The sequence below is a fragment of the Sphingomonas sp. AC522 genome, from assembly GCF_979258125.1.
Window position 1 is genome coordinate 1563418 of sequence record NZ_OZ409836.1, and the last position, 55417, is coordinate 1618834.

Below are 55417 nucleotides of genomic sequence, written 5' to 3' on the forward strand. Positions count from 1 at the left end.
TCGACCGGGCAATCGCCCACCAGCGCGATTGCATCCTCGGTGCGGCGCACGGTCATGCGACCAGTTCCGCCAGATCGAGGACGAGAAGCACGCCGCCATCGCCGAGCAGCGTCGTGCCGGCTACGCCGGGCACTCCGGCTAGCAGGCCGCTGCGGGGGCGAACCAGCCCGTCGATCCGCTCGCCAAAGCCGTCGACAAGGATGCCGACCGACTCGGACGCGGCTTCGGTGACCAGCAATTTGACGAAGGGCGAGTCGGTAGCGGTTACGCCGAGCAACGTCGCGAGATTGAGAACGGGCAGGGTTCGATCGCGCAGCACGCAGGCCTGCCCGCCGCCTACCGCCAGGATGCGGTCGCTCGCGACGTTCGCGGTCTCGACGATGCGATCGAGCGGCACGCCGTAGCGATCCTCGCCGACGCGGACGATCAGCAGCCGCGTCATGATTGCGTTCAAGGGAAAGCGCAGGCGAATCGTGGTGCCGCTGCCGATCGTGCTGGCGATATCGATGCTGCCCCCCAATTGCTCGGTCGCGGCCTTGACGGCGTCGAGCCCGACGCCGCGGCCCGAGACGGCGCTCACTTGTTCTGCGGTCGAGAAGCCGGGCGCGAAGATCAGGCGCGTCGCGTGCGCATCGTCCATCGCATCGGCCACTTCGCGCTCGATCACGCCGCGCGCGACTGCCACGTCGCGAATCCGGGTGGGATCGATACCGGCGCCATCGTCCGAGATCGCCACCACGACATGATCGGCGTCACGGCGGACGTGAAGGCCAAGCGTCGCGACCTCGGCCTTGCCCGCCGCGTGGCGCTGCTCGGGCAGCTCGACGCCGTGATCGAGCGCATTGCGGACGACATGGAGCAGCGGCTCATACAAGGCGTCGGCGATCCCCTTGTCGACTTCCATGCTTTCGCCGCGCATTTCGAAGCGCACCGGCTTGCCCAACGCTTCGGCAGTCTCGCGGATCACGCGCGGCAGCCGGCGCAACGTCGGCGCGAGCGGCACCATCCGCACTGCCATCACTGCGCGGCGCATGTCGTTCACCGCGCGCTCGATCTCGGCATGGGCGGCGCGGACGCTGGCGCCGATCCGCGCGTCCAGCCGGTCGGCCTTGTCGGCGGCGTGGGCCAGTATGTTGGTCGCCACGATCAGTTCGCCGACGCCGTCCGCCAGCGCATCGATCCTTGCGGTTTCCACGCGCAGCGATTTTTGCGACGCGTGGGGGAGAAAGGCTTCTTCCTCGTCGGGAATATAGGCAGGCACCGCCGCGAATTGGGCCTGGTCCGCAACCAGGCGCAGTGCTCCCCGGACGTCGCCGACGGGAGCTGTGCTTAGTCCCTCCAAGACGACGTTGCAGCGATACGGCTCCAAATCGGCAAGCGCCGGCCAGGGCTCGGCGGGGAGAATCGCGAAGGCAACGATGCCCGGCACGGCGCCGGCGATCGCCAGCGGATCATCGCCGCGGAAGAAGCATTCGGAATCCGGGGCGTAGCGGAAGGCGACGAGCTCGGTGACGGCTGCCTCGATCCGCTCGGCCTCACGCGTGCGCAACGCATCGAGCCATTCGGGCGCGGCTACGGGTGCGGCGGCTTGCCGAATTTCGGCCTCGCCGCCGGCAATCCGTGCCACCAGCCGGTCTGCCATAGCCTCGGCCGAAGCGGGCAGCACGCCGGTCCGCTCCATCGCGTCCACCCAGCGGTCGGTCTCGTCGAGCACCGCTACCAGCGCCGCCAGTGACGCCGCGTCGAGCGCCGCGGCGCCGCTCCGCGCGCTATCGAGCAGATCCTCCGCGGCATGCAGTGCACGCCCGGCGGGCGCCATGTCGAATATCGCCACCGAGCCCTTGAGCGTGTGGATCGCCCGGAATGCGCTGTCGATCACGGTGCGATCGGCGGTGTCGCGCAGCAGCCGGCCGAAATCGTCGCCGGCCTGCGCGATCAGCTCGCGCGCCTCGATCAGGAACTGTTCGAGCAGCTCGTCCATCAGGCCCGACGATAGACGATTGCATCGTCAAAACGAACGAGTGCGAAACGATCGCTGATCCGCGCCATGGATTCGCTGTGCCCCAGCGCCAGGACGCCGTCCGGATTGAGCGCGGCGTGCATATTTTCCGCAGCCTTGGCGCGCGAGGATTCGTCGAAATAGATCAGGAGGTTACGGCACAGAATCACGTCGAACCTGCCTTGCGCGGCAACGCTGGCGGGATCGACCAGATTGCAATGGCTGAACAGTACCGACTCGCGCAGATCGTCGATGATCTTGCGCTTGTGGCGCTTCTCCGGCTCGAAATATGCCTCGCGCACGTCATCGGGCAGCCGGGCGAGCGAGCGTGCCGCAAATTGCCCGGCCCGTGCCGCTTCCAGCACCTTGGTGTCGATGTCCGAGCCCAGGATCTCAATATTATACGCGTCGACGAGCCGCCAATGCTCGAGCAGCCAGATCGCGATCGAATAGGCCTCCTCGCCGCTGGAGCACGGCATCGACCAGATCCGGATGCTGTCGCCCGGGCGCTTGCGGGCGGCGATCTCGGGAAGGATCGAATTGCTCAGCGCGGCAAGCTGATGCTCCTCGCGGTAGAAATAGGTTTCGTTGACCGTGAAGGCATTGATCAGCCGCTCGGCCTCGGTCCCCTGCGACGCAAGCGCTAGATATGCGCGGAGATTGCCCGCCGCCGTCGCTGCCATCCGGTCAGCGATGCGCCGCTCGATATAATAGCGCTTGTTCTCGCCGAAGGTCATTCCCGTCAGGCGGTGAATCAGCGCCGTCACCTGGTGCAGCTCTTCGGGCGCAAGATGGAACGTGGCCAGATTCACTTCGCGGGCAACGAGGCAATGAGTTCGGCAGCGATCCGATCGAGCGGGAGCACCGCCGATGCCCCGCCTGCCTTCACCAGCGCGCCCGGCATCCCCCAGACCACGGCGGTATCCTCCGCCTCCGCGATCGTCCTCCCGCCAAGAGCATGCAATTCGCGCATTGCCGCTGCGCCATCGGCACCCATGCCGGTCATCAGCACGCCGATCAGCCGCTCGGGCGCGACCAGTTCCATCGCACTGGCAACGAGCCGGTCGGCGCTGGGATGCCAGGTAAAGTCCGGACTGCTCGGCGCGGCCATGGCGACAAGGCCGGAGGGGCGCCGCGCGATTACCAGATCGGCATCGCCGCGCCCGATATAGACGTGCCCCGGCTCCAGCGCCACGGGGCGGCTCACTTCGCTGATCGTGACGGCGCAGAGCCGATCGAGCCGCTGGGCAAGCGGACCGGTGAACGATGCCGGCATGTGCTGGGCAACGACGATCGGCCAGGGAAAGTCGGCGGGCAGCGGCCGCAGCAAAGCCTCCAGCGCGGGCGGGCCGCCGGTCGACGTGCCGACCAGCACCAGCCCGTCCCCCGTCAATCGCGCTGCCGCGGGCAAGCGCCTTACCACCGTGCGGCGCGCGGGCGGAGCCGCACCAGGCAAAGCAGCGCGCAGCCGCACGCGCTCGGCGAGCCGCATCGTCGTCGGGATCCGCGCCTGCGCCGCTGCGCGCACCTTTTCGATCAGGGGCGGCGCCAGCGTATCGATGGCGAGCGATACCGCGCCGCTCGGCTTGGCGATGAAATCGACTGCGCCCAGCGCCATCGCCTCGAGCGTCTCGTTCGCTCCTTGCGCCGTGAGCGCCGAGACCATCACCACCGGCGTCGGCTTTTCCAGCATGATCCGGTCGAGACAGGCGAGGCCGTCCATGCCGGGCATGTGCACGTCGAGCGTGATCACTTGCGGGGCGAAGCTGTGCAGCTTCTCGATCGCCTCCTCGCCGCTGCGAGCGACCTGGATGTCGAAATCGCCCGCCTCGCTGAAGGTCTCGCTCAGCACGCGCCGCATCAAGGGGGAATCGTCGACGACGAGCAGCCGAGTCACGATCCGGCGGTCATCGCGGCAAGCAAGTCGCGTTCGGCGCGGTCGAGCAGTTCCTGCGGCTCGACGATCAGGATCATCCGCCCCGCATCCTCGAGATTGGCGACGCGATCGAATATGCGGGTGCGATCGTCGCCAAGCTCGGGCGCCGGGCCGATTGCGTCCACCGGCACGCGCAGCACTTCGGATACGGCATCGACGAGAAACCCCGCCTCGGTCGCGCCGAGCCCCGCGACGATGACGCGCCGCCGCTTGCCCTGGGTCGCAGTCCCGTCGAAGCGCCGGCCCTGGTCGATCACGGGAATGATCTTGCCGCGAAGGTTCATCATGCCTTCGATGAAAGCAGGGGCCTTGGGCAGGCGGGTGAGTTTGGCCGGCACGATCGTGACTTCACGCACTGCCGAAATCGGCATGCCGAAATCCTGCTCGCCGATGCGAAAGATCAGGAACTGCTCGGTCGCGGCCTCGCCATCGTCGCTCGCCATCAACTCTTCCCCAAGGGCCGTTTCCTGCAACAAATGGCTGGTCAGCTCGGCGCGAAGCAGATGCTCGGTCGCCAGCACCGAGACCAGTCGCGCGCCGCCGTCGAGCCGGCAGATCGCCTGGATGCGCGCCTCCGCCGTGCCGCGCACCAGCACAGCGGGCACCGGGTCGATCGCGCTTTCGGGAACGCGCAGGATCGAATGGATCGCGTCCACCACCAATCCTACGCTCTGCGCCCCGATCCGCGCGACCAGCACTTGCGGGCGCCTGGTCGTGGCCAGCGGTTCAAGATCGAGCAGCAGCCTGAGCGACAACAGCGGCAACAGCTTTCCGTGCCGCGCGACCGTGCCCAGCGCGACTGCATCGGACTTCGGCAAGATCGTAATCTCGTCGGGCAGCCGCGAAACTTCCTCGATCTGGCCGATCGGCAGCGCATATTCCTGCCCGCTGATCGAGAAGCTCAGCAGGACGACTTCATCCGCTGCGATCTCGCGGCGCTCGATTCCCGTCACGGCGCTCGGTCGGGCGCCGCGCCGCACCGATCCGCCTTCGAACGCCTTCCCGAGCAGCGGATCGAGATCGATCAATCGTGCCCGGTCTTCGGCATCGCTGCTGACTGCGGAGACCGCGTCAACCAGCAGCCCTACCGGATCGGCGCGTTCGAGCACGATGACGCGGCCGCCGCTGGTCACTTCACGGTCGATCAATGCGCCCAGCGCCACCACGGGCAGCACCTTGCCGCGCAGATTGACCAGTCCGACCAGGCTCTCGGGCGCGTGCGGCACCCGCGTCGCGCGCATCGGCCGCACGACTTCGCGCACGGCGCTGGCGGGCAGGGCGAAGCGCTCGCCGGCCACCCGGAAGGTCAGCATCTGCTCGGCCGCCGGGGCGCTCGCCATATGCTCAGCCCGCGCCGTCGATCAGTGCCGCGGCGAGCGAGGCGATATCCTCGATTGCCGCCGCCAGCCCCTCCGCCGCCTGCGCCTGCTGCCGTGCCGCGATCCCGGCCTGGCGCGCGGCAGCGCCGGCTTGCTCTGCGGCCGCCGCGATCTGCTCGGTCCCGCTCTGCACATCGCCCACTGCGCTGAAGATCGCCTCGGCGCCGCGGACGATCGCTTCGCTCGATGCCTCCGCGCCCTGCAGATCCTCGACGATCTGGCCGAAGCGCTCGATCACTGCGCGGTTGCGCCCGATCTCGGCCTCGCTGGCGATGACGAGCTGGTCGAGGTCGCGGCGTACCGAGAAGATGCCATCCTGGATCGCGCGCGTTACGTCCTTGGCGCGCTCGGCATTTGTGGCCGAGTCGCGCGCCAGCTTGCGGATGTCGCCGGCGACTGTCGCAAAGCCGCGCCCGGCCTCGCCCGCGCGCGTCGATTCGACCGAGCCACTGACGGCGAGCATGTTGGTCTGCACCGATACCAAGGCCAGCGTGTCGGTGATCTTCTCGATCCGCCGCACCGTATCGCTAAGGCCGGCGATCAGAGTCAGGATTTCGCGGGTTTCGGAGAGCGAGCGATCGACGCCGGCGATCAGCCCCTCGACCGTATCGCGGCCTTCGCGGGCCGAGCCCGAGATCGCGGCAATCCGCTCGAGGGCACCGCGCGATGTTTCCTCTGCGGATTTGGCCGAGCGCTCGATCTGGGTGATCGCGCTATTGGCCTGCTGCGTCGCCGCAGCCTGGATCTGCGCGCCGCGCGCAATCTGCTCGACCGCGACGAGGATCTGGCTCGATGCGCCCGATAGTTCCTGTACTGCCGCCGACAATTCCTCCGCAGCCGCGCCGACTTCCTCGGCAGCGCGTTCGCCACCCGATCCGTCTTCGAGCCGGCTCGTCTGTCCAGACAGCGCCTCGGCGGTTTGCTGGCTCTGGTCGAGCGAGACGCTTTGCTGCGCTACCGCCTGCTGTGCTTCCGCCGCCGCTGCCGACTGTTCTTCTGCGGCGCTTGCCACTTGCTCGGCGCCGCGCTGCGCCTCACGCACCGCGCCATCCGCCTCGATCGCCGCATGCAGGATCAGCTGCGCGCCATCGGACACGTCCGCCAGCGCGCCGCGCGCCTCGTCGAGCACGCGGACCACGTCGCGGCCCGATTGGGCTTCGCTGCGGGCGCGCTCGGCACCGGAGCGGATTCGCTCGGCGATCGCACGGATTTCCTGTCCGACACCCTCGGCCATGGCCTGGATATCGCTGGCGCTGGCTTCGGAGGTTTCGGCCAGCGCGCGCACTTCATCGGCAACTACCGCAAAGCCGCGCCCATCCTCGCCCGCGCGCGCCGCCTCGATCGTGGCATTGAGCGCGAGCAGGCTGGTCTGGTCCGAAATATCCGCGACCGCCTGGCCGATATCGCCGATGCTCGCCGCCGAAGCCTCGAGCGCAGTCACTGCATCGACCGAGCCGATCTGGCGATTGGCATTGAGTTCGATCGCCGCGATCGAGCCATCGATCATCGCGCCGGCTTCAAGGAAGGCGGACTGGACGGCATCGACCTGGCGGCGCGATGCTTCGGCACGCTCGCGCGCTTCGCGGAAGCCATTGGCCAGCGCGCCGATCAGCCCCAGCGATTCCTGGGCTGCCCCGGCCGCTTCCTCTGCGCCGCTGGAGATCTGGTCCATCGCCGCCTGCAGCTGGGCCGCGGCGGACGCCGATTCGGCCAGCCCGCTCGCAAGCTCCTGAGTGGCGGCATCGATTTTTTCGAGCGCAGTCGAAGCCTTGCCGCTCGCGCGCGTAGTCGCGCGGCGCGGCGGCTTGGGGGCCGGTCTGGGCTCGGGAGCCTCGGGCGCAGGCGCCTTCGATCGAGCGCCCAGGCGCGACTTCTTGACTAGGGCCATCGATGCGATCTCGAACCTGAAGGAAATGGTTTCAGTGGATTAGCGCAACGATCCGGGACGCGCCAGCGGGCGCGGCCTAGCTGAGTACGGCGGCAACCAGTTGGTCGAACGCCTGCGCGCGGTGGCTCATCGCGTGCTTGGCGTCGGGCTCCATCTCGCCGAAGGTCTGGGTATAGCCATGCGGCACGAACATCGGATCATAGCCGAAGCCCTTGTCCCCGCGCGGTGGCCAGACCAGCGTGCCATCGACGCGCCCTTCGAACCATTCGACATGCCCGTCGGGCCAGGCCAGGGCGAGCGCACAGACGAAATGCGCCTCGCGCGGAGTCTCGGGGGGCAGCTTGGCGAGATTGTCCTCGACGCGGCGCATCGCCTCATTGAAGTCGCGGCTCTCGCCGCCCCAGCGCGCCGAGAAGATGCCGGGCTCGTTGCCCAGTGCCTCGACGCACAATCCGCTATCGTCGGCGAGCGCAGGCAGGCCGGACAGATCGGCGGCCTGCAGGGCCTTCAATTCGGCATTGGCGACGAAAGTGGTGCCGGTCTCCTCGGGCTCGGGCAAGTCGAGTTCGGCGGCCGAGACGGGCTCGATCCCGAAGGGGCCCAGCAGCGCGCGGATTTCGCGAACCTTGCCTTCGTTATGGCTGGCGATGACCAGCTTGCCGGGCTGCAGCTTGCGGATCGCCTGGGGAGCGTCGCCGCCAATACCTTCGTCGGGTCCGTTCATGCGACAGCCTTTAATTGCGCTTCGAAGATCCGGCCGCAGCCGATGCGGGCCAGGCGGAGCAGGCGGAGCAGCCCTTCCTCGTCATAGCATGCGCCTTCGGCAGTTGCCTGCGCCTCAGCGATCTTGCCATCCGAGAGCAAAACGAAATTGGCGTCGGCATCGGCATTCGAGTCTTCGTCGTAGTCGAGATCGAGCACCGGATTTCCATGATAGATGCCGCACGAAACCGCCGCGACCTGCTGCTGGATCGGATCCTTTTCGAGCAGCCCGGCTACGAGCAATTTGTTGACCGCGAGGCGCAGCGCGACCCAGGCGCCGCTGATTGCCGCCGTCCGCGTGCCCCCATCGGCCTGGATCACATCGCAATCGAGCGTGATCTGGCGTTCGCCGAGCAGCTTCAGGTCGGTGACCGAGCGCAGCGATCGGCCGATCAGCCGCTGGATTTCCTGCGTACGCCCCGATTGCTTGCCCTTGGCGGCCTCGCGGCTGCCGCGCGTGTGCGTGGCGCGGGGAAGCATGCCATATTCGGCAGTGACCCAGCCTTCGCCCTTGCCGCGCAGCCAGGGCGGGATCCGCTCTTCGATGCTCGCGGTGACCAATACGCGCGTGTCGCCAAAGCCGATCAGCACCGATCCTTCGGCGTGACGCGTGAAATTGGGCTCGATGCTGATCGCGCGCATCTCGTCTGGGGCGCGGCCGGATGGACGCATGTGCTTCATTCTCCCTACAGGTTTGGTGCGCGACGTAGACGGAAGCAAAGGAACGCGCCAGTGTCGGCGCGGGTCCGAAGGGAGGCTGGCAATGCACAAGCGGTTGATGATCTCTGGCGCGATCGGGCTCGCATTGGCGGGTTGCGCCTCCAATCGTAACACCACGGGCGTGCCCGAACCGGTTTCCGCCACTGCGATCGAGCAAATCGAATATGAAACCGGCCCGTGCTTCGGCACCTGCCCGGTGTTCCGCTTCACGGTCTCCGCAGACGGCAAGGGCAAGTTCGTCGGAATGCGCCACACCGAAGTGACCGGCGAGCGTCTCTTCACCGTGACTCCCGCTCAGTACCGCGCCTTTGCCGATCAGATCGCGCAATACCGCCCCGGAATGGGTGACCGGATTTTCCAGCCGGGGACCGATCTGTGCAAGCAAGTGGCGACCGACATGCCGAGCATCGACGTCCATTGGCGCACCCCTCGCCAGCTGCAGCAGCGCCTTTATTTCTATTATGGCTGCGACATGGAGAAGAATGCCGAAATGGCCTCCGCGCTCGGCGACGCGATCGAGGCACTGCCCCCGCTGGAGGCATTGGTGGGCGAGCGGCCGTGAGCCCTCGAAAAATGGGGACAGTCCCTATTTTCCTGTGCTGCTCGTACTCGTGTGATAGCGCCGGAAAGAAAATAGAGACTGTCCCCATTTTTAGGATCGGGGGATGACGGTTGAGGGTGCGTCGGGACGCGCTACATAGGACCCAATGACCACACCTCCCATCCACGAGCTGACCGACCGCGCCCGCGACGTATTCCGCATTGTCGTCGATTCGTATCTGGAAACCGGCGCGCCGGTCGGCTCTCGGACGATCTCCAAAATCTCGGCGCTCAATCTCAGCCCCGCCTCGATCCGCAACGTCATGCAGGATCTCGAGGAACTCGGCCTGCTCGCCGCGCCGCATACCAGCGCGGGGCGGATGCCGACCGAGACGGGCCTGCGCCTCTTCGTCGACGGGATGATGCAGGCCAGCGCGCCCTCCGCCGAGGAGCGCGCGGCGATCGAGGCGCGGGCAGGGCAGGCCGGGCCGGTCGAGGATGCGCTGGCCAGCACCACCGCCGCGCTCTCCGGCCTCTCCGCCTGTGCGGGGCTGGTGCTCGTCCCCAAGATCGAGCCGGTGCTGCGCCAGTTCAGCTTCGTGCCGCTGGGCCGCGACCGCGCGCTCGCGGTGCTGGTCGGCGAGGACGGCTCGGTCGAGAACCGCGTTGTCGAACTGCCGGGCGGGATGGACCCCGGCGCGCTCAACCAGGCGAGCAATTATCTGACGGCGATGCTCGCCGGCGCCACGCTCAGCGAGGCGCAGCGCCGCGTCGAGCGCGAGCTCAAGGACCACCGCGCCGCACTCGACAGCGCCGCCGCGGCCCTTGTCGAGCGTGGGCTGGCGGTGTGGAGCGAGGATCATGGCCGCCGCCCGGTGCTGATCGTGCGCGGCCAGGCCCGGCTGATCGACGCGACGGCCACCGAGGATTTGGACCGCGTGCGCCAGCTGCTCGACGAGCTCGAAGGCAAGGAAGAGATTGCCCGCCTGCTCGACAGCGCCCGCGAAGGCGAAGCGACGCGCATATTCATCGGATCGGAAAACAAGCTCTTTGCGTTGTCCGGTTCGTCGGTGATCGCAAAACCCGTGCGTGCGCTCGATGGGCGCGTGGTCGGCGTGGTGGGGGTGATCGGCCCCACGCGGTTGAATTATGCGCGGGTAGTGCCAATGGTAGATTTCACCGCGGCCACGCTGGCCCGATTACTTGCTTGAACAAGAAGAGATATGGCGAAAGACACGAAAATGGACAGTGCCGGCGACACGCAGGACGAAGCTGTTGACCTGCGCGAAGAGACTGCTGAGGCGGCCCCCGAAGTCGCCGAACATGACCGAATGAGCGAGCTTGAGGTCGAGCTGGCCGAAGCCAAGGCGGCAGTGATGTATGCCCAGGCGGAGACCCAGAACGTCCGCCGCCGCTTCGAAAAGGAAGCGCAGGACGCCAAGACCTATGCCGCGACGGCCTTTGCCCGCGACGTCCTTTCGGTCGCCGACAATCTCTCGCGCGCGCTCTCGGTGATCCCGCCGGAATTGCGCGATGACGAGAAGATGAAGGGCCTCGTCGTCGGCCTCGAAGCCACCGGCCGCGAGCTGGACTCGGTCTTCGCGCGCCATGGCATCTCGAAGATCGTCGCATTGGGCGAAGCGCTCGACCCCAATCGCCACCAAGCGATGATGGAAATGCCCTCGGCCGATGCCGAGCCGGGCACGATCGTCCAGGAAATCCAGACCGGCTACATGATCCGCGACCGGCTCCTGCGCCCGGCGCTGGTCGGGGTGGCGAAGAAGGCGGACTAACGCTTCCCCTCCCTGCATGAGGGGATCGAGGGGTGGTCCGTATCGCGAGCACTCGACCCACCCTAGTCCCTCCCTGGCAGAGAGGGGAGTAGTAGGGTGACGAATAGGGAGAACCGCCCTATCTCCCTCTCATGTCCTCCCGCTTCGACTCCGTCCCCAACCGCCGCGCGCTGATCGATCGCCGCGGCGTCGCCGAGCGGCTGGCGGTCCTGGAGGCCAAGGACGGGACCAGGCTCCGCCAGGCCGCGACTGCCGAACTCAGGGCAGCACTCGATGCCGGCCGCGCCGAGATCGCCCGCCGCCTCGCCGAGCATCCGTCCAAGGGACTTGAAGCCGCCGCCGCCGGCGCGTTCCTGATCGATCAATTGCTCCGCTTGCTATGGGATTTCACGACCGAGCGGCTTCATCGCAATTCCAATCCGAGCACCGCCGAGCGCATGACGCTGCTCGCAGTCGGCGGATACGGCCGCGGCGAGATGGCGCCGCATTCGGACATCGACATCGCCTTCCTCACTCCGTGGAAAGTCACCGGCTGGAGCGAGCAGGTGATCGAATCCATGCTGTATTCGCTGTGGGACATGCAGCTGAAGGTCGGCCATTCGTCGCGCTCGTTGGACGAGATGGTCCGCCAAGCCAGAGGCGACGTCACGGTGCGTACCGCTTTGCTGGAAGCGCGCTACGTCTGGGGCGACACCGACCTCTATGAAGAGGCCTCGCGCCGCTTCAAGGCCGAGATCCAGCAGGATACGGCGCGCGCATTCATCGCCGACAAGCTTGCCGAGCGCGAAGTGCGGCACAAGCGCATGGGCGACAGCCGCTATGTCGTCGAGCCCAATATCAAGGAAGGGAAGGGGGGGCTGCGCGACCTCCACACGCTCTTCTGGATCGGCAAATATGCCTATAATGTCCGCGAGCCCGCCGAACTGGTCGAGGCCGGTTTGCTATCGGCGCACGAATTCCGCCAGTTCCGCCGTGCCGAGAACTTCCTTTGGGCCGTGCGCTGCCAGCTGCATCTGCTCACCGACCGTGCCGAGGACCGGCTGACCTTCGACGTCCAGCGCGAGATCGCCGAGCGGATGCGCTATTCGGACCGCCCGGGGAAGTCGAAGGTCGAGCGCTTCATGCACTTCTATTTCCTCCAGGCGAAGATGGTGGGGGATCTGACCGGGGTCTTCCTGGCGCATCTCGACGAGAAATTCGCCGCGCGCGGCTCGCGCTTCGGGCTGCCGACCTTGTTCAAATCCCCCCGCAAGCTCAAGGGCTTCACCCTTGAGCGCGGTCGCCTGGCGATCCCGCGCGACCGGTTCTTCGCCGAAGACCCGGTCCGTCTGATCGAGCTGTTCCAGCTTGCCGATCTCCACGGGCTGGAAGTCCACCCGCTGGCGATGCGCGCCGCAGCGCGGGACGCCAAGCATGTCGACGATGTTCGCGAGGATCCGCGCGCCAATGCGCTGTTCCTTGACGTGCTGACCTCTCCTCGCGATCCCGAGACAGTGCTGCGCTGGATGAACGAAAGCGGCGTGTTCGGCCGCTTCGTGCCCGAGTTCGGCCGGGTTGTCGCGCAGATGCAGTTCGACATGTATCATCACTATACCGTCGATGAGCATTCGATCCGTGCGATCGGCTTGCTCAGCCAGATCGAGAAAGGCGACCTCAAGGACGATCACCCGCTTGCCACCGGCATTTTCGAGCAGGTCGTCAGCCGCCGCGTGCTCTATTGCGCGGTGCTGCTTCACGATATCGCCAAGGGGCGCGGCGGCGATCACTCGGTGCTGGGCGCCGAGATAGCCGAGCGGCTCTGTCCGCGGCTGGGCCTGAGTGCTGCCGAGACCGAGAATGTCGCCTGGCTGGTGCGCTGGCACCTGCTGATGTCCGCCACGGCGTTCAAGCGCGACCTCAGCGATTTCAAGACGATCCTCGATTTCGCCGAGATGGTGCAGAGCCCCGAGCGCCTGCGCCTGCTGCTGATCCTCACCATCGTCGATATCCGGGCAGTCGGCCCCGGCGTGTGGAACGGCTGGAAACGCCAATTGCTCGGCGACTTGTTCGAAAGCGCCGAGGAGGTCCTCCGCCTCGGCCACAAGCAGAAGGGCCGCACCGAGCGCGTCGCCGCGAAACAGGCGGCGCTGACGGAGATGCTCGGCTGGGACGAGCAGCGCATGGCACGGCTCAAGAAGCGGATGACCGAACCCTATTGGATCGCCGAGCCGCTGGACGTGCTCGAACGCAACGCAAGGCTGGTCGATGCCGCGGGCGATGCCCAGCTGTCGGTAGCCGCGCAGGTCTATCCCGAGCGCGGGGCCACGCTGGTGACGGTCTATGCCTCGGACCATCCGGGGCTGTTCTATCGGATCGCGGGCGCAATTCATGTCGCCGGCGGCAACATCATCGACGCGCGCATTCACACGACGCGCGACGGCATGGCGCTCGACAATTTCCTCGTTCAGGACCCGCTCGGCCGCCCTTTCGACGAAGATGCGCGGCTCGAACGCCTCAAGACCAGCATCGCCGATGCGCTGGCCAACCGCTCCAGATTGTCCGAGCGGCTCAAGGGCCGTCCGCTGCCGCGGCTGCGCGCCGATGCCTTCAACATCGAGCCCAATGTGCTGATCGACAACAAGGCCTCGAACCGATTCACGGTGATCGAAGTCAACGCCCGCGACCGGCCCGCTTTGCTCTTCCACCTGGCGCAGGGGCTGTTCCAGTCGAAGGTGACGATCCACTCGGCGCATGTCGCGACCTATGGCGAGCGCGCAGTCGATACTTTCTATCTGACCGACCTGATCGGCGACAAGATCGAGAGCTCCGCGCGGCTGAAGGCGATCGAGCGGCGGTTGCTTGACGCGGCTTCGGGCGACGGTAGCGTAATGCAGGCAGCATAGGAGCGGGGCGATGGGCGTAGTCGGAATGGGTGGATTGTTCTTTCGGGCGAAGGACCCTGACGCGCTCAACGCCTGGTATCGCGAGCATCTCAACGTCGGCGGCGGCTGCGACGGCAGCGGCGAGGGCGTGGTCAACGAATGGGTCTGGACCACCGCCGGCGGCCCGATGGTCTTCGCGCCCTTCAAGGCCGACACCGATTATTTTGCAGCCGACAAGCAGCACATGATCAATCTGCGCGTCACCGATCTCGACAGCCTGCTCGACCAGCTAAACGCCGCGGGCATCGAGATCATCACCAAGCCCGAATGGAATGATCCCAGCACGGGCCAGTTCGCCCGCATCCACGATCCCGAGGGCAATGCCATCGAATTATGGGAGCCGCCTGCGGCCTAGCGCGGCTTTCCCCGCGCGGCCTTGAGTGCCGTCTCCAGCACCTCGTCCCGCCCCGCGCGCATCCCGGCAAGCGTCGGCGCCACGGCGATATCGGGCTGGATGCCCTTGCGCTGAAGCTCGCGGCCATCGGGAAAGCGAACGCTGTGGCCGGTGAAGCTGACCATCAGATTGCCCGGCAGGTTGATCGTCGTGACGTCTCCATTCGCGCCGGTGGTCGGCGAGCCGACGAAGATCGCGTCAGGGCGTGCTGCCTTGATGAACAGCCCGGTATGCTCGGACTGGCTGATCGCCCGGTCGTCGATCATCACCACCACGCGGCCCTTGTAGCGTGGCTTGTCGGTCGGCGGCACTTCCTGCTCGAAGCTGCTGGACAGCGCCGTCGGCTGGCCTGGCCCGCGATATTGCGGGCGGCGGAACAAGGCGGCGACGCGCGGTGCATCATCGGGCGCCAGGCGCGGCGCGATGACCCAGGCCGTGCCCTGCGGATAGCCGCGCAGGTCGAATATGATTGCCTTGGTGTCGAGCAGATCGTCCATCGCCTTATTGGCGTCCATCCGCGTCAGGCGCTGCAGGTCGATAAAGCCGATATCGCCGGCGAGCCGCCGCCAGGCGGGCGACGTGTCGGCGGGTTCGCTGCGCGCGGTCCAGAATTCGAGCGTCCGCGGCAGCGCCACTTCGAATGCCTTGCCGTCGCGCCGGAGTTCCAGCCGCGCGACGCTGTCCTTGGCGCCCGCGATCAGCCGCCCGGCGAGGATTCCATTGGCCGATTGCGGCGTCGAGGCGGCGGTGAGGGCGCGGGCCTCGGCGAAAATCTCGGTCACCGGCCGCCCGTCGACGCTGAGCAATTCATCGCCGATCGCCACCCCGGCAGCGCGCGCAGGGTCGTGGATCGCGGCCACTGCCCAGCCCTTGCCGATCGGCCGGATGTAGAGCGGCGGCGCGAAAAGGCCGGCGTCGGAAGAAATCCCGCGCACCCCAACATGGGTGTCGTCGGTCTTGTGCGTCAGCCGCCGGAGCGCGGTCTCGTAATCGGCGCGCGTGGCCGCGCCGAGAAAGACTGGGACGAAGGCATCGAGTTGATCGTCCCAGGGCTGGTCGAGCAAGGCGCGATAGGGATTGAAATAAGTCAGCGCCCCCCAGACCTTGGCGAGCGCCAGTACGCGCTCACCGATCGATGGCAACGGGAAGGGTGGGGGCGCTGCACCGGTCGGCGCTGCCTGCGGAACGGGGCGGGAGGGAGTCGCGGCGCATCCGCCTCCTGCCTCGGCCGGGTCCAACAGGGCGATCGCCTTGGCGAGCCCGGCGGCGGCATCGCCCGCTGCCACGCAGGCGTCGGGGCGCATCCCGTCGCGGCCGTCCGGTGCGACATAGCGCGCCGTCAATATCTCGACGCGGACATGGCGCAGCATCAGCGCGGTACGTTCGGGCGTGACGCCATTGCCTTCCACCACGACGCGCGCCAGCCCTGCCGATTGGGCCGCGGCGGCAATGGGCAACGCTTCGGGCGGCGTGGTCGCGTCGAACAGGAAGGTCATGCGCGCCTTTACGCCGCCGGGCCGCCCGGACAGCGGCGTGATCGCGACGTTCGCCAGGCCGGCTTCATAACCGCCGGAAGTGGCGCCGCTCTCGGGCGGATAGCCGTCGTGGAAGCGGACCTGGCGAAAGCCTGCGGAGACGGGCACTGGCGTCGCAGCCGAGACCAGGCTGCGTGCCCATTCCACGCTGTGGAGCGCCTGGAAATAGCGCTGCTCGCCGCGCGCGGCGAAGTGGCGGCAATCGACCACCATGCCTTTCTGCTCGATCGCCGGGCGGACCGAAGCGACGGCTTCGGCGAGCGATTTGCCGGATATGCGCGCCGCACCGATCGCCGTGCAATCGGCCACGGCCACGCCATCGACGATGCGGAAGGTCGGAGCGGCCGCCGCCGTGGCCTCGGCCGGCGGCAAGGCGCCGAGCACCGAGGCGCGCGAGCCGCCCACCTTGGCGAGCATCCTGTCCACCACTTCTGCAAAGGCGGCATCGTCCGCGGTGGCAAGCGTGGGCTCGACCGCCGCGACCAGCGCCGCATTCCACTCGGCTTCGGTGCCGGCGAGATCGGGATGGAAGAGCCGCGTAAAATACCAGGCGCGGATCAGATCGGTGATGCGGTCCTCGGCGGGCGACAGCCCCGGTGCCTGGCGCGGCGGCGCGGACTGAGGAACAACCGGAGAGGCGGCTGCCGCGCCGGGCAATATCGCAAGCGTTGAGAAGGCAGCAAGCAGGCGCGCACGGCAACGCATCATCGAAATCCTCCCAAACCGCCCCCGGGCCCAGGAGTGCTAGCGAATTACGTCACCAATACGGCGGCTTAGGGCTTCTGCCAAACCCGCACATATTCGACTTCCATCTTCGCCGGGAACGCCTTGTCGTCGATTCCCATCTGCCCGCCCCAGCCGCCGACCGCGACGTTGAGGATCAGATATTCGGGCGTGCCGAACGGCCAGGTCTTGGGATCGCCCTTCTTGTCATTGTCAAAGCGCATATGCGCCCGGCCATCGACGCCGATCAAGATGCGGTCCTCATTCCAGTCGAGCTGGTAATTGTGGAACGCCTCACACACGTCGGGGATCTGCGTGTAGCTGCCCTTCTGCGTATTGATCGTGTGGTTATAGGCGCCAGTATGCACCGTGCCGAACGAGCGGCCCTGGTTCCAGCCGACATGCTCCATGATGTCGATCTCGCCCATCGCCGGCCAGCCCATCTTGCCGTCAGAAGCCAGCATCCAGATCGCCGGCCAGACGCCGCGCCCGCAGGCAAGCTTGGCGCGGATTTCGAAGAAGCCGTATTTGAAATCGGCCAGCCCTTTGGTGACGATCTTGCCCGAGGCATAATCCTGCCCGCCGAAATCGGGCTTGCTCGAAAGCCGCTCCTTGCGCGCCTCGATGACCAGCTTGCCGCTTTCGACGCGGACATTCTCGCGGCGTTTGGCGGCGTAATATTGGAGTTCGTTATTATGCCACCCCTGCTTGTTGCGGCTGGTGTCCCAGCCCCATTTCTTTGGGTCGGGCAGGCCGGGCTTGTCGAACTCATCGGACCAGACCAACTTGTGATCCGCGGATACGGCCAGTGCCTCGTCCGTACCGGCAGTGATCGGAGGATTGTGCACCGTCTGCGCGGCCGCCACAGGCGGCACCAAGGTCGCGACAGCCGCCAGCCCATATCGCCACATAACCGCACCCTCTCGCCGACATCGTTGTCAGCATAGTCGCGCCGAACCGCCGCACACGCAAACGAAAAAGGGCGGAGCCGCGGCCCCGCCCTTCAAACTTCTCAGCCGTGCCGCGCGCTTATTTCGGCGATAGCACCATCAGCATCTGACGGCCTTCCATGCGCGGATAGCTTTCGACCTTGGCGTCCTCGACGGTGTCGTCCTGCACGCGCTTAAGCAGCGCCATGCCGAGCTGGCCGTGGCTCAGCTCGCGGCCGCGGAAGCGCAGCGTGATCTTCACCTTGTCGCCTTCGCCGATGAACTTGTGCACGGCCTTCATCTTCGTCTCATAATCATGATCGTCGATGTTGGGACGCATCTTGATCTCTTTGATCTCCTGCGTTTTCTGGCTCTTGCGGGCGAGATTGGCCTTTTTCTGGGCCTCGTATTTGAACTTGCCGACGTCGAGGAACTTGGCGACGGGCGGATCGGCATTGGGCGACACTTCGACGAGGTCGAGCCCTAGCGCATTCGCCTGCTCCATCGCTTCGCGCGTGAACATGACGCCGAGATTTTCGCCCTCATGATCGATCACGCGGACCTTGGGCGATTGGATGAATTCGTTGAACCGCGGACCATTCATCGGCGGTGGCGCCAGGGGGCGCCGGGTCATTGGAGGACGTATAAGATTTGCTCCTAGGTGATTCCGTCACGCGATATAGTCATTAGAAGCGCACTTTGGAAGCAGGAGCGAGCGGCCGCCGAAAAGGCCGCTCGCTTTTGCCTTAGCGGATCGCGTTGGCGATCACCGAAGCGATGATGCCGCTGCCGATCGCGACGAGCACCGCGTCATTATCCGAGCGGACCCAGCGATAGCCGCGGGGCGGCGCGCGCAGGCCGCGATACTTGCGATAATCGACCTGCTGGTAATAGCGCGCATTGCGCTGGTTGAAGCGCTCACCCTTGCGCCACTTCTTCCAATTGCTGCGGCCGCGATCGTTGCGATTGTTGTGCGTGTCGCGGCGATCGTTCTGCGCGCCGTGGCGCTGCTGCAGGTCGGGCGAAGCGGCGGCGCCTGCCACCGGTACGATCGCGACCGAGGCGGCGAGCGCCAGTCCTAGGATGGTCTTCATGATGTTCTCCTTGTGCGAGTGCTGGAGCGAACTCGGATTAGCGAACGTCACGAGGGCTTCTTCGTTTCTATGTTTCAGCCTGAAATATTGTCGCAAAACATGTCAGGTCCCCGGCGCGCGGCGGCGCAAGTGGATCAGCGGGTAGGGTCGGCCCTGCGGATCAGTCTCGCTGCGCCCGATGATCTCGAAGCCGCGGGCGAGGTAGAAGGGCGGGGCATTGTCCGCCTGTTCGCTGGCATCGACCGTAGCGTTCGGCGAAAGCGCTAGCGCGTGGTTTAACAGCGCCGTGCCCACGCCCCGGCCATGCGCCGCCGGATCGACGAACAGCGCATCGATCATTTCGCCGTCCATCACCAGGAAGCCCTTCACGCCGCTTTGGTCTTCCGCAACGATCAGATCGACCGCGGGAAGGAACTGCTCGGCGACCAGCGCATCGATCTCGGCGCGATCCTGAGGCGTTAGGAAGCCATGCGTCGCATCGACCGCCGCCCGCCAGATCGCCAGCGCGCGGGGCACGTCCGCGGCAGTGCCGGGCCGGATGCTGGTCACCGGCGTCCCGCGAGAATGACGACGCAGCCGATCACCGCAAGCGCCGCGCCGCCCAAATCCCACCGTGTCGGCGGCACCCGCTCGACCAGCACCAGCCAGCCGAGCGAGGCGAGGATGTAGATGCCGCCATAGGCCGCATAGGCCCGGCCTGCGGCATCGGCGCTGCTCAGCGTCAGCAGCCAGGCGAAGAGCGCCAGCGAGAGGCCGCCGGGCAGCAGGAGCCACCACGGCTTGTCGAGCCGGAACACTGCCCAGAAGGCGAAGCAGCCCGCAATCTCCGCCAGCGCGGCGGCGGCGTAGATTGCGAGCGTCGCCGGCATCAGCGCAGATCGGGCGGAGTCGCCTCGGCCGTCAGCTGCGCGATCGCCTCGTCGAGAGTCAGCATCTGCTGACCCTGCGAACCCAGTACGCGCAGCGCCACGGTGCCTTCATCGGCCTCGCGCTTGCCGACCACCAGCAGGTTCGGAACCTTGGCCAGCGAATGCTCGCGTACCTTGTAGTTGATCTTCTCGTTGCGCAGATCGGTCTCGACGCGGATGCCCGCGGCCTTGAGCTTGGCGGTCACGTCCTTGGCATAATCGTCAGCATCCGAGACGATCGTCGCGACAACCGCCTGAGTCGGCGCCAGCCATGCCGGCAAGCGGCCGGCGAAATGCTCGATCAAGATTCCGATGAAGCGCTCGTACGAACCGAAGATGGCGCGGTGAAGCATGATCGGGCGGTGGCGCTCGCCATCTTCGCCGACATAGGACGCATCGAGCCGCTCGGGCAGCACGCGGTCCGACTGGATCGTGCCGACCTGCCAGGTGCGGCCGATCGCGTCGGTCAAATGCCATTCGAGCTTGGGCGCATAAAAGGCGCCTTCGCCGGGCAGCTCTTCCCAGCCATATTCCTCGGTCGCGAGGCCCGCCGCGACGACTGCGTTGCGCAGCTCGGTCTCGGCCATGTCCCACATCTCTTCGGTGCCGAAGCGCTTCTCGGGGCGCAGCGCCAGCTTGATCGAATAGGTGAAGCCGAAATCCTTGTAGATCCGGTCGGCGAGCGCACAGAACGCTTTCACCTCCTCGACGATCTGGTCCTCGCGGCAGAAGATGTGCGCGTCGTCCTGGGTGAACTGGCGGACGCGCATCAGCCCGTGCAACGCGCCATGCGGCTCGTTGCGGTGGCAGCAGCCGTTCTCGTAGAGCCGCAGCGGCAGGTCGCGATACGATTTGATGCCCTGCTTGAAGATCAGGATGTGCGCTGGGCAGTTCATCGGCTTCAATGCCATCCAATCGGCATCGTCGCTGACGATCGGGCCTTCATCCTCCGTGTTGGGAACCTCGTCGGGGATGACGAACATGTTCTCGCGATATTTGCCCCAATGACCGGACTGCTCCCATTGGCGCGCATCCATCACCTGCGGTGTCTTGACCTCGCGATAGCCGGCATCGTCGATCGCGCGGCGCATATAGGCTTCGAGCGCGCGCCAGATCGTGAAGCCGTGCGGGTGCCAGAAGACCGAGCCATGCGCTTCGGCCTGCAAATGGAACAGGTCCATTTCCTGGCCCAGCTTGCGATGGTCGCGCTTGGCGGCTTCCTCCAGCCGGGTCAGATGCTCGTCGAGCTGCTTCTTGTTGAGCCAGCCGGTGCCATAGATGCGGCTGAGCATCGCATTGGCCTGGTCGCCGCGCCAATAAGCGCCCGAGACGCGCGTAAGTTTGAACGCATTCGGATCGACCTTGCCCGTGGAGGCCAGATGGGGCCCGCGGCACATGTCGAGCCAGGCGTTTTCGCCCTTGCCGGCGCGATAGACCGTCAGTTCCTCGCCCTCGGGAAGCTCGGCGGCCCATTCGGCCTTGAAGGTCTCGCCTTCCTTCTGCCAGCGCGCGATCAAGTCGGCGCGCGACCAGACTTCGCGGATCAGCGGCTCGTCGGCAGCGATGATTCGGCGCATCTCGGCTTCGATCGCGGGCAGATCCTCCTCGGTGAACGGGCGATCCTTGGGCGCGAAGTCGTAATAGAAGCCGTCGTCCGTCGAAGGCCCGAAGGTGATCTGTGTGCCCGGAAACAGATGCTGCACCGCCTCGGCCAGGATGTGCGCATAATCGTGGCGCGCGAGCTCCAGCGCATCGGCTTCGTTCTTTGCCGTGACCAGTGCCAGCTGCGCGTCGCCCTCGAAGGGCCGCATGATATCGCGCAACTCGCCGTCGACGCGCGCGGCAATCGCCGCCTTGGCGAGCCCCGGACCGATCGCCGCGGCAATGTCCGCCGGGGTAGTCCCCGGGGCTACCTCGCGGACGGAACCGTCGGGCAGCGTAATGCGGAACATCTCGGACACGGAATCAGCGCTTTCGTTGGAATGAAGGAGCGGGGCTTATGCCTTCGCTGGCGCAATATAGGAAGCCGCTGTCTTAGCGCGACTTGAAGGGCAGGATGGTCTCATATTGTGCAAGCGGCGGCGCGCCTTCGATCAGGATGCGGTGGCGCAGCAGAAAGGCGTGGCGGACCAGCTCGGCCTGCTGTTCGAGCCCGTATTTCTCGAACTTCTGCCCCGGCTTGATCGCATAGTCGTAGCGGCAAAAGGGATGGCGCTTGAGCGGCAGGAAGATGCCCCTTTGGTGCTGCCAGATATGGACCATCTCATGGATGAAAAGCCCCTGCACGCCGATCGGCGATGTCGAGAAATCCCGGCTGTAGATACCGCTTTTGGGATGGAAGTGGATCGTCCCGCGCGGCGCCATGGTGGTGTGGGCGGGCTGGAAGAATATCCATTTCGAATTGGCGACGCGCGCTTGGGCATAGTCGATCGCATCGCCAAAGACCGAGGCAGCAAGCGCGGTTTCGCCGGGCGTGAGCGAGCGGATCATCCGGGCCTTATGCCGCGCTAGCCGCTGCGCCGCCAGCATTGTAGACCGGCGGAACAGGGCGATTTGGAGAAGTTTGATGGATGGGGTCGAACTGGGCAGTGCCCGCATATTGCGCGCCGGCAAGCTGCGCTGGTTGCGCGCGCTGGCCTGGATGGTCGCGCTATTCGTGGCGCTCATGCTCCTCTTCGTGGTCTTCGTGAATCTGGGCCTGCGCGCCGGCGTGATGGCGAGCGGCGGCGCATTTACCTCCGCTAAGTACGTGCCCGAAGGCATCAAGTTCGCGGTGATCGCAGCCGGCGCGGTTCTAATGCTGTGGCTGTACGACCGCGCCGTGCGTCACGGTGAGGATCGCCGCCCGTCCGAATTGTCGCTCCGCCAATTGCCTGCCGAACTGCTCGGCGGTCTGGTGATCGGCGCGCTGCTGATGGCCGCGTCGATCGGGCTGTTATGGGCGGCAAACTGGGCAGTGGTGACGCCCCAGCCGATCGCCCGGCTGCTTCCGGCGATCCGCGAATCGATCCAGTCCGGCGTGACCGAGGAGATCATCTTCCGCCTGGTCGTGTTCCGGCTCACCTGGCGCGCATTTGGCGCATGGTGGGCGCTTGCCATTTCGGCCTTGCTGTTCGGCGGGCTCCATCTCGGGAATCCCAACGCCACGTGGTTCGCCGCCTTGTGCATCGCGTTCGAAGCCGGGATCCTGCTCGCGACCTTCTACATGCTCACCGGGCGGATCTGGGCCTCGATCGGCGTGCATGCCGGGTGGAACTTCACCCAGGGCTGGATCTTCGGCGCCGCGGTATCGGGCGGGACCGGGCCGTTCGCCGGCGGACCCCTGCTCACCCAGCCTGCCGAAGGCGTACCGGCGATACTCTCGGGCGGCAGCTTCGGCCCGGAAGCGTCGCTCCCCGGCCTGCTGGTCTGCACTGCCGCCGGCCTGAGCCTGTTATGGCTCGCTTGGCGCAGGGGGCAGATGGCCGTGGCCGACTAAGCCGGCTCGCCGAAATCCTCGTGCACCATGTCGATCTCGCGCACGCCGCGGGTGCGCCGCGCCGCATCGACCAGTTCGCGCAGTTTCTCGCGGCGGGCGCGGGCGTGCTCGACGTCGCGGATTACGAGCGGCGCCTCGCGCGTCGTCTCGTCGGATGACGTGATCGTGATCGCGCCGATATCGGCCATCTGGTTGACGATCGTGAAGTCGATGCGCACGTCCTTGACGCGGTAGAGTTCGATCTCGTCGATCGACTTCACGAGGATACCCTTGTGGAGGATCAGCCGCTCGGCGGTAACCTCATAGGTGGTAGCGAGGTTGCCGATCCACTTGACCAGCACGATTGCCACGCCCGCAATCAACAGCGCCGGTGCGATCCAGGCGCTGCCGATAAGCGTGCCCTGGGCCAGGAAATAGAAGGTCGCGATCAACCCGGCGGCAATCAGCAGCATCGTGCCCCAGCCAGCAAGTGTGCCGCGCAGCCAGCCCCAGGTCGAGGAACGGAAACGGTCGATCATACGCGGCCTCCTGATTGGCTGGCCAGGATAGCGCCCCGCATGCGGCGCGTCACGTGGCGGATTCCTCCAATATAGAGAAGGGAATATGCAGGATAACTGAGGAAAGGAGATTCCCATGCCAATGATCGCGCTCGCTCTCGCCACGCTCGTGTCTCAAACCGGCCCCGCGCTCCAGCCGGGCGAAATCCTGGAAAATGGCGGTGGCCAGCAGATGAAAGTGCTGCGCTGCAAGCCGACTGCGTACAGTTGGCGCGAATGCGAGACCGTTGTCTGGAAGAATGGCGCCGCGGATTCCAATCCCGCCTGGTGGAACGAAGAGGATCTGATCAAGGGCGACACGCGCGTGCGCGAGGCCCTGGGCATGGCGCCGCGCCGCGGCGCTCCGACGGCGGGGATGCCCCCGGCAACCGCGGCTCGCCCGCGAGCGATGCCTGCCCCTGCACGGCCTGTAGAAGGCGGCCGCCGCATTCCTGACGGCACCTACAAGTGCATGACCTGGATGGGCTCGAGCTATGTCAGCATGGGGACGCTGCGCAGCGTCAACAATTCGCTCGATACCGGCTTCCTGGCGAAGGTCGGCGCGACCTTCACCGGCGCGGCCCCGACGGCGGACGGCGTGACGATTTCGTACACCACCCGCAGCGGCTATCGCGAAAGCATGGATTGCACCCGGCAATAGCTATTGGGCCGGCGCTGCATCCCCGGCGCCGACGACCATCGCTTGGACCTCCAGCGTCTTGCCGCCCGCAAAGGACAGGCGAAGCGGAATGCGCTGCCCGGCGGCCACGCGCGGGCCAAGATCGAACAGCATCACATGTTTGCCGCCGGGCGCGAAAGCGAGCGTGCCACGCGCCGGCACGGCTATGTCCTTGATCGGCGCCATCGCCATCATGCCCTGCTCGCCCTTCTTGGTTTCGTGCAGTTCGGAACGCAGCGCCGCGGGCGTCGTGACCGACAGCAGCGTGTCCGCAGCGTCGCCGCCATGCACGGTGAAATAGGCCGCCCCCGGCCGCCCCGCGGCCGCCGGAAGGCGAACCCATGCGCCGTCCGCCTTCAGCTCGGCCGGCTGCTGGCACGACGCGAGTAGCGCCAGCGAAACGATCCCCAGAAATGCACGCATCCGCTCAGTCTCCCAATTCGGGAAAAGCAGTAGAAAGCCGAGTGTCTTGCGGCAAGCGCAAGCGCACCTATATCGCTTGACGGAATGGTTGCCTGCGTCGCCTGATTTCGGGGCGCAGCTTCCTAAGTTTTTGATTTTATAGGGGCCAACGAGGGACTATGGCTAAAGTAATCGGTATCGATCTCGGCACGACCAACAGCTGCGTCGCAGTGATGGAGGGCGGCAAGCCCAAGGTGATCGAGAATGTGGAAGGCGCGCGCACCACGCCGTCGATCGTCGCCTTCGCCAAGGATGGCGAGCGCCTGATCGGCCAGCCGGCCAAGCGCCAGGCAGTGACCAATCCGGATTCGACCGTGTTCGCGGTGAAGCGCCTGATCGGGCGCCGGTTCGACGATCCGATCACCAAGAAGGACACCGAGCTGGTGCCCTATTCGATCGTGCGCGGCTCGAATGGCGATGCATGGGTCCAGGCGGGTGGCGAGGATTATTCGCCGTCGCAGATCAGCGCCTACATCCTTCAGAAGATGAAGGAGACCGCCGAATCGTATCTGGGCGAGACCGTCTCGCAGGCAGTGATCACCGTGCCGGCTTACTTCAACGACGCCCAGCGCCAGGCGACCAAGGACGCTGGTCGCATCGCGGGCCTCGAAGTGCTGCGCATCATCAACGAGCCGACGGCAGCTGCGCTGGCATACGGCCTTGAGAAGAACGACGGCAAGACGATCGCGGTCTATGACCTTGGCGGCGGCACGTTCGACGTCTCGGTCCTCGAGATCGGCGACGGCGTGTTCGAAGTGAAGGCGACCAATGGCGATACCTTCCTGGGCGGCGAGGATTTCGATTCCAAGCTCGTCCAGTTCCTCGCGGAAGACTTCCGCAAGACCGAAGGCATCGATCTCACCAAGGATAAGCTGGCACTCCAGCGGCTCAAGGAAGCCGCCGAGAAGGCCAAGATCGAGCTGAGCTCAGCGCAGACCACCGAAGTCAATCTGCCCTTCATCACTGCCGACGCAAATGGGCCGAAGCATCTGGTGAAGACGATCAACCGCGCCGAGCTGGAGCGTTTGGTCGAGGAGCTGATCCAGCGCACGCTCGAGCCGTGCCGCAAGGCGCTGGCCGATGCGGGCGTCAAGGCGTCCGCGATCGACGAGGTGGTCCTGGTCGGCGGCATGACTCGCATGCCCAAGGTCCGCCAGATCGTGAAGGAGTTCTTCGGCAAGGAGCCGCATACCGGCGTGAACCCCGATGAGGTGGTTGCGATCGGTGCGGCGATCCAGGCCGGCGTGCTTCAGGGCGACGTCAAGGACGTGCTCCTGCTCGACGTGACTCCGCTGTCGCTCGGCATCGAGACGCTGGGCGGTGTGTTCACGCGCATGATTGATCGAAATACCACAATTCCGACTAAAAAGTCCCAAGTCTACTCCACAGCTGACGACAATCAGCAGGCAGTGACGATCCGCGTCTTCCAGGGCGAGCGCGAAATGGCGGCGGACAACAAGATGCTCGGCCAGTTCGACCTGGTCGGCATTCCCCCGGCGCCGCGCGGCGTGCCGCAGATCGAAGTCACGTTCGACATCGACGCCAACGGCATCGTCAACGTCTCGGCCAAGGACAAGGGCACCGGCAAGGAGCAGCAGATCCGCATCCAGGCCTCGGGCGGTCTCAGCGATGCTGATATCGACCAGATGGTCCGCGACGCCGAGCAGTTCGCCGAGGACGACAAGAAGCGTCGTGCCGCGGCGGAAGCCAAGAACAATGCCGAAAGCTTGGTGCACACCACCGAGCGCCAGCTCGCGGAGAATGGCGACAAGGTCGATGAGTCGCTGAAAAGCGAGATCCAGGCGGCGATCGATGAGACCAAGGCTGCGATCGAAGCGGGCGATGCCGACGAGATGCAGGCCAAGTCGCAGAACCTGGCGCAGGTGGCGATGAAGCTCGGTCAGGCGATCTACGAGAAGCAGGCGGCCGAACAGGCCTCGCCGAGCGCCGATGGCGCTCCAGAGGGTTCGGAAGCCGGCGGCGAGGAAGTGGTCGACGCCGAATTCTCCGAAGTCGACGACAACAAAGCGTAAAAGGGCAATGTCTCGGCTCCGTCATCTTCGTGAGAGCGCGGGTGACGGAGCGGGGACGCGGGGGCCGAGTGCATGACCACCGAAGTGGATTATTACGAGCTGTTGGAGTGCGAGCGCACTGCCGATGAGGCGACGCTCAAATCCTCGTACCGCAAGCTCGCGATGAAGTATCATCCCGACAAGAATGGCGGCTGCAAGGACCACGAAGCCAAGTTCAAGTCGGTCAGCGAAGCCTATGAGGTCCTGAAGGACCCGCAGAAGCGCGCTGCGTACGATCGCTATGGCCATGCCGCGTTCAAGAATGGCGGCGGGGGCGGCCCCGGCGGCTTTGGCGGCCAGGATTTCAGCGGCTTCAGCGATATCTTCGAAAGCGTGTTCGGCGAGTTCATGGGCGGGCGCGGCGGCGGCCGGCCCAGTCGCCGCGGCGCCGACTTGCGCTACGACATGGAAATCAGCCTCGAGGACGCATTCCACGGGCGGGCCAGCGAAATCACTGTCGACGTCTCGGGCGTCTGCGAACCGTGCGCAGGCTCGGGCGCTAAGCCGGGCACCGTCGCGCACCAGTGCAAGCAATGCGGCGGGCATGGCAAGGTGCGCGCGCAGCAAGGCTTCTTCATGGTCGAGCGGACCTGTCCGGTCTGCCACGGCGCGGGCGAAGTGATCGCCGATCCGTGCAAGGAATGCCGCGGCGAAGGCCGGGTCGACAAGACCAAGACTTCTCAAGATTAACGTGCCCCCCGGCGTCGACGAAGGCACCCGCATCCGGCTGCAGGGCGAAGGCGAGGCCGGCGGCCGCGGCGCGCCTTCGGGCGACCTTTACATCTTCCTCCACGTCCAGCGGCACGCGATCTTCGAGCGCGAGGGTACCAATCTGCACGCGCGCGCGCCGATCAGCTTCACCACTGCGGCGCTTGGCGGCGAAATCACGCTGCCGGGGCTCGATGGCGAGAAGCATGTCGTGAAGATCGCGCCGGGCACGCAGAGCGGCCGCGAAGTGCGCCAGCGCGGCGCGGGCATGCCGGTGCTCCAGGGACGCGGGCGCGGCGATCTGGTGGTCGAGCTGACTGTCGAGACGCCGACCAAGCTCAGCGCCAAGCAGCGGGAATTGCTCGAAGAATTCCGGTGCACCGAAACTGGCGACGAATGCCCCGAGAGCCAGGGCTTCTTTGCCAAGCTAAAATCGGCGCTGGGCTGAAGGTTCGATCCCTGAGCCTTGTCTGCGCAACATTGCAGACGCATACAGGGTTAAAGGCAGCAACATGATCAATGCTCCTATCCCCGCAGACGATTCGGCGACCTTGCTCGTCGTAGACGATGATCGCGACATTCGCATGTTGCTGGCGAACAGCCTCGGCGCGCGCGGTTACCGCGTCGAGACTGCGTCGAACACCCGCGACATGGACCAGATCCTTGCGCGCACTTCGGTCGATCTTGTCATCCTCGACGTGATGATGCCGGGCGAAGACGGGCTTTCCGCCTGTCGCCGTATCTCTCGCGCCGATGGTCCCGAAATCGTCCTGCTGAGCGCGCTCGGCGAGGAGCAGGATCGCATTCTCGGCCTCGAAGTCGGCGCCAGCCATTATTTGCCCAAGCCCTGCAGCCCGCGCGAGATCCTCGCCACCGTGCGCGCGGCCCTGCGCAAGCGCGGCGCGACCGCCAAGCCCGATAGCGACGTCTATGGCTTTGACGGCTGGCGGATCGATCTCGGCAGCCACGAACTGTTCGATCCGAACGGCGTTCTGGTCGGCCTCACCGACGGCGAATTCGCAGTGCTGCGCGTCTTCATCGAGCGCCCGCGCCGGGTGCTGTCACGCGAGGCGCTGTTGGCGGCGGCGCGCGGCCCGGATTCGGACGCGTATGACCGCGCGATCGACGTCCAGGTCAGCCGCTTGCGCCGCAAGCTGCGCTCGAGCGGTGACGAGATCATCCGTACCGTTCGCAACGAAGGCTATCTCTTCGTCCCGCGAGTCGTCCGCGCGTGAAGCTTCGCGGGGTGGGGCGCTCGCCTCTGTTCCTCCGCGTCTTCCTGCTGATGCTGATCTGCGTCGCAGTCGTCCAGCTGATGAACCTGGCTCTGCTGGTTGCGGTCCAGTCGCCCGCCGCCCGTCTGTCTACGGTCGGAGAAGTTGCCGATGCGCTGGCGCGGGGCGTCGACAATGTCGGCACCTTCGATGTCGAACGCACCGACACGCTCGAATCCTTCAAATGGAATCCTCGCGCCGAGCGGCTAGGGCTCGCCCTGGCGACTGCGATGCGCGTCGATCCGACGCGCGTGGAAATTCACTTTCCCACGCCCTTCCTCCAGCGCGAACAGGTCTATAACCGCGCCGGCATTCCCGCGCCGGTCGCGCCGGCCAGTGCCGATGCCGCGCGCACTGCGGTGGTGACCGGTGACTTCGTGGCATCGCTGCGCCACCCCGACGGCACCTGGACGGTCGTCCGCTCGGGCGGGTTCGAGCCGTGGCGCTGGTTCGTATTCCTGTGGCTGGTGCTCTCGGCGGGCGCAGTCGCTCCCTTCGCCTGGACCTTGGCGCGGCGGCTGACCAAGCCGATCGCGACCTTTGCGGAAGCCGCCGAGCGGCTCGGCCGCGATCCGCGCGCCGCGCCGATCCCGATTCAAGGGCCCGCCGAGATCGCCGAGGCGGCGTCGGCATTCAATCGGATGCAGGCGCGGCTCAATCGCTATGTCGACGATCGCGCAGCCGTGGTCGGTGCAGTCGCGCACGATCTGCGTACGCCGTTGATGCGGCTCGGTCTTCGGCTCGAGGGCGCACCCGAGGATCTGCGCCAGGCATGCGAGCGCGACATCCGCGACATGGAGGAAATGGTCGCCGCCACCCTCGCTTATGTCCGCGACACCAACACCGTTCTCGAACGCCGCCCCCTCGATCTGCGATCGCTCGCCGAAACGGTGGTCGACGATATGAGCGACCACGGCGCCGACGTCTCGCTCGAGCCCGGTGAGCCGGTGGTGATCGACGGCAATTCGGCGGCGCTCAAGGCGATGCTCTCCAATCTCGTCGGCAATGCCGTCAAATATGCCGGCGGCGCCGAAGTGCGCATCGTGGAAGAGGAGGATCAGGTCCGCGTCGAGGTCTGCGACGAAGGACCGGGCATGCCCGCCGAGGATATCGACCGCGCTTTCGAGCCCTTCTTCCGCGGCGAGCGTTCGCGCAATCGAAACACGGGTGGGATCGGCCTGGGCCTGCCTAGCGCCCGGGCGGCCGCCCGCGCGCATGGCGGCGACCTTACGCTCGGCACCCGCGAGCCGCGCGGCCTTCTCGCCATAGCCTCGCTGCCGCTCTGATCAGGGCCGCGCCGTCGTTGCCACGAACGCCGCATTGATGGCGTTCTGGAGCAATTTCGGCTGGAAGCTCGCATCATAGGGGCAGGGCCGGCGCGGCTGGCCGTCGGCGCGCGGCTCAAAGCCCTGCAGCCAGCTGTATTTGTCGCACATGCCCCAGGCGAGCACGTCCTTGAGCTGGGGATAGCCAAACATCAGATCGAGATAGGCGCGCGCATACTCCGCCACTGCCTGGTCGCGCGCCGGTAGCGCTACGGCAAGCCCAGTGTCGCGCACGTCGAACTCGGTGATGACCAGCTTATAGCCAAGCGCCACCACCGCATCGAGAAACGTGCGCCACGCCGGCGTCTGTGCCGTCACGAGATCGGCCACCGGCATATTCGAATAGATGCCGATATGGCTCTGGATCCCCAGCGCATCGACGGGGACGCCGCGCGCCTTAAAGCCCTGGAGCAGCGCCAGCACCCCGGCACGATGCGTGGCGCCGCCGCTCTCCCAGCTCATATAGTCGTTATAAACGAGCTGCGTGCTCGGCAGCTCGGCCCGCGCGGTGCGAAAGGCGAGGTCGAGCGTGGCCTCGGCCCCTCCCAGCGCAGTGCTGAGCGCAGTTTCGTAAAGTCCGCCTGTCGCCGGATCGACCGCTTCGTTGACGACATCATAGCTGACGATGTTCGCCCCATAGCGCCGCATGACCGTCTGGATATGTTCGGTAAGGATGCGCCGCGCCTCGGCCACGCCCGCCGCGCCCGTCCCATAAGGATGGCTCTCGGCCCAGGCGGGCATCCAGCGGCGCTGGTGCCAGAGCAGGGTGTGCCCCCGCATCGCCAGGCCCTTCGACTGCGCATAAGCGAGCATCGCATCGAAGCGAGTGAAGTCGAAGGTTGAAGCACTCGGCCGGATCGAGGGCCATTTGAGCTCGTTCTCCGGCACCAGGATCGCGCAATCCCCTTCCAGCAGCGCCGCATAACTGGGATTGGCAAACGAGCCCGCGTCTGCCCCCACCGCCGACCACGCCACCGCCGAACCGAAGCGCATGTTCTTCGCCGCGGCGCTGGCCTTGATCGGGGCCGCGGTGATTGCGGGCGTCGGCGTGGGGGATGCGCTCGCCGTGGGAGTCGGAGCCGGCGTCACCACCGTTCCTCCGCCCGAGCTGCCGCTCCCCCCGCCGCTGCAGCCCGTCGCGGCCAATGCCAGCATCAGCCCCAGGCTTTCCCGCCTGGAAATCGCCTCGTCCATCATCGCTCTCCCAAGCCGGCAGCTTTGCACCGCCCCGCATACGTGGTAGCGCTAACAAACGCCGGAGTTGACGCGAAGTCAACCGCGCACGACAACGTTGGCGGAAAACGCCGTGGCGACTTTGGGAGAGGGCCGGCAATGGGGATCATCGGCACGCGTCGGGATATGCTCGGGGGTCTGGGAGTGGGGTTGGCCGGCGCCGCGCTGCCGCTTTTCGCCTGCAGCGCCCAGCCTCCGAAGCGCAAGCTCGGCTATGCGATCGTCGGGCTTGGCAGCTACGCGACCCGCCAGATCATGCCGCGGCTCAAGGATTGCGAGTTCGCCGAGCTAAATGCGCTGATCAGCGGCACGCCCGCCAAGCTCGAGCGATACGGCACCGAATACGGCATCCCGAAGACGCACCGCTATTCCTATGCCGATTATGATCGGATCAAGGACAATCCCGATATCGACCTGGTCTATGTCGTGCTGCCCAACAGCCTGCACGCCGAATATTCGATCCGCGCCAGCCAGGCCGGCAAGCATGTGCTGTGCGAGAAGCCGATGGCGATCTCGGCCGCCGAATGCGAGGCGATGATCGCGGCGGCGAAGCAGGCGAACCGCAAGCTGATGATCGGCTATCGCTGCCATTTCGAGCCGCATAACCGCCGCGCGATCGAACTGGTGAAAACCGGCTTTGTCGGCCGCCCGACGCTCGTCACTTCCGAACATGGCTTCTTTGCCCAGCCCAACCAATGGCGCCTCGACCGGCCCTTATCGGGGGGCGGATCGATGATGGACATCGGCATCTACAGCCTCAACGCCGCGCGCTATCTGGCGGGCGAGGAGCCGATCGAAGTCAGCGCAATGGAATCGACGGACAAGAGCGACCCGCGCTTCAAAACGGTCGAGGACCGCATCGATTGGCAGATGCGCTTCCGCTTGGGGCTAATCGCAAATTGCGTCTCGAGCTACAGTTCGGCGCACAACGCTTTCCGCATCACCGGCACCAAGGGCTGGGTCGGAATGGAGCCGGCCACATCCTATGACGGGCACCAATTGTGGACGCGGACCGAAGGCAAGGCCGAGCAGATGCTCCTGCCGCCGCCGGCCAAGAACCAGTTCGTGAGCCAATTGGATCACCTCGCCGAATGCGCGATCAGCGGGCGCGAGCCGATCGTCTCGGGCGAAGAGGGGCTGCGCGATATGCGGCTGATCGAGGCAATATATCAAAGTGCACGCGAACACCGCGCCGTGAAGGCCGCGGCGGCGTGATCGCCAAGCCCGCCGCGGCCATGGAATCGGAAGTGCGCGTCGCATGATCCCCGAGCCGTGGAGCACGCTCCTGATCGTGGCGGCGAGCATCGCTGCGGTGATCGTGCTGGTGCTGCGCGTGAAGCTTCAGCCATTCCTCGCCTTGCTGCTCGTCGCCTTGATCACCGGCCTTGCCTTCGGCGCCGACCCGCAGGCAGTGATCGCCGCGGTGCGCAAGGGCACCGGCGAAGCGCTGGGCTTCGTCGCGGTGGTGATCGGCCTGGGGGCGATCCTCGGCGGACTGCTCGAAGCCTCGGGCGGCGTCAACGCCATCGCTCATCGGCTGCTCGACGCATTCGGCGAGCGGCGCATCCCCTGGGCGCTGACTGTCGTGGGTATCATTGTCGGCATCCCGCTCTTCTTCGACGTCGCCTTCATCATCCTCGCGCCGCTTCTGACCACGCTGGCGATGCGCGCGGACCGGCGCGTGACCTATTTCGCTGTGCCCCTGCTGGCCGGCCTGCTGACGATGCACGCCTTGCTCCCGCCGCACCCGGGTCCGGTGGCAGTCGCCGAACTGATCGGCACCGATTACGGGCTGCTCGCCTTTTACGGGCTGGTCTGCGGCATCCCGGCAGCGATCATCGCCGGACCGGTGTTCGCTCGCCTGGCCCACTCCGCACCCGGCTGGGGCGACCAGTCCCCACCGTCGATGCTCGACGAAGGCGCGCCGCAAACCGCCCCGATCGGCTTCTGGCCCGCCCTCGTCGCGATGCTCGTCCCGCTCGCCCTGATCCTGCTCGCGGCCGTGGCGGGTCAGTTCATGGCGAACGGCCCGGCCAAGTCGGCGCTCCAATTCATCGGCCACCCTTTCACCGCGCTGATCCTCGCCACGCTTTCGGTCACCGCATGGCTGCGCTTCCGTGTCCATGCCCCGCTGGAGACGATCTCGAGCATCATGACTCGTGCGCTCGAGCCCGCCGGGCTGATGGTGCTCGTGGTCGGCGCGGGCGCTGCTTATAAGGAAGTGCTGATCGAGAGCGGGGCAGGGCAGCAGGTCACCGCCGCGGTAGCCTCGGCACAAGTCTCGGTCCTCGTCTTCGCCTTCCTGCTCGCGGCATTCGTGCGGATCGCGCAAGGCTCGGCCACTGTCGCGATGGTCACCGCCGCCGGGCTCGCCGCGCCGCTCATCTCCGCCGCCACTTTGTCGCCCAGCCGCGTCGCATTGGTCACGATCGCCATCGGCGCCGGCGCCTCGATCGCCAGTCATGTCAACGATACCGGCTTCTGGCTGGTGAAGCAGTATCTCGGGCTGACCGAGGCGCAGACCTTCCGCAGCTGGACGCTCTGCGCCACCATCGCCGGCGCAGTGATCTTCACCTGCACCGCTTTGCTGTGGAATTTCGTGTGAGGGGAATGAAGATGATCCAGACGACCCGCCGCGCCGTCCTCGCCGGCATGGCCGCTGCGCCGCTCCTCCCCGGTCTTGCGCACGCCGAGACTGTCGGCAGCATCACCAAGTTCGACAACGCCTTCGATGCAGTGGTGGACGTGAAGTCCCCGATTGAAGTGCTCGCTACCGGCTACAAATGGGCCGAGGGCCCGGTCTGGGTGAAGCAGGGCGGCTATCTGCTATTCAACGACGTTCCCTCGAACGTCTGCTACAAATGGCAGAAGGGGAAGGTCACCAAGTTCCTCGATCCCTCCGGCCTGCAGGGACCCATCCCCCCAGGCATCCGCGAGGCGGGCGCCAACGGCATGGCGATCGATGCCCAGGGCCACTTGATCATGGCCGATTCGGGCACCCGAGCGATTGCCCGCGTCGATCTGAAGACCAAGCAGAAGACGATCGTCACCGACCGATATTTCGGCATGCGCTTCAACAGCTGCAACGATGTCGCGATCGGCCGCGACGGACTGATCTTTTTCACCGATCCGCCTTATGGACTGGCCGAAGGCGATGCCTCGCCGCTCAAGGAAATCGGATATAACGGCGTCTATGATTTCCGCCCCAGCACCGGCGAAGTGTCGCTGATCGACAAGAGTCTGTCGCGGCCGAACGGCATCGCCGTCTCCCCGAATCTGATGTATCTCTACGTCACCGTCTCGGATCCCGCTCGCCCCGAAGTCCGCATCTACGAGCTCGCCGCCGATGGCAGCGCGATGGACGAGGGCCGCGTGCTCGACGATTTCACGGCCGAGGTTGCCCAGAAGCTCCCCGGCCTGCCCGACGGCATCAAGACCGACGCGGCCGGGCGAATCTTCACCACCGGCCCCGGCGGCGTCTATGTCCTCTCGCCCGAAGGCAAAAGGCTGGGCCTGATCTCGACCGGCAAGGCGACCGCAAACTGCTGTTTCGGCGAGGATGGCAAGACGCTGTTCCTCACCTCGAGCGACATGATCGCGAAGGTACGGCTGAAGACCAAGGGCTGGTGACCCGCGCCTTCGCGGCCTAAGCGGGCGGCATGTCCGAGCCAGACGTGATTCCTGCCGCGACGGTGATCGTGATGCGCGAAGGCGCAGGCGCGCCCGAGCTGCTGATGGTCGAGCGCGCCGCCGCGATGTCGTTCGCGGCGGGGGCGCTGGTATTCCCGGGCGGCCGCGTCGATCCCGGCGACCATGCGTTGGCGGCGACGCTCCGAGGCGACCCCGACGACCTGGCGGCACGCGTCGCCGCCGTGCGCGAGACGCTGGAGGAAGCCGGGGTCGCGGTCGGCGCCGATGTCCCCGCGGACGCAGTCCCGGATCTCGGCCGGCGGCTTTACGCCGGTGAGCCGCTGGAAGCGCTCCTGGAGGAAGTCGGCGGGCGATTGCGGCTAGAGAACCTCATCCCCTTCGCGCGCTGGCTGCCCCGCGGCGTGCATCACAAGGTTTTCGATACGCGCTTCTATCTGACATTGGCGCCCGCGGGCGCCGAGCCGGTGGTCGATGGCAACGAGAATGTCCGCGTGTTCTGGGCGAGCGCGCAATCGGTGCTCGATGCCGCCGATCGCGGCGAGACCAAGATCATCTTCCCCACCCGGCGCAATCTCGATCGCCTCGCATTGTTCGGCTCGTTTGCCGATGCCGTTGCCGATGCGCGGGCGCACGAGGTCCGCACTGTCACCCCTTGGATCGAGGATCGCGGCGGGGAGCAGTTCCTCTGCATCCCCGACGATCTCGGCTATCCGATCACCGCCCAGCCGCTCGCGGAGGCGAGCCGGGTGTGAGGACGGTCCGGCGCGTGATCACCGCAATGCTGATCTTCATCCTGCTGGCGGGCGCGCTGCTGCTGGGCTTCGCGATGCTGCGCGGGCGGCCACAGGATCTGCCCTGGACGCGGCTCGATCTGGGGGCGCCGATCGGCGCATTCACCGGGCGCAAGCTCGCCGGGCTCACGAGCGAATATGCTCAGTGCCGGGCGCTGCTGCGGGCGGCGGGGGTGCGTTATACAATGCTGCCGCCGGTCAGAAGCGACGGGCAATGCGGCTATTCCGACGGGCTCCGCTTCGACGAGGGCGGGGCGCAGCAGATCGATTACAGCCCGTCCGGTCTCGGCACTTCATGTCCGGTCGCCGCGGCACTCGCGGTGTGGGAATGGAACGTCCTTCAGCCTGCGGCGCAGCGCCATTTCGGCGCGCGGGTAACGCGCATCGATCATCTCGGCAGCTATTCGTGCCGCCGCATCTATGGCCGCAGCGCCGGCGATTGGAGCGAACACGCCACTGCCGACGCGGTCGACATCGCCGCATTCCGCCTCTCGAACGGCGAGCGAGTCAGCGTGCTCGATGATTGGAAGGGCGGAGGCGAGAAAGCCGCATTCCTCCGCGAGATCCGCACCGGCGGGTGCAAATTATTCTCCACGGTGCTCTCGCCCGATTACAACGCAGCGCACCGAGATCACTTGCATCTCGACCAGGCCGAGCGCGGCGAAATGGGCTGGCGGGCGTGCAGGTGATTCCTTTTCCTCCCTCGCGAAGCGGGGAGGGGGACCATGAAGTGCTGGAGGGGGCCTCTCAACGAGCAATAGCGCCCGCCGATAAACCCCTCCGTCAGCCTATCTCTGCGTCCCCCCCTGCGCGAGGGAGGAATAAAACTGTCAGTTCGACATCGCCGCCGGATCGACCTTTTCCACCCATTGCGGAAAAAACGCCGGCTGGCGGTTCGACCAGCCCGAGGCAGTCGCCGCGGCTTCGCTGATCGACTGGAGCAGCTTGCGGCGCAGGTCCGGATGGAGGTGGGGCAGCGCCGCCGCCGCGCAGAACGCGCCCGGCAGCCACGGCCGAACCTCGGCGCCGATCAGGCGCTCGTAAAGGAAGCGGAATGCCGAGAAGGTGGTGATCCGGCCTTGGCCCAGATCGAATGCGGCGATGGTGATGAGCGGCGCCATGAAAGGCTCGATCGAAACCAGATCGGCATCGTCGGGCATCAGCGCGCGAACTTCGTGGAGCCGATCGTAGATGCGGGCCTGGGCGCGGATGCTCGCGGCCTCGGTGCCGTCGCGCGACCAGCGTTCCAGCGCGTCTTCACGCTCGAGGCCGATGTCGAGCGAGCGGCGAACATAACGCTGCGTCGCCGCGCTGAACCCTGCAAATTCCTTCATCTCGGCCAGCGTCATCGCGCCTTCTGCCGGTTTCATCTTAGCGCCCATGCTCTTCGACTCCCACCCCGGAACCAAACCCTCCGAAATCACTATGCCGCGCATTGGTTAACGGGCGGCTTAACGACTTGTCTTCCCCGGTTCAGAATGGAGCGCGAAAGCTGCTGCGGCGCAACATTGCTTGCGACGAATGGAGGGCGGGAGCATGAAAAGGTCGGCAGGTGATGCCTTTGCGCAACTAAGCTCAGGTACGTAACGATCGCCTACCAGTTGAACAGCGTGCCGTCCTCGAGCCGGTTCACGGGCAGATAGGCGCGCTTATATTCGTATTTCGCGGCCATTTCCTCGTTGATATCGACCCCTAGCCCAGGCGCTTCGCCGGGGTGCATCAGGCCCTGATTGAGGCTGTAGCCATGCGGGAAGACGGCGTCGGTCTCGGCCGAATGGCGCATATATTCCTGAATGCCGAAATTGGGCACCGACAGCCCGAAATGGAGCGCCGCGGCCATCGTCACCGGCGAGAGATCGGTCGCGCCATGGCAGCCGGTGCGGACCTGATAGAGATCGGCGAGGCTGGCGATGCGGCGCAGATGGGTGAGCCCGCCGGCATGGACCACGGTCGCGCGGATATAATCGATCAATTGTTCCTCGATGAGCTGCTTGGCGTCCCAGATCGAGTTGAAGATTTCGCCCACTGCGAGCGGAGTCGTAGTGTGCTGGCGGATGAGGCGGAAAGCGGCCTGATTCTCCGCAGGCGTCGTGTCTTCCAACCAGAACAGTCGGTACGGCTCCAGATCCTTGCCAAGCCGCCCCGCTTCGATCGGGGTGAGCCGGTGGTGAACGTCGTGGAGCAAGTGGATATCCCAGCCCAGCGCGTCTCGCGCCTTGTCGAACAGCTTGGGGACGTGGCGCATATATTTGCTCGTCGACCACACCGCCTCGTCAGGCAGCGAGCCCTTGGCCGGCTCGTAATAAAAGCGCTCGCCCGATACGCCATAAGTGGTCGCGATCCCCGGCACGCCCGATTGCAGGCGGACGGCCTTGTAGCCCTGCTCCAGATATTCCTGGGCGCGGTCGATCGTCTCTTCAATATCGGTGCCGTTGGCATGGCCATAGACCATGCAGCCTTCACGGCTGGCGCCACCGAGCAACTGATAGACCGGAAGCCCGGCGATCTTGCCCTTAATGTCCCACAAAGCCATATCGACCGCGGCGATCGCGGACATAGTCACCGGCCCACGCCGCCAATAGGCACCCTTGTAGAGATACTGCCAGATATCCTCGATCCGGTGCGCGTCGCGGCCGATCAGACAGGGAATGACATGGTCGGTAAGGTAGCTCGCCACCGCCAGCTCGCGGCCGTTCAGCGTCGCGTCGCCGATCCCGTAAACGCCCGCGTCAGTCTCGATCTTGAGCGTTACGAAATTGCGGCCGGGGCAGGTGACGATGACGCGGGCATTGGTGATGCGAGGCAAGAATTCTCTCCGATGTTGTCAGACAATATCGCGGCAGGACGGCGCTATCGTCAAGCTGCCGCTACGGCAAGCGCCGCTCCTGCGGAGCTTACGGTTTTCCGCCGATTTTGCATGTTACCTCTCGCCCAAATCGCTGGCGCTTGCTAAGGTGCCAGCGTGAACGCAACCGCCCTTCCCTATGATTTCCAGGTCGATGTCGATCAGTCCGACATCGATTTCATGGGGCATGTGAACAATGCCTCCTATCTCAAATGGGTGCAGGCGGCGGTGATCAGTCACTGGCAGCATGTCGCTCCGGTCGAGGCTGTCGCCCAGCATATGTGGGTCGCGCTCAAGCACGAGATCACCTATCGCCGCCCGACTTTCCTGAACGACGATGTCGTTGCCACCGTCCTGCTCGAAAAGGTGCAGGGCGCGCGCGCGTTTTACGAAACGGTGATCAAGCGCGGCGGCGAAGTGCTCGCCGAAGTCAAATCGAGTTGGTGCTGCCTGGATGCCGAAACGCTGCGTCCGGCGCGGCTGGCCAAGGATGTGATCGATAAATTCTTCGTCGCCAAGGCCGACTGAGCGACGCCTATTGGTGACGCATCGGCGCAGAAGCCGACGAGTTGGTCACGATCAGATGCATCACGAACAGGATCAGGCGGCTGGTATCGGTGACATCGACCCGCCATTCCTCATTGGCCCAGATTACCGCGGCGTGGTCGCGCAGCAGCTCGCCGACGAACCGCGCCACTTCGATGCGGAGTTCGGTTGTATCGTTCTTCTCGATGGAGAGCGTTTTCCCACACGCGGTCCTGCGTCCGAAGCTCGATATTATATTGAAGCATTGGGCAGGCTCCGCACAGGGAGCCCGTGCCGCGCGTGGCGAAAGTCGCCAAGGCCGGAAAATATCGCGCAAAAAGCCTCGTTTCGCGCGCCGCTGGGCGTGCGCGCGCGGGCTACATCGCCAGCGCGGCGTCGCTTGCCAGTCTGTCAGCGCGCTCATTCGCCGGGTGTCCGGCATGACCCTTCACCCAAACCCATTCGACGCGGTGCACCTTCGATGCGGTCAGCAGCTCCTGCCACAGATCGGCATTCTTGACCGGCTTCTTATCCGATGTCCGCCAGCCATTTTTGAGCCAGCCGTGTATCCATTTGGTGAGGCCGTCCATCACATAGCGGCTGTCGGTCGATAGCGTCACGCGGCAGGGGCGCTTGAGTGCCTGTAGCCCGCGGATCGCCGCCATCAGCTCCATGCGATTATTGGTGGTATGCGCCTCGCCGCCCGACAACTCCTTCTCGGTGCCGCCGATGCGCAGCACCACGCCCCAGCCACCGCGGCCGGGGTTGCCCTTGCACGCGCCGTCGGTAGCGATTTCGACATGGGGAAGTTCGGTCATGCGAAGAGGTCGGCTCCGTAGCGTTCGTAGAAATCGAGGCGGCGCAGATAGGCCAGCGGATCCTTGCGTGTCACCATCGCGTCGGCGGGGGTGTTGAGCCAGTCCCAGGCGCGGCTCAGCAGGAAGCGCAGCGCACCGCCCTGCGCGAGAAGTGGGAGGGCGGCGCGTTCATCGTCGCTGAAGCCGAAGCGCAAAGAATAGCCCTCGATCAGCGCATGGCCGATCGCAAGATCGAAATTCCTGCCCGTCCCGTCGAATGCCCAGGCGCCATGCATCACCGCAAGATCAAAGGCGCGAATATCGGTGCAGGCGAAGTAGAAATCGATCAGCCCGCTGACCTTTTCACCGAGCATCAGCACATTGTCAGGGAAAAGATCGGCGTGGATTGCGCTTGCCGGCAGTTGCTGGGGCCACTGCGCCAGAACCCGCTCCAGTGCATTGGAAACGCGGTCGAAAAGGCCGGGCTCGATCCTGTCCAGGCTGGGGCCGCAGCGCGCAAGCAGCGGCGCCCAGGTGCCGGCGCCCATCGAATTGGGCCGAGCCAGCGCGAAATCGGCTACGGCCTCGTGCATCGCGCCCATCGCCTCACCCGCAGCGCGCGCTTGTGCCGGCGTGGGATGCGACACTGACACCCCCGGCAGGAACTTGATCAGGCAGGCGGGGCGGCCTTCCAACTCGTGAATCTCCCGCCCCTCGCGGTCCTTGATCGCCGGCGGTACGGGCAGGCCCTTTGCCGCGAGGTGATCGAGCAGCGCCATGAAATAGGGCAAATCGTCCGCCGCCACGCGCTTCTCGTAGAGCGTCAGGATGAAGCGGCCCTGCGAGGTGTCGACCAGGTAGTTGGAGTTCTCGACTCCCTCGGCGATCCCCTTGGCGGAGACGAGTTCCCCGACATCGAAGCCTTGCAGGAAGACTGACAAGGCCTCGGCCGAAACCTGCGTGTAGACGGCCATCGCCTAATCCGTCATCCCCGCGAAAGCGGGGACCCAGGGTTGCAGGCGAGCAGCTTTGAACTCTGGGTCCCCGCTTTCGCGGGGATGACGGGAAGGGGTGCAACTGTGCACGTGGGCTAAGCCGCTTCGAGGCCGCGCGGCAGCTTGAACACCACATTTTCCTCGATCGTCTCGACTTCGCGCTCGATCACTTCGAAGCGCTCCGAGAGCTTCTCGACCAGCTCGCGCACCAGCAATTCGGGCGCCGAGGCGCCGGCGGTAATACCCACCGTGCCGACGCCGTCGAACCACGAAAAATCCAGCTCATCGGCGCGCTGGATCAAGGTCGCGCAGGTGCCGTTGCGCACCGCGACCTCGACCAGCCGCATCGAGTTGGACGATTTGGGCGAGCCGATCACCAGCATCAGATCGACCGATGAGGCGATCGCCTTGACGGCGCCCTGGCGATTGGTCGTCGCGTAGCAGATATCGTTGGGGCCGGGCGCCAGGATCGACGGAAAGCGCCGCTTGAGCACCGCCAGCGTCGCCGCGGTATCATCCACCGACAGCGTCGTCTGGGTGAGAAATGCCAAATTCTCTGGATCCGGCACCTGCACCGTCTCGGCACCGGCGGGGGTCTCGACCAGCGTCATCACGCCTTCGGGCACCTGGCCAAACGTGCCGATCACTTCGGGATGCCCATAATGGCCGATAAACAGGATATGTCGGCCTGCCGCGACCAGCCGCTCGGCCTGGCGATGGACCTTTGAGACTAGAGGGCAAGTCGCGTCGAGAAATTCGAGCCCGCGCTCGGCTGCCTTGGCCGGCACTGCCTTTGGCACGCCATGCGCGGAAAAGACCACCGGCACGCCGTCCGGCACTTCGTCCAATTCTGTCACGAAGATCGCGCCCTTGGCCTTGAGCGTGTCGACGACATATTTGTTGTGGACGATCTCGTGGCGGACATAGACCGGCGCGCCATATTTCTCGATCGCCAGCTCGACGATGCGGATCGCGCGATCGACACCGGCGCAGAAGCCGCGCGGCGCGGCGATCAGGAGTTCGAGGACGGGTTTGAGTGTGGCGTTCATTGTGCGCCAGCCTCTACGCGATTGCTTGCGTGGGCGGAAGGTGGTTCCTATGGTGCCCGCCGTTTCCGGGGCTGCCCGGTGAAGTGTTTCGAAAGGTGCCCCCAACTTGGTTCGCAAGCTCGCAATCTCCGCCTTGATCCTGCTCGCCGCCGGCGGATGCAGCCGCACCGGCGAGATCACCGATGGCGGCATCACCGCTTTGCGCTCGGCCTGCCCGCGCGTCGGCGTTCCCGCCGGCACCGGCGACGTCACCCAGTTCAATCCGCCGCAGAGCCGCGAGGCCAAGGCGATCGACATCAGCGCGACGCTCACCAACGTCACCTCGACTTGCGACGAGGCGGGCCCGCAGATCGTCACCACCGTCAATTTCGACGTGCTCGCAACCCGCGCCCAGGCCGGCGAAGCCCGCGATGTGAGCCTGCCTTACTTCATCACCGTGGTGCGCGGTGGAACTTCGGTGATCGCCAAGAGCATCGACCGCGTGACGCTGCGTTTCGAAGCCGGCCAGACCCGCGCCAGCGCCAAGGGCACTGCCGTCAGCCGCGTCGATCGTGCGGCGGCGACTCTTCCCCAGGACGTTCGCGATCGCCTGACCGAGAAGCGCCGGGCCGGCGATCAGGCCGCGGCGATGGACCCGCTCGCCGATCCCGCCATCCGCCAGGCCGTGCTCGCCGCGACCTTCGAGGCGCTGGTCGGCTTCCAGCTGACCGAGGACCAGCTGAAGTATAATCTCACGCGATAGCCGTTCTTCCCCTCCCTTCCAGGAGAGGAGTTTGCCGTTGACTCGAATCATCCCCACCGCCAAGGCCTTCCTTGTCGATAGGCACGCGCGGGAGAGTGTGAAGGAGCAATCCTTCTCCGCCGAAGGAGCAACCGCCCCGGAATCTCTCAGGCATCAGGGACCGCGCGTACACGACACTCTGGAAAGCACCGCTCCGCAAAGGGGCGGTCACCGAAGGGGTAAGCTCCGGGCATCCGGAGTGAAAGCTCTCAGGTTCCCGTGACAGAGGGGGCGATGGACTCGGCGCTTGGCGAAGCGCGGGCTCGTCGTTGACCCATTGCCGCGGAGCGTGACCGATGAGCCGAGAAGTCCATAACGGCCCCACCGACGAATTCACCCAGGCGCGCGGCACCGAATATTCAGGCGATCCCGATGGCGGGGAAGGCGAGCCGGCGCTGGCCAAGCTCCCGCTCGACGCCTGGCACCGCGCCCGCGGTGGCCGGATGGTGCCGTTCGCGGGTTACGAAATGCCGGTCCAGTATGAAGGCATCATGGCCGAGCATCTCTGGGTGCGCGAGCATGCCGGATTGTTCGACGTGTCGCACATGGGGCAGCTTGTATTCTCTGGCGAAGGGGTCGAGGCCGCACTCGAAGCACTGATGCCGGCAGACATCGCCGCAGCCAAGCCCAATCACCCACTCTACTCGCTCCTTCTCGCCGAGAATGGTGGCATCCTCGACGATCTGATGCTCACGCGCTGGGAGGACGGCAGCGTCTATATGGTCGTTAACGGCGCGACCAAATATGACGATATCGCGCATTTCCGCGAGCATCTCGCCGACGAGATCACGCTCAATCACCTGGACGAGCAGGCGCTGCTGGCGCTGCAAGGCCCCAAGGCGGTCACGGCGCTGGCGCAGCTGATCCCGGGGGTCGAGGCCTTGGTGTTCATGCAGGGTGCCGCGTTCCAGTGGCAGGGCCATGATCTGTGGATCAGCCGCTCGGGTTACACCGGCGAGGACGGCTTCGAGATCTCGGTCCTCGCCGCGGCCGCCGAAGCGCTTGCCGATGCGCTGACCGCGCAGGATTCGGTCAAGCCGATTGGGCTGGGCGCCCGCGATTCGCTCCGCCTCGAAGCGGATCTCCCCCTTTACGGCCATGATCTCGACGAAGAGACGACGCCGGTTTCCGCCGCCCTGGGCTTCGCGCTCAAGAAGCGCCGCCGCGAGCAGGGCGGCTTCCCGGGCCATCAGCGGATCATGCTCGAGCGCGAGAACGGCCCGATCCTCAAACGCGTCGGGCTGATCGTCGAGGGTCGCCAGCCGGTCCGCGAAGGCGCTGCAGTGGTCGATGAAGACGGCACCACCGTCGGCAAGGTCACCAGCGGCGGCTTCGCGCCCACGGTGCAGAAGCCGATCGCCATGGCCTATGTGCCTGTCGCACTGGCCGAGATCGGCACCAAAATCACCCTTGCCCAGCGCGGCAAGATCCACACCGCGGAGGTCGTGCAGATGCCCTTCGTCCCCCATCGCTATGTCAGAAAGGGAGCCTGATGAGCCGCTTTTACACCGAAGATCATGAGTGGGTCGAAGTCGATGGCGACATCGGCACCGTCGGCATCAGCGAATATGCCCAGAGCCAGCTCGGCGACATCGTGTTCGTCGAGACCCCCGATGAGGGCAAGGACGTGACCAAGGGCGACGATGTCGCCGTGGTTGAATCGGTCAAGGCCGCTTCCGACGTCTATTCGCCAGTCTCGGGCACCGTCCTCGAAGGCAATCCTGCGCTGGCGGACACGCCCGAACTGGTCAACGAAGACCCCGAAGGCGATGGCTGGTTCTTCAAGATCACACTGAGCGACGCCAGCGAAGTCGAGAGCCTGATGGACGAAGCTGCATACGCCGAGTTCGTGAGCAAGCTTTGAGTTTAGCCGTCATGCCGGACTTGTTCCGGCATCCATCGTGCCGCGCGCGCGGAGCAGGAAGTTCCAGCGCATCCCTCGCGGCTTGATGGACCCCGGCACTTCGGCCGGGGTGACGGGTGTTTTGTTTGGCCGCCGGTCGGAGACCCAAATGCGCTACCTGCCCCTTACCCCCACCGACCGCACCGAAATGCTCGGCGTAATCGGCGCCAAATCGATCGACGATCTTTTCGTCGATGTGCCCGGCGTCGCCCAGCTCGACGGCCCGATCCACGGCCTGCCGATGCATGCCAGCGAACTCGCGGTCGAGCGCCACATGAGCGCACTCGCGCGCAAGAACCTCGCCGCTGGCGACGCGCCGTTCTTCCTCGGGGCAGGGGCGTACAAGCATCACGTGCCCGCCAGCGTCGATCACCTTATCCAGCGCGGCGAATTCCTCACCGCCTACACGCCGTACCAGCCCGAAATCGCGCAGGGCACGCTGCAGATGATGTTCGAGTTCCAGTCGCAGGTCGCGCGCCTGCTTGGCTGCGACGTGGCGAACGCATCGATGTACGACGGCTCGACTGCGTGCTGGGAAGCGATCGTGATGGCCCGCCGCGTCACCCGCCGCGGCAAGGCGATCCTCTCGGGCGGACTCCACCCGCATTACGTCTCGGTCGCCAACACCATGGCCAAGTTCACCGGCGACCAGCTGATCACCTCGGTGCCGACGCTGACCCCGACCCCCGACACCGACGATCTCATCGCGCAGATCGACGACGACACCAGCTGCGTGGTCGTCCAATACCCTGACATCCTCGGCCGCATCGCCGATCTCTCCAAGCTCGCCGAAGCCTGCCACGCGAAGAAGGCGCTGCTCGTCGCCGTCGTCACCGAACCGGTGGCATTGGGCGCGATCAAATCGCCCGGCGAGATGGGCGCGGACATCGTCGTCGGCGAAGGACAGTCGATCGGCGTCGGCCTCCAGTTCGGCGGGCCGTATGTCGGCCTGTTCGCCTGCTCGGAAAAGCTCGTCCGCCAGATGCCCGGCCGGCTTTGTGGTGAAACGGTCGATGCCGAAGGCAAGCGCGGTTTCGTCCTGACGCTCAGTACCCGCGAGCAGCATATCCGCCGCGAAAAGGCGACGTCGAACATCTGCACCAGCTCGGTGCTGTGCGCTTTGGCCTGGTCGATCCACATGACCCTGCTCGGCGAAAAGGGCCTGCGCCAGCTCGCCGCGATCAACCATGCCGGCGCCTCCGCTGCCGCCGACACGCTCGCGGCCGTCCCCGGCGTTGAACTGGTCACCCCAAGCTTCTTCAACGAATTTACCCTCAAGCTCTCCAAGGAAGCCCGCCCGGTCGTCCGCGATCTCGCGAACAACGGCATCCTCGCCGGCGTGTCGCTCGGCCGCCTCTATCCGGGCGAAGCGAGCCTCGAAAACGGCCTGATCGTCGCCGTCACCGAAACCACAACATCGGAGGACGTCGAGACACTTGCCTCCGCGCTCCGGGAGGCGCTGGCATGAGCAGCATCAACGCAGGCGGCTGGCGTCCGACCACGCCTGAAAAGGGCGAGAGCGACGCCGCCACCTTCACCGGCAATCGCGCGCTGATGCTCGAGGAAGCGCTGATCTTCGAGATCGGTTCGCTCGGCACCACGGGCGTGGACTTCGCCGAAGTGCCGGCAGGCGCATCGCGTCTCGCCGGTCTCGAGCGTCATGCCGACATCGGCTTGCCCGGACTGTCCGAGCCGGAGACGGTGCGGCACTACACCCGCCTCAGCCGCCAGAACTATGCCATCGATCTCGGCCTGTTCCCGCTCGGCAGCTGCACGATGAAGCACAATCCGCGCCTCAACGAGCGCATGGCGCGGCTGCCCGGCTTTGCCGACCTTCACCCGCTGACCCCGGTCGATTGCGCGCAGGGCGCGTTCGAAGTCATCGACCAGCTCGCGCACTGGCTAATCACCCTCACCGGCATGCACAGCGTTGCGATGAGCCCCAAGGCCGGTGCCCATGGCGAGCTGTGCGGCGTCCTCGCGATCCGCGCGGCGCTCGATGCGCGGGGCGAGCAGGCGCGCAAGATCCTGCTGGTGCCGATCAGCGCGCACGGCACGAACCCGGCAACCGCGGCATTCGCGGGCTTCACCGTCGAAGACATTCCCGCGACCGATGATGGCCGTGTGGATCTGCAAGCGCTCAAGGCGCGACTCGGCCCCGACATCGCCGGGGTGATGATCACCAACCCCAATACCTGCGGCCTGTTCGAGCGCGACATGCGCGAGATTTCGGACGCGGTGCATGCAGCGGGCGGCTACGTCTATTGCGACGGCGCCAATTTCAACGCGATCGTCGGTCGCGTCCGTCCCGGCGATCTCGGCATCGACGCGATGCATATCAACCTGCACAAAACCTTCTCGACTCCGCACGGCGGCGGCGGCCCAGGCTCGGGCCCCGTGGTGCTTTCCGAAGCGCTCAGCCCTTATGCGCCCTTGCCTTTCGTCGAGAAGACCGCGGACGGCTTCCGCCTCGTCGAGGAGGAAACCGCCGAGAAGCATCACGCGGGCACGTTCGGCCGCATGACCGCCTTCCATGGTCAGATGGGCATGTTTACGCGCGCGCTGACCTATATTCTCAGCCATGGTGCCGATGGCCTGCGCCAGGTCGCCGAGGATTCGGTGCTCAACGCGAACTACATCCTGCGCTCGATGGAGGACGTGCTCGACGCGCCCTTCGCCGAACTCGGGCCCATGCATGCACGAAGCCATCTTCAGCGACCGCGGACTCCCCGAAGGCTTCTCGACGATCGACATCGCCAAGGGCCTGATCGACGAGGGCTATCACCCGATGACGGTCTATTTCCCGCTGGTCGTGCACGGTGCTATGCTGGTCGAGCCGACCGAGACCGAAAGCAAGGCTGCGCTCGATCAATTCATTGGCGCCTTCCGTTCTGTCGCCGAACGGGCTAAGGGCGGCGACCCCGCGATCAAGACCGCGCCGCATTTCGCCCCGCGCCGACGTCTCGATGAGACGCTCGCCGCACGCAAGCCGGTCCTCGCGTGGAAAGAGCCCCTCGGGGCACAGGCGGCCGAATAGCCGCGCAGGAGTTATGATCGAAGTATGACGTATAACGACACTTTCCGAGACCGCGCCGACCGTTCGAAGGACGCCAAGAAGGCGTTGCTCGAGAAGCTCAAGGCAGCGCCCAAGCTGAGCGAGGCCGAGCTGGCCGAGCGCCGCGCTGCGCGCGAGAAGAAGGAAGCCGAAGAGGCCGAGGCGCGCGCCGCGAAGAAGGCTGCGATCGAGGCCGCCAAGGCTGCGAAGGAAGCCGAGGAAGCCGCTGCAAAGGCGGCCGCGGACGAAGCCGCGCAAGAGGCGAAGGACAAGATCGCCCGCTCGTTCATGCTGCCTTCGGCCGAAGAGCAAAAGGCTAAGCGCGACGCCCGCTACGCCGCCCGCAAGGCGCGGAAATAATTTTCTAGATCCTCCCCGGAACGGGGAGGGGGACCGCCGCGAAGCGGTGGTGGAGGGGGCATGCCGCGAGCGAGTCTCGCGGAAGCCCCCCTCCGTCAGCCTATGGCTGCCATCTCTCCGTGCCGGGGAGGATTTGGGTTCAAATCCATCGCCGCACGCTGGCCTTGTACGCCAGATACGGCGCGCCGAACTTAGCCGCCAGATACGCCTCCTCCGGCTCGATCACTTCCTTCTGCAGCACGAACAGCAGCGGCAGCAGCAGGCAAAGCTGCGTCCCGCTATCGTTGAGCATCGCCACGCCGAGATAGGCCAGCGCCAGCCCCAGATACATCGGGTTGCGCGACCATTTGTATACGCCATCGACGATCAGATTGCTGCCGGTCTTCCACGGCCGCGAATCGGTCTTCGAGCGCAGGAACAGTCCCTGCGCCGTCAGGATGATCGCGGCACCAAGCACCAGCGCGATCATGCCCAGCGTGTGGAGCAGCGAATAGCGGATCACCGGGATCGCCGGCTCGCCGATCCAGCGCTCGAGCACCCATCCGGCCAGCAAGGTGCCGATAAAGGCGAGCGGCGGCGGGAATTTGATGCGCGGGCTGTCTGGGTCGATCTGCATGACGGCGGCGTGATGAACGCGAAACGATCGAACCGCAACGGCTTGTCATTCGTGCCCGAAGCGTAATGATGCAGCCCCATGAATATCGCAGCGAAGCGGCATGCGCCCGCAACCGAGCGCAACCGCGAGGCGATCGTGGCATTGCTTGCCAAGATCCTGCCGGCGAGCGGCCTCGTGCTCGAAGTGGCGAGCGGTACGGGCGAACATTGCGCCTTCTTCGCCGATCGCTTCCCAAAGCTCGAATGGCAGCCGAGCGATCCCGATCCAGGCGCGCTGGCGTCGATCGCCGCATGGACCGAAGGGCTGGCCAATGTCCGCCCGCCGCTGGCGCTCGATGCCGCGGGCGAATGGCCGGTGCATGCCGCCGACGCGATCCTGTGCATCAACGTGGTCCATATCAGCCCCTGGGCCGCGACGCTTGGCCTGCTGGCGGCAGCGGGGCGGCTGTTGCCGCAGGGCGCGCCGCTGATCCTCTACGGGCCCTATCGCCAGGCGGGCGTCGAGACTGCGCCCTCCAACGAGCAGTTCGAGCTCTGGCTCAAGGACAAGTCGCCTGAATATGGCCTGCGCCAGGTCGAGGATGTGACCCGCGCCGCCGCGGCGCATGGCTTGACGCTGGAGCGGATCGTGCCGATGCCTGCCAACAACCTCATATTGGTGTACCGCCATGACGCCTGAAATCACCAAGCGTGTCGATAATTTCACCGACGCCGCCTTTGCCTTCGCGGTCTCGTTGATGGTGGTCGGCGCAGGCGGATCGGCAGCGGATTCGTCGACGCTGGAAAGCGCCGTCGCCGCCATCCCCAGCTTCGCGATCGGCTTCGCCATCATCAGCCTGTTCTGGTTCAGCCATCTGCAGTGGCGCGCACTGCGCGGCAGCGGGGACGGGCGATCGTTGCTGCTCACCCTGCTGTTGGTCTTCATGGTCCTCGTCTATATTGTGCCGCTGCGCTCGATGGCGGTGTCGTTCGCGGCGTTCCTCTCGGGGGAGGCCGCAGTCTATCGCGGCAGCCTTGGCCAGCTTTTCACGATCTACGGGATGGGCTTCACCGCAATGTCGGCGATCACCGTGCTTCTTTTCCGCGATGCGCTGCGCAATCCCGATCTCGGCCCCGAAAAGCGGCGCGAGGCGGCGGGGCAATCCTGGATCTGGGTGATCCTGACGGTCACCGGCGCGGCGTCCACTGTAATGGCGATGATCCCGGGTCCGCACATATTCGCGCCCTTCCTCTATGCGACGCTGCCGATCTCGATCGGGCTGTTCGCGTGGCGCTGGAGATGGGCCGGCTGATTAGAGTTGCAATGTAGGATTTCGAATGCTTGGGCTGGGTCGTCGGCAGTGCCGGCCCGTTCTTTGAAACGCTCAAACATGCGTTCCGCCAAGGCCCTTGGTCAGTGCGAACATTGGGAAGATTCGCGCCTCGGCGCCTGCTCAGAGTCCCGCCTCGACGGTCTTTTCCTGATGCCGGAGGCGCTCGCGCCAGACGATGTAAAGCCCGCTGGCGATGATCAGCGGCGCGCCGATCCAGGTGAAGGGCGTCGGCAGCACCGCGAATAGCAACCATCCATAAAGCGTCGCCCAGATCAGGCTCGAATAGTCCATCGGCAGCACGGCCGAGACCGGCGCGAAGCGCAGCGCCCCGGTAAGCGCCAATTGGCCGATGCCGCCGACGAATCCGGCCGCGAGCATCGTCGCCCAGACCCAGGCCGCATGCGGCTGGATGAAGAACAGATAGGCCAGGCCCAGCGGTACGAGCGACAGCAACGAGAACCAGAACACGATCGTGCCCGTCGCCTCTGTCCGGCTCAGCTTGCGAAGCTCGATCGAGACCAACGCCGTGAACACAGCGCCCGCCAGCCCGACCAGCGCGCCGGTCAGCCCGAAATGTCCGCTCCCCGGCTGGGCCACGATCAAGATCCCGACGAACCCCGCCGCCACTGCGCCCCAGCGATGCCAGCCGACCTGCTCGCGCAACACCAACGCCGCCAGGATCGTCGCGAAGATCGGCACGGTGAAGCCCAGGGTCGTCGCCTCGGCGAGCGGGAGCAGCAGCACCGCGCCGAAATTGCCGATCATCCCGCACAGCCCGATCGCCGTGCGCTTGGCATGCGATCCCAGCCGCTCGGTGCGGATGCTGGCCAGCCCCGGCCCCCTGGCGAGCCAGATCATCACAACGGGCAACGCACAGGCCTGGCGGAAGAACAGCAATTCGGGCAGCGTCGCGCCGCCAGATTCGGCGAACTTGATCAGCGCCATCATGCTCGCCAGCGCGAAGACCGCGATCAGGCGCAGGCCGATGCCCTTGGGGATATGGTCGCCCATGGCGCAGCCCTTGCGGCACGGTGGACCCAGCGGCAAGTCCCCGCTAATCGCGCTTCCATGATCAAGCATGCTCTTCCCGTCACCCGCGAAGCCGATTTCGCAGCCTGGTACCAGTCCGTCATCTCGGAGGCCGATCTGGCCGAGGAAAGCGGCGTGCGCGGGTGCATGGTCATCAGGCCATGGGGCTATGGCATCTGGGAGCGCATCCAGCGCCTGCTCGACGACCGGATCAAGGCGGAAGGGTATGACAACACCTATTTCCCGCTGTTCATCCCGCTGAGTTATTTCGAGAAGGAAGCCGCTCATGTCGATGGCTTCGCCAAGGAAATGGCGGTCGTCACGCATCACCGCCTGATCGCAGACGGCAAGGGCGGGCTGATGCCCGACCCCGCCGCGAAGCTTGAGGAACCCCTGGTCGTGCGCCCTACTTCGGAAACGGTGATCGGCACGGCGTTCTCGCGCTGGGTGCAGTCCTGGCGCGATCTGCCTGTGCAGATCAACCAATGGGCCAATGTCGTCCGCTGGGAGATGCGCACCCGCATGTTCCTGCGGACCTCGGAATTCCTGTGGCAGGAAGCGCATTCGGCCTATGCCAGCCCCGAAGAGGCCCGCAAGGCAACCCTGATCGGCCTCGAAGTCTATCGCAGCTTTGCCGAGGGATGCGCGGCGATGCCGGTCGTCGCGGGCGAGAAGCCCGAGAACGAACGCTTTCCCGGCGCGGTCGCGACCTATTCGATCGAAGCGATGATGCAGGACGGCAAGGCGCTCCAGGCAGGCACTTCGCACTTCCTCGGCACCAATTTCGCCCAGGCGCAGAATATCCGGTTCCAGAATGCGAACGGCGAGTTCGAGCTGGCCAACACGATCAGCTGGGGCATGTCGACGCGGATGATCGGCGGGATCATCATGGTCCATGGCGACGATGATGGCATGCGCGTGCCGCCGAGGCTTGCGCCGCATCAGATCGTGATCGTGCCGATGCTTCGCGACAATGACGAAGACGCGCCCTTGATCGATTATTGCAAGGCGCTCCAGGCCGATCTGGCGAAGCTGTCGGCGCTCGGGGAGCCGGTACGCGCATTGCTCGATCTCAAGTTCGGCAAGCCCGCCACCAAGCGCTGGAACTGGGTCAAGAAGGGCGCACCGATCGTCATCGAAGTCGGCGGGCGCGACATGGCAGGCGGCAACGTCTCGGTGATCCGCCGCGACCGGCTCTATCGCGAGGACGGCAAGCTTGACAGCGCAGTGGTGGCCAAGGGCGATTTCGTCGGTCAGGCCGCGGCGATGCTGGAGGAAATCCAAGGGGGGCTCTATGCCGAGGCCCGCGCGCGGCTCCATGCCAATATCCGCCGCGACGTCACCGACTTTGCGGGGCTCGAAAAGGCGTTCGAGGTCGGCAAGCCCGGCTGGGTCGAGGTCAATTGGGCCAAGCCCACCGGCGCCGAGCTCGACAAGGTCGCGGAGCGGTTGAAAGCACTCAAGCTCACCTTCCGTAACGTTCCCGGCGATGCGGCGCCTGCCGAAGGCGCGTGCATCTTCACCGGCGCGCCTGCGGTCGAGCGGATTTTGGTCGCGCGAGCCTATTGATGCTGCGCCGCGGCTTTCTCGGCCTCGCCGCCGGAGCGCTCGCCGCGCCCGGGCTCGCGGTGGCGGAGGAGCAGTGGGACGCAATCGTCGATCCGCGCACTAGCACGCTGGGCGAGGCGCTCAAGCGCGCGACCGGCGCGCCGTTCCGCATCCTGGTGCGCAAGGGGCTGCTGGTTGAGAAGCTGACGGTCGCGACCCCGAACGTCACCATCGTCGGCGAACCGGGCGCGGTGCTAAGCTTCGGCACCTATGCCGGCCTGCCGCATCCCGATGGCAAGCCCTGGGGCACCGGCCGCACCGCGACGCTGACCATCGCGGCCTCCGGTGTCACGCTGCGCAACCTGACGATCCGCAACAGCTTCGATTACATCGGCGCCAAGCGCGATGGGTCGAACACCGGCGCGCAGGCAGTGGCGCTGATGATCGGCCGCGATGCCGATCGTACGCTGGTGGAGGACTGCCAAATCGAGGGCTATCAGGACACGCTCTACGTCCAGAGCCGCGCGCATCTGTCGCGGTGCCGGATCAGCGGCGGAGTCGACTTCATCTTCGGCGGCGGCGCCGCGTGGTTCGACCGGTGCGATATTGTCACGCGCTTCGTGCCAGGCGCCGAACAATCGGGCTATATCGCCGCGCCGAGCACGCCTGCGGACCGGCCTTATGGCTTGGTCTTCTCCCGCTGCTGGCTGGCCCGCGAACGCGGCGTTTCCGATCGCTCGGCCTGGCTGGGACGGCCCTGGCGGGCAGGCGGCAACATGGCGCTCACCGGCCAGGCTGCCTTCCTGAGCTGCTGGATGGATGCGCATATCGCACGCGAGGGCTGGGCCTGGATGGGCTATAAGGGCCCGGATGGCGAGCAGCGCCGGCTGGTGCCCCAGGAAGCGCGGCTGTTCGAATTTGGCAGCCGCGGCCCCGGCGCGAGTCCCGCTTCGCTCACGCGCCGGAGGCTCGATGCCGCCACCGCGGCGCACTTTACAAAGGCCAATGTGCTGGGGGATTGGAACCAATGACTGTGCGCCCGCTCTTCGCGAGCTTGCTCTACCAGGCGCCGCTTGGCGATGCCGAGCTGGTCGCCGAGCTCGAGCAATCCTGCCTCGCGCTCGCCGAGGACGACATCGCCGGCAAGCGCTGGGCGAAGGAGCATGGCTATAAGGGCTATACCAGCTACGCCTCGCTCAACGATCTGCCGATCCGCGATCCCGCCTTCGCCGATCTCAAGCGCCTGCTCGACAAGCACGTCGCGGTATTCGCCAGGGATGCGGCGTTCGACTTGCAGGGCAAGAAGCTCAAGCTCGACAGCATGTGGGTCAACGTCCTGAACGGCGGCGGCGGGCATTCGGGGCACATCCATCCTCACAGCGTCGTCTCCGGCACGCTCTACATCGCCCTGCCGCCCGGCTCGCGCGGCCTGCGGCTGGAGGACCCGCGGCTGGCGATGATGATGGCCGCACCAACCCGGCAAAGCGATGCACCCGAGATGCTGCGCAGTTTCGTCGAAATCGTGCCCGAGGTCGGCACAGTGCTGCTCTGGGAAAGCTGGCTGCGGCACGAAGTGCCTGCAGGCACAGGCAGCGCCAAGCGCATCAGCGTGAGCTTCAATTATCGCTGGTAGCTCAGCGCCGAAGAATGCCTTTCCCCGACCTTCGCCGGTGAAACGCCCAGGTGATCGCCGTCTACCCCCGCAACACCGCCTCAACCCGCTCCGCCAATCCCGGCGTGGCATGCAGCCCGATCTTGCTCCGCCGCCACAGCACGTCCTCCGCGCTCCGTGCCCATTCGCGATCCCGCATCCAGCGAACCTCGATCTCGCTAAGCCCGCCGCCCAGATCCGCGCCCATCCCCGCTTCGTCTGTAACGCCGCGCAGCATGTCCTCCAGGCAGCGGCCATAAGCATGCGCCATGCGTCGGGCGCGATATTCGCCAAGGAACGGCCAGCGCGTACGGACCTTGGCAAGGTAGCTCTCGAAATTGGCGATCGCGCCGCCAGGAAAAACCCGGGCCCGCGTCTTGTGGCGAGCCTCGACGCCCAGCAATGGCCCGATCTTCTCCAGAGCTTCCTCGGCCAGCGCCCGCGCCGTGGTGATCTTGCCGCCGAACACCGAAAGCAAGGGCGGACCGTGCGCATCGACTTCCAGCACATAATCGCGGGTGACGTTCTGCGCGCGCGCCTCGCCATCGTCGTGCAAGGGGCGCACGCCCGACCAGGTGGTGACGACATCCGCAGTCGTCACCTGCCGGGTGAAATAGCGATTCACTGCCTCACAGAGATAGCGGATTTCCTCGTCTGAGCAGATCGCCTCCTCCGGCCGCTCGACTGGAATGTCCGTGGTGCCGATCTCGGTGAACCCGCCTTCATAGGGAATCGCAAAGACGATGCGCTTGTCGGGCTGCTGGAGGATATAGGCATGCTCACCCTCGAAGATTCGCGGCACGACGACATGGCTGCCCTTGACCAGCCGGACGCGCGACTTGGTGCTGATATCGAGGCGTCCGAGCAGCGCCGCGACCCAAGGCCCGGCGGCGTTGACCAGCATGCGTGCGTCGATAGTGCGCCCATCGGACAGCTTCGCGCGCCAGGCATCGCCGTCGCGTTTCGCCGAAACCAATTCAGTCCGCGTCGCGATCTCGGCCGCGTGCATCGCCGCGTCGGTCGCGTTGGCCAGCGTCAGCCGGGCATCGTCCACCCAGGCGTCCGAATAGACGAAGCCCTTGTGTGCGCCTCTGAGCGGATCGGTGAACGCGCGGTCCTTCGTCCGCAGTCCGCGCGAGCGAGGCAGCGAGGATTTGCCCGCCAGCGCATCGTAAAGCCACAGCCCGGCGCGCACCATCCACCACGGCCGCACGGCGTGGG

At 65.8% G+C, this 55417-nt stretch carries 54 protein-coding genes, 2 pseudogenes and 2 riboswitches (2 of these 58 running past the window's edge); of the genes and pseudogenes, 28 read left to right on the forward strand and 28 right to left on the reverse strand.

Annotation, left to right across the window (positions count from 1 at the left end):
• The 8 genes from ACZZZM_RS07600 to rph form a co-directional block, all read right to left on the reverse strand.
• On the reverse strand, nt 1-56 hold the start of the coding sequence (locus ACZZZM_RS07600; protein ID WP_463594501.1) for a hypothetical protein. Its footprint begins 259 nt before the window's first position; 56 of the gene's 315 nt are visible here — the first part of the coding sequence; it begins with the start codon at nt 54-56; the stop codon falls past the left edge of the window.
• Entirely contained in the window at nt 53-1981 is a 1929-nt protein-coding gene (locus ACZZZM_RS07605) for a chemotaxis protein CheA (RefSeq protein ID WP_463594502.1), read from the reverse strand. Before ACZZZM_RS07605 ends, ACZZZM_RS07600 begins: the two co-directional genes overlap by 4 nt.
• Nucleotides 1981-2811, reverse strand: coding sequence for a CheR family methyltransferase (locus ACZZZM_RS07610; RefSeq protein WP_463594503.1), 831 nt, complete (start codon nt 2809-2811; stop codon nt 1981-1983). The genes ACZZZM_RS07605 and ACZZZM_RS07610 overlap by 1 nt, the downstream gene beginning before the upstream one ends.
• Nucleotides 2808-3896, reverse strand: coding sequence for a chemotaxis-specific protein-glutamate methyltransferase CheB (gene cheB, locus ACZZZM_RS07615; RefSeq protein WP_463594504.1), 1089 nt, complete (start codon nt 3894-3896; stop codon nt 2808-2810). The genes ACZZZM_RS07610 and cheB overlap by 4 nt, the downstream gene beginning before the upstream one ends.
• Complete coding sequence (locus ACZZZM_RS07620; RefSeq protein WP_463594505.1) at nt 3893-5275, reverse strand: chemotaxis protein CheW; 1383 nt, start codon at nt 5273-5275, stop codon at nt 3893-3895. The genes cheB and ACZZZM_RS07620 overlap by 4 nt, the downstream gene beginning before the upstream one ends.
• 4 nt (nt 5276-5279) lie before the next feature.
• The gene (locus ACZZZM_RS07625) at nt 5280-7202 is read right to left on the reverse strand and encodes a methyl-accepting chemotaxis protein (RefSeq protein ID WP_463594506.1); all 1923 of its coding nucleotides are present in this window, start codon (nt 7200-7202) and stop codon (nt 5280-5282) included.
• Nucleotides 7203-7278: 76 nt separating this feature from the next.
• Nucleotides 7279-7926, reverse strand: a complete 648-nt coding sequence (rdgB, locus tag ACZZZM_RS07630; protein ID WP_463594507.1) for an RdgB/HAM1 family non-canonical purine NTP pyrophosphatase — start codon at nt 7924-7926, stop codon at nt 7279-7281.
• Entirely contained in the window at nt 7923-8636 is a 714-nt protein-coding gene (gene rph, locus ACZZZM_RS07635; protein WP_463594508.1) for a ribonuclease PH, read from the reverse strand. The genes rdgB and rph overlap by 4 nt, the downstream gene beginning before the upstream one ends.
• A 91-nt stretch (nt 8637-8727) precedes the next feature.
• Between rph and ACZZZM_RS07640 the strand changes: the two genes are divergently transcribed.
• From ACZZZM_RS07640 to ACZZZM_RS07660, 5 genes are all read left to right on the forward strand, one after another.
• The gene (locus ACZZZM_RS07640; RefSeq protein WP_463594509.1) at nt 8728-9246 is read left to right on the forward strand and encodes a DUF6438 domain-containing protein; all 519 of its coding nucleotides are present in this window, start codon (nt 8728-8730) and stop codon (nt 9244-9246) included.
• Nucleotides 9247-9391: 145 nt separating this feature from the next.
• Nucleotides 9392-10435, forward strand: coding sequence for a heat-inducible transcriptional repressor HrcA (hrcA, locus tag ACZZZM_RS07645; RefSeq protein ID WP_463594510.1), 1044 nt, complete (start codon nt 9392-9394; stop codon nt 10433-10435).
• A 30-nt stretch (nt 10436-10465) separates the two neighbouring features.
• Nucleotides 10466-11017, forward strand: coding sequence for a nucleotide exchange factor GrpE (gene grpE / locus ACZZZM_RS07650; protein WP_463594511.1), 552 nt, complete (start codon nt 10466-10468; stop codon nt 11015-11017).
• A 131-nt stretch (nt 11018-11148) separates the two neighbouring features.
• A complete protein-coding gene (locus ACZZZM_RS07655) occupies nt 11149-13899 on the forward strand; it encodes a [protein-PII] uridylyltransferase (RefSeq protein WP_463594512.1) in 2751 nt (916 codons plus the stop codon).
• A 10-nt stretch (nt 13900-13909) separates the two neighbouring features.
• Nucleotides 13910-14293 (forward strand): VOC family protein, encoded by a 384-nt coding sequence (locus ACZZZM_RS07660; protein WP_463594513.1) that lies wholly within the window; start codon nt 13910-13912, stop codon nt 14291-14293.
• Here the strand turns inward: ACZZZM_RS07660 and ACZZZM_RS07665 are convergent.
• The 8 genes from ACZZZM_RS07665 to ACZZZM_RS07700 all read right to left on the reverse strand — a co-directional run bounded on the left by ACZZZM_RS07665 (nt 14290) and on the right by ACZZZM_RS07700 (nt 22011).
• A complete protein-coding gene (locus ACZZZM_RS07665; RefSeq protein ID WP_463594514.1) occupies nt 14290-16575 on the reverse strand; it encodes a S41 family peptidase in 2286 nt (761 codons plus the stop codon). The two genes, ACZZZM_RS07660 and ACZZZM_RS07665, sit on opposite strands and share 4 nt — an antisense overlap.
• 65 nt (nt 16576-16640) lie before the next feature.
• On the reverse strand, nt 16641-17501 hold the full coding sequence (locus tag ACZZZM_RS07670) for a glycoside hydrolase family 16 protein (protein ID WP_463594515.1): 861 nt from the start codon (nt 17499-17501) through the stop codon (nt 16641-16643).
• 118 nt (nt 17502-17619) lie between these two features.
• Nucleotides 17620-18153: a translation initiation factor IF-3 gene (infC, locus tag ACZZZM_RS07675; RefSeq protein ID WP_463594516.1), complete on the reverse strand. Its 534-nt coding sequence runs from the start codon at nt 18151-18153 to the stop codon at nt 17620-17622.
• Nucleotides 18154-18265: 112 nt separating this feature from the next.
• Entirely contained in the window at nt 18266-18613 is a 348-nt protein-coding gene (locus ACZZZM_RS07680) for an RcnB family protein (RefSeq protein WP_463594517.1), read from the reverse strand.
• Nucleotides 18614-18715: 102 nt separating this feature from the next.
• Nucleotides 18716-19162: an acetyltransferase gene (locus ACZZZM_RS07685; RefSeq protein WP_463594518.1), complete on the reverse strand. Its 447-nt coding sequence runs from the start codon at nt 19160-19162 to the stop codon at nt 18716-18718.
• Nucleotides 19159-19482 (reverse strand): YnfA family protein, encoded by a 324-nt coding sequence (locus ACZZZM_RS07690; protein ID WP_463594519.1) that lies wholly within the window; start codon nt 19480-19482, stop codon nt 19159-19161. Before ACZZZM_RS07690 ends, ACZZZM_RS07685 begins: the two co-directional genes overlap by 4 nt.
• Nucleotides 19482-21473 carry a threonine--tRNA ligase gene (thrS, locus tag ACZZZM_RS07695; RefSeq protein ID WP_463596406.1) on the reverse strand — a complete coding sequence of 664 codons (1992 nt, stop codon included), beginning with the start codon at nt 21471-21473 and terminating at the stop codon, nt 19482-19484. The genes ACZZZM_RS07690 and thrS overlap by 1 nt, the downstream gene beginning before the upstream one ends.
• 82 nt (nt 21474-21555) lie before the next feature.
• Nucleotides 21556-22011: a vgr related protein gene (locus ACZZZM_RS07700; RefSeq protein ID WP_463594520.1), complete on the reverse strand. Its 456-nt coding sequence runs from the start codon at nt 22009-22011 to the stop codon at nt 21556-21558.
• A gap of 76 nt (nt 22012-22087) precedes the next feature.
• On the opposite strand from ACZZZM_RS07700, the gene ACZZZM_RS07705 reads away from it, so the two are divergent.
• On the forward strand, nt 22088-22999 hold the full coding sequence (locus ACZZZM_RS07705) for a lysostaphin resistance A-like protein (protein ID WP_463594521.1): 912 nt from the start codon (nt 22088-22090) through the stop codon (nt 22997-22999).
• Here the strand turns inward: ACZZZM_RS07705 and ACZZZM_RS07710 are convergent.
• Nucleotides 22996-23517 carry a PH domain-containing protein gene (locus ACZZZM_RS07710; RefSeq protein WP_463594522.1) on the reverse strand — a complete coding sequence of 174 codons (522 nt, stop codon included), beginning with the start codon at nt 23515-23517 and terminating at the stop codon, nt 22996-22998. The genes ACZZZM_RS07705 and ACZZZM_RS07710 overlap by 4 nt on opposite strands.
• A 121-nt stretch (nt 23518-23638) precedes the next feature.
• On the opposite strand from ACZZZM_RS07710, the gene ACZZZM_RS07715 reads away from it, so the two are divergent.
• Nucleotides 23639-24196, forward strand: coding sequence for a hypothetical protein (locus ACZZZM_RS07715; protein WP_463594523.1), 558 nt, complete (start codon nt 23639-23641; stop codon nt 24194-24196).
• Here ACZZZM_RS07715 and ACZZZM_RS07720 read toward each other — a convergent pair whose 3' ends face one another.
• Nucleotides 24197-24637 (reverse strand): copper chaperone PCu(A)C, encoded by a 441-nt coding sequence (locus ACZZZM_RS07720; protein WP_463594524.1) that lies wholly within the window; start codon nt 24635-24637, stop codon nt 24197-24199. It lies immediately after the preceding gene.
• Nucleotides 24638-24795: 158 nt separating this feature from the next.
• Between ACZZZM_RS07720 and dnaK the strand changes: the two genes are divergently transcribed.
• The 4 genes and pseudogenes from dnaK (at nt 24796) to ACZZZM_RS07740 (ending at nt 30016) form a co-directional block, all read left to right on the forward strand.
• A complete protein-coding gene (dnaK, locus tag ACZZZM_RS07725; protein WP_463594525.1) occupies nt 24796-26709 on the forward strand; it encodes a molecular chaperone DnaK in 1914 nt (637 codons plus the stop codon).
• Nucleotides 26710-26781: 72 nt separating this feature from the next.
• A pseudogene (gene dnaJ, locus ACZZZM_RS07730) lies at nt 26782-27904 on the forward strand (molecular chaperone DnaJ).
• Nucleotides 27905-27968: 64 nt separating this feature from the next.
• Entirely contained in the window at nt 27969-28691 is a 723-nt protein-coding gene (locus ACZZZM_RS07735; protein WP_463594526.1) for a response regulator, read from the forward strand.
• Complete coding sequence (locus tag ACZZZM_RS07740; RefSeq protein ID WP_463594527.1) at nt 28688-30016, forward strand: ATP-binding protein; 1329 nt, start codon at nt 28688-28690, stop codon at nt 30014-30016. The genes ACZZZM_RS07735 and ACZZZM_RS07740 overlap by 4 nt, the downstream gene beginning before the upstream one ends.
• Here ACZZZM_RS07740 and ACZZZM_RS07745 read toward each other — a convergent pair whose 3' ends face one another.
• Nucleotides 30017-31249, reverse strand: coding sequence for an endo-1,4-beta-xylanase (locus tag ACZZZM_RS07745; RefSeq protein WP_463594528.1), 1233 nt, complete (start codon nt 31247-31249; stop codon nt 30017-30019). It lies immediately after the preceding gene.
• Between the two features lie 138 nt (nt 31250-31387).
• On the opposite strand from ACZZZM_RS07745, the gene ACZZZM_RS07750 reads away from it, so the two are divergent.
• The 5 genes from ACZZZM_RS07750 to ACZZZM_RS07770 are packed head-to-tail and all read left to right on the forward strand — an operon-like array spanning nt 31388 to nt 36419.
• Entirely contained in the window at nt 31388-32503 is a 1116-nt protein-coding gene (locus tag ACZZZM_RS07750; RefSeq protein ID WP_463594529.1) for a Gfo/Idh/MocA family protein, read from the forward strand.
• Between the two features lie 43 nt (nt 32504-32546).
• A complete protein-coding gene (locus tag ACZZZM_RS07755; RefSeq protein WP_463594530.1) occupies nt 32547-33893 on the forward strand; it encodes a GntT/GntP/DsdX family permease in 1347 nt (448 codons plus the stop codon).
• An 11-nt stretch (nt 33894-33904) separates the two neighbouring features.
• Entirely contained in the window at nt 33905-34918 is a 1014-nt protein-coding gene (locus ACZZZM_RS07760; RefSeq protein WP_463594531.1) for an SMP-30/gluconolactonase/LRE family protein, read from the forward strand.
• Nucleotides 34919-34947: 29 nt separating this feature from the next.
• The gene (locus ACZZZM_RS07765; protein WP_463594532.1) at nt 34948-35691 is read left to right on the forward strand and encodes an NUDIX hydrolase; all 744 of its coding nucleotides are present in this window, start codon (nt 34948-34950) and stop codon (nt 35689-35691) included.
• Nucleotides 35688-36419, forward strand: coding sequence for an extensin-like domain-containing protein (locus tag ACZZZM_RS07770; protein ID WP_463594533.1), 732 nt, complete (start codon nt 35688-35690; stop codon nt 36417-36419). The genes ACZZZM_RS07765 and ACZZZM_RS07770 overlap by 4 nt, the downstream gene beginning before the upstream one ends.
• Before the next feature lie 141 nt (nt 36420-36560).
• Here ACZZZM_RS07770 and ACZZZM_RS07775 read toward each other — a convergent pair whose 3' ends face one another.
• The gene (locus tag ACZZZM_RS07775; protein ID WP_463594534.1) at nt 36561-37112 is read right to left on the reverse strand and encodes a hypothetical protein; all 552 of its coding nucleotides are present in this window, start codon (nt 37110-37112) and stop codon (nt 36561-36563) included.
• Nucleotides 37113-37324: 212 nt separating this feature from the next.
• Nucleotides 37325-38536 (reverse strand): D-mannonate dehydratase ManD, encoded by a 1212-nt coding sequence (manD, locus tag ACZZZM_RS07780; protein WP_463594535.1) that lies wholly within the window; start codon nt 38534-38536, stop codon nt 37325-37327.
• Between the two features lie 156 nt (nt 38537-38692).
• On the opposite strand from manD, the gene ACZZZM_RS07785 reads away from it, so the two are divergent.
• The gene (locus tag ACZZZM_RS07785) at nt 38693-39103 is read left to right on the forward strand and encodes an acyl-CoA thioesterase (protein ID WP_463594536.1); all 411 of its coding nucleotides are present in this window, start codon (nt 38693-38695) and stop codon (nt 39101-39103) included.
• Nucleotides 39104-39110: 7 nt separating this feature from the next.
• Here the strand turns inward: ACZZZM_RS07785 and ACZZZM_RS07790 are convergent, their stop codons facing one another.
• From ACZZZM_RS07790 to ispH, 4 genes are all read right to left on the reverse strand, one after another.
• A complete protein-coding gene (locus ACZZZM_RS07790) occupies nt 39111-39542 on the reverse strand; it encodes a DUF6894 family protein (RefSeq protein WP_463594537.1) in 432 nt (143 codons plus the stop codon).
• Entirely contained in the window at nt 39478-39918 is a 441-nt protein-coding gene (gene rnhA / locus ACZZZM_RS07795) for a ribonuclease HI (RefSeq protein ID WP_463594538.1), read from the reverse strand. The genes ACZZZM_RS07790 and rnhA overlap by 65 nt, the downstream gene beginning before the upstream one ends.
• The gene (thrB, locus tag ACZZZM_RS07800; protein ID WP_463594539.1) at nt 39915-40871 is read right to left on the reverse strand and encodes a homoserine kinase; all 957 of its coding nucleotides are present in this window, start codon (nt 40869-40871) and stop codon (nt 39915-39917) included. The genes rnhA and thrB overlap by 4 nt, the downstream gene beginning before the upstream one ends.
• Nucleotides 40872-40987: 116 nt before the next feature.
• Complete coding sequence (gene ispH / locus ACZZZM_RS07805; RefSeq protein WP_463594540.1) at nt 40988-41941, reverse strand: 4-hydroxy-3-methylbut-2-enyl diphosphate reductase; 954 nt, start codon at nt 41939-41941, stop codon at nt 40988-40990.
• 106 nt (nt 41942-42047) lie between these two features.
• Between ispH and ACZZZM_RS07810 the strand changes: the two genes are divergently transcribed.
• From ACZZZM_RS07810 to ACZZZM_RS07835, 6 genes and pseudogenes are all read left to right on the forward strand, one after another.
• On the forward strand, nt 42048-42683 hold the full coding sequence (locus ACZZZM_RS07810) for a hypothetical protein (RefSeq protein WP_463594541.1): 636 nt from the start codon (nt 42048-42050) through the stop codon (nt 42681-42683).
• Nucleotides 42684-42761: 78 nt separating this feature from the next.
• A riboswitch (glycine riboswitch) is annotated at nt 42762-42856 on the forward strand.
• Between the two features lies 1 nt (nt 42857).
• Nucleotides 42858-42952, forward strand: a riboswitch (glycine riboswitch).
• Between the two features lie 66 nt (nt 42953-43018).
• Nucleotides 43019-44215: a glycine cleavage system aminomethyltransferase GcvT gene (gene gcvT, locus ACZZZM_RS07815; RefSeq protein ID WP_463594542.1), complete on the forward strand. Its 1197-nt coding sequence runs from the start codon at nt 43019-43021 to the stop codon at nt 44213-44215.
• Nucleotides 44215-44586 (forward strand): glycine cleavage system protein GcvH, encoded by a 372-nt coding sequence (gene gcvH, locus ACZZZM_RS07820; protein ID WP_463594543.1) that lies wholly within the window; start codon nt 44215-44217, stop codon nt 44584-44586. Before gcvT ends, gcvH begins: the two co-directional genes overlap by 1 nt.
• A gap of 148 nt (nt 44587-44734) precedes the next feature.
• Nucleotides 44735-46093, forward strand: coding sequence for an aminomethyl-transferring glycine dehydrogenase subunit GcvPA (gene gcvPA / locus ACZZZM_RS07825; RefSeq protein ID WP_463594544.1), 1359 nt, complete (start codon nt 44735-44737; stop codon nt 46091-46093).
• A pseudogene (gene gcvPB, locus ACZZZM_RS07830) lies at nt 46090-47662 on the forward strand (aminomethyl-transferring glycine dehydrogenase subunit GcvPB). Before gcvPA ends, gcvPB begins: the two are co-directional and overlap by 4 nt.
• A gap of 24 nt (nt 47663-47686) precedes the next feature.
• Nucleotides 47687-48040, forward strand: coding sequence for a DUF6481 family protein (locus tag ACZZZM_RS07835; protein WP_463594545.1), 354 nt, complete (start codon nt 47687-47689; stop codon nt 48038-48040).
• Between the two features lie 139 nt (nt 48041-48179).
• Here the strand turns inward: ACZZZM_RS07835 and ACZZZM_RS07840 are convergent, their stop codons facing one another.
• On the reverse strand, nt 48180-48656 hold the full coding sequence (locus ACZZZM_RS07840) for a methyltransferase family protein (protein ID WP_463594546.1): 477 nt from the start codon (nt 48654-48656) through the stop codon (nt 48180-48182).
• Between the two features lie 78 nt (nt 48657-48734).
• On the opposite strand from ACZZZM_RS07840, the gene ACZZZM_RS07845 reads away from it, so the two are divergent.
• Both ACZZZM_RS07845 and ACZZZM_RS07850 read left to right on the forward strand, forming a co-directional pair.
• The gene (locus ACZZZM_RS07845) at nt 48735-49334 is read left to right on the forward strand and encodes a DUF938 domain-containing protein (protein WP_463594547.1); all 600 of its coding nucleotides are present in this window, start codon (nt 48735-48737) and stop codon (nt 49332-49334) included.
• Nucleotides 49324-49947, forward strand: a complete 624-nt coding sequence (locus ACZZZM_RS07850) for a TMEM175 family protein (RefSeq protein ID WP_463594548.1) — start codon at nt 49324-49326, stop codon at nt 49945-49947. Before ACZZZM_RS07845 ends, ACZZZM_RS07850 begins: the two co-directional genes overlap by 11 nt.
• Before the next feature lie 141 nt (nt 49948-50088).
• On the opposite strand, the gene ACZZZM_RS07855 is transcribed toward ACZZZM_RS07850, so the two are convergent.
• Nucleotides 50089-50979 carry a DMT family transporter gene (locus tag ACZZZM_RS07855; RefSeq protein WP_463594549.1) on the reverse strand — a complete coding sequence of 297 codons (891 nt, stop codon included), beginning with the start codon at nt 50977-50979 and terminating at the stop codon, nt 50089-50091.
• Between the two features lie 57 nt (nt 50980-51036).
• Between ACZZZM_RS07855 and ACZZZM_RS07860 the strand changes: the two genes are divergently transcribed.
• Genes ACZZZM_RS07860 through ACZZZM_RS07870 form a run of 3 tightly spaced genes read left to right on the forward strand, consistent with a single transcriptional unit; the run spans nt 51037 to nt 54178 of the window.
• Nucleotides 51037-52566 (forward strand): aminoacyl--tRNA ligase-related protein, encoded by a 1530-nt coding sequence (locus ACZZZM_RS07860; protein ID WP_463594550.1) that lies wholly within the window; start codon nt 51037-51039, stop codon nt 52564-52566.
• Entirely contained in the window at nt 52566-53576 is a 1011-nt protein-coding gene (locus tag ACZZZM_RS07865) for a pectinesterase family protein (protein WP_463594551.1), read from the forward strand. The genes ACZZZM_RS07860 and ACZZZM_RS07865 overlap by 1 nt, the downstream gene beginning before the upstream one ends.
• Nucleotides 53573-54178, forward strand: a complete 606-nt coding sequence (locus ACZZZM_RS07870) for a TIGR02466 family protein (RefSeq protein WP_463594552.1) — start codon at nt 53573-53575, stop codon at nt 54176-54178. The genes ACZZZM_RS07865 and ACZZZM_RS07870 overlap by 4 nt, the downstream gene beginning before the upstream one ends.
• Before the next feature lie 61 nt (nt 54179-54239).
• Here the strand turns inward: ACZZZM_RS07870 and glpD are convergent, their stop codons facing one another.
• Nucleotides 54240-55417 carry the 3' portion of a glycerol-3-phosphate dehydrogenase gene (gene glpD / locus ACZZZM_RS07875; RefSeq protein ID WP_463594553.1) on the reverse strand. 271 nt of this gene lie beyond the right edge of the window, so only the last 1178 of its 1449 coding nucleotides appear in the window; the start codon falls outside the window, past its right edge; it ends in the stop codon at nt 54240-54242.

What these genes read in the sequence shown, in the direction of transcription:
- ACZZZM_RS07835 (WP_463594545.1), top strand. Translation starts at nt 47,687, where the DNA reads ATGACGTATAACGACACTTTCCGAGACCGCGCCGACCGTTCGAAGGAC.
- ACZZZM_RS07790 (WP_463594537.1), bottom strand. Translation starts at nt 39,542, where the DNA reads ATGCCGGACACCCGGCGAATGAGCGCGCTGACAGACTGGCAAGCGACG.
- thrS (WP_463596406.1), bottom strand. Translation starts at nt 21,473, where the DNA reads ATGTTCCGCATTACGCTGCCCGACGGTTCCGTCCGCGAGGTAGCCCCG.
- ACZZZM_RS07855 (WP_463594549.1), bottom strand. Translation starts at nt 50,979, where the DNA reads ATGGGCGACCATATCCCCAAGGGCATCGGCCTGCGCCTGATCGCGGTC.
- dnaK (WP_463594525.1), top strand. Translation starts at nt 24,796, where the DNA reads ATGGCTAAAGTAATCGGTATCGATCTCGGCACGACCAACAGCTGCGTC.
- grpE (WP_463594511.1), top strand. Translation starts at nt 10,466, where the DNA reads ATGGACAGTGCCGGCGACACGCAGGACGAAGCTGTTGACCTGCGCGAA.
- ACZZZM_RS07640 (WP_463594509.1), top strand. Translation starts at nt 8,728, where the DNA reads ATGCACAAGCGGTTGATGATCTCTGGCGCGATCGGGCTCGCATTGGCG.
- ACZZZM_RS07655 (WP_463594512.1), top strand. Translation starts at nt 11,149, where the DNA reads ATGTCCTCCCGCTTCGACTCCGTCCCCAACCGCCGCGCGCTGATCGAT.
- ACZZZM_RS07860 (WP_463594550.1), top strand. Translation starts at nt 51,037, where the DNA reads ATGATCAAGCATGCTCTTCCCGTCACCCGCGAAGCCGATTTCGCAGCC.
- ACZZZM_RS07850 (WP_463594548.1), top strand. Translation starts at nt 49,324, where the DNA reads ATGACGCCTGAAATCACCAAGCGTGTCGATAATTTCACCGACGCCGCC.
- rnhA (WP_463594538.1), bottom strand. Translation starts at nt 39,918, where the DNA reads ATGACCGAACTTCCCCATGTCGAAATCGCTACCGACGGCGCGTGCAAG.
- ACZZZM_RS07865 (WP_463594551.1), top strand. Translation starts at nt 52,566, where the DNA reads ATGCTGCGCCGCGGCTTTCTCGGCCTCGCCGCCGGAGCGCTCGCCGCG.
- infC (WP_463594516.1), bottom strand. Translation starts at nt 18,153, where the DNA reads ATGACCCGGCGCCCCCTGGCGCCACCGCCGATGAATGGTCCGCGGTTC.
- ACZZZM_RS07625 (WP_463594506.1), bottom strand. Translation starts at nt 7,202, where the DNA reads ATGGCCCTAGTCAAGAAGTCGCGCCTGGGCGCTCGATCGAAGGCGCCT.
- ACZZZM_RS07710 (WP_463594522.1), bottom strand. Translation starts at nt 23,517, where the DNA reads ATGATCGACCGTTTCCGTTCCTCGACCTGGGGCTGGCTGCGCGGCACA.
- thrB (WP_463594539.1), bottom strand. Translation starts at nt 40,871, where the DNA reads ATGGCCGTCTACACGCAGGTTTCGGCCGAGGCCTTGTCAGTCTTCCTG.
- ACZZZM_RS07705 (WP_463594521.1), top strand. Translation starts at nt 22,088, where the DNA reads ATGGATGGGGTCGAACTGGGCAGTGCCCGCATATTGCGCGCCGGCAAG.
- ACZZZM_RS07700 (WP_463594520.1), bottom strand. Translation starts at nt 22,011, where the DNA reads ATGATCCGCTCGCTCACGCCCGGCGAAACCGCGCTTGCTGCCTCGGTC.
- gcvT (WP_463594542.1), top strand. Translation starts at nt 43,019, where the DNA reads ATGAGCCGAGAAGTCCATAACGGCCCCACCGACGAATTCACCCAGGCG.
- ACZZZM_RS07690 (WP_463594519.1), bottom strand. Translation starts at nt 19,482, where the DNA reads ATGCCGGCGACGCTCGCAATCTACGCCGCCGCCGCGCTGGCGGAGATT.
- rph (WP_463594508.1), bottom strand. Translation starts at nt 8,636, where the DNA reads ATGCGTCCATCCGGCCGCGCCCCAGACGAGATGCGCGCGATCAGCATC.
- ACZZZM_RS07840 (WP_463594546.1), bottom strand. Translation starts at nt 48,656, where the DNA reads ATGCAGATCGACCCAGACAGCCCGCGCATCAAATTCCCGCCGCCGCTC.
- ACZZZM_RS07765 (WP_463594532.1), top strand. Translation starts at nt 34,948, where the DNA reads ATGTCCGAGCCAGACGTGATTCCTGCCGCGACGGTGATCGTGATGCGC.
- gcvH (WP_463594543.1), top strand. Translation starts at nt 44,215, where the DNA reads ATGAGCCGCTTTTACACCGAAGATCATGAGTGGGTCGAAGTCGATGGC.
- ACZZZM_RS07845 (WP_463594547.1), top strand. Translation starts at nt 48,735, where the DNA reads ATGAATATCGCAGCGAAGCGGCATGCGCCCGCAACCGAGCGCAACCGC.
- ACZZZM_RS07775 (WP_463594534.1), bottom strand. Translation starts at nt 37,112, where the DNA reads ATGGGCGCTAAGATGAAACCGGCAGAAGGCGCGATGACGCTGGCCGAG.
- ACZZZM_RS07760 (WP_463594531.1), top strand. Translation starts at nt 33,905, where the DNA reads ATGATCCAGACGACCCGCCGCGCCGTCCTCGCCGGCATGGCCGCTGCG.
- ACZZZM_RS07750 (WP_463594529.1), top strand. Translation starts at nt 31,388, where the DNA reads ATGGGGATCATCGGCACGCGTCGGGATATGCTCGGGGGTCTGGGAGTG.
- ACZZZM_RS07670 (WP_463594515.1), bottom strand. Translation starts at nt 17,501, where the DNA reads ATGTGGCGATATGGGCTGGCGGCTGTCGCGACCTTGGTGCCGCCTGTG.
- hrcA (WP_463594510.1), top strand. Translation starts at nt 9,392, where the DNA reads ATGACCACACCTCCCATCCACGAGCTGACCGACCGCGCCCGCGACGTA.
- ACZZZM_RS07715 (WP_463594523.1), top strand. Translation starts at nt 23,639, where the DNA reads ATGATCGCGCTCGCTCTCGCCACGCTCGTGTCTCAAACCGGCCCCGCG.
- ACZZZM_RS07665 (WP_463594514.1), bottom strand. Translation starts at nt 16,575, where the DNA reads ATGATGCGTTGCCGTGCGCGCCTGCTTGCTGCCTTCTCAACGCTTGCG.
- ACZZZM_RS07620 (WP_463594505.1), bottom strand. Translation starts at nt 5,275, where the DNA reads ATGGCGAGCGCCCCGGCGGCCGAGCAGATGCTGACCTTCCGGGTGGCC.
- gcvPA (WP_463594544.1), top strand. Translation starts at nt 44,735, where the DNA reads ATGCGCTACCTGCCCCTTACCCCCACCGACCGCACCGAAATGCTCGGC.
- ACZZZM_RS07745 (WP_463594528.1), bottom strand. Translation starts at nt 31,249, where the DNA reads ATGGACGAGGCGATTTCCAGGCGGGAAAGCCTGGGGCTGATGCTGGCA.
- ispH (WP_463594540.1), bottom strand. Translation starts at nt 41,941, where the DNA reads ATGAACGCCACACTCAAACCCGTCCTCGAACTCCTGATCGCCGCGCCG.
- ACZZZM_RS07735 (WP_463594526.1), top strand. Translation starts at nt 27,969, where the DNA reads ATGATCAATGCTCCTATCCCCGCAGACGATTCGGCGACCTTGCTCGTC.
- ACZZZM_RS07720 (WP_463594524.1), bottom strand. Translation starts at nt 24,637, where the DNA reads ATGCGTGCATTTCTGGGGATCGTTTCGCTGGCGCTACTCGCGTCGTGC.
- ACZZZM_RS07755 (WP_463594530.1), top strand. Translation starts at nt 32,547, where the DNA reads ATGATCCCCGAGCCGTGGAGCACGCTCCTGATCGTGGCGGCGAGCATC.
- rdgB (WP_463594507.1), bottom strand. Translation starts at nt 7,926, where the DNA reads ATGAACGGACCCGACGAAGGTATTGGCGGCGACGCTCCCCAGGCGATC.
- ACZZZM_RS07660 (WP_463594513.1), top strand. Translation starts at nt 13,910, where the DNA reads ATGGGCGTAGTCGGAATGGGTGGATTGTTCTTTCGGGCGAAGGACCCT.
- ACZZZM_RS07605 (WP_463594502.1), bottom strand. Translation starts at nt 1,981, where the DNA reads ATGGACGAGCTGCTCGAACAGTTCCTGATCGAGGCGCGCGAGCTGATC.
- ACZZZM_RS07680 (WP_463594517.1), bottom strand. Translation starts at nt 18,613, where the DNA reads ATGAAGACCATCCTAGGACTGGCGCTCGCCGCCTCGGTCGCGATCGTA.
- ACZZZM_RS07870 (WP_463594552.1), top strand. Translation starts at nt 53,573, where the DNA reads ATGACTGTGCGCCCGCTCTTCGCGAGCTTGCTCTACCAGGCGCCGCTT.